The 57,671-nt window shown below is 43.9% G+C and carries 55 protein-coding genes and 1 pseudogene (2 of these 56 only partly in view); 47 read left to right on the top strand and 9 right to left on the bottom strand.

Going from position 1 to position 57,671, the window contains the following annotated elements:
• Positions 1–827 carry the final stretch of a pyruvate carboxylase gene (locus ACFOJ8_RS08355; protein WP_380655146.1) on the top strand. It extends 2,611 nt beyond the left edge of the window, so the window shows 827 of its 3,438 coding nt (coding positions 2,612–3,438); its start codon lies beyond the left edge, outside the window; its stop codon occupies positions 825–827.
• Positions 828–857: 30 nt separating this feature from the next.
• Here ACFOJ8_RS08355 and ACFOJ8_RS08350 read toward each other — a convergent pair whose 3' ends face one another.
• On the bottom strand, positions 858–1,751 hold the full coding sequence (locus ACFOJ8_RS08350) for a COX15/CtaA family protein (RefSeq protein ID WP_380659912.1): 894 nt from the start codon (positions 1,749–1,751) through the stop codon (positions 858–860).
• 309 nt (positions 1,752–2,060) lie between these two features.
• On the opposite strand from ACFOJ8_RS08350, the gene cyoE reads away from it, so the two are divergent.
• The 7 genes from cyoE (at position 2,061) to ACFOJ8_RS08315 (ending at position 8,672) form a co-directional block, all read left to right on the top strand.
• On the top strand, positions 2,061–2,981 hold the full coding sequence (gene cyoE / locus ACFOJ8_RS08345; RefSeq protein ID WP_380655140.1) for a heme o synthase: 921 nt from the start codon (positions 2,061–2,063) through the stop codon (positions 2,979–2,981).
• 30 nt (positions 2,982–3,011) lie between these two features.
• Entirely contained in the window at positions 3,012–4,226 is a 1,215-nt protein-coding gene (gene coxB / locus ACFOJ8_RS08340) for a cytochrome c oxidase subunit II (protein ID WP_380655137.1), read from the top strand.
• A gap of 2 nt (positions 4,227–4,228) precedes the next feature.
• Entirely contained in the window at positions 4,229–6,145 is a 1,917-nt protein-coding gene (locus tag ACFOJ8_RS08335; RefSeq protein WP_380655134.1) for a cytochrome c oxidase subunit I, read from the top strand.
• Complete coding sequence (locus tag ACFOJ8_RS08330) at positions 6,145–6,771, top strand: cytochrome (ubi)quinol oxidase subunit III (protein ID WP_380655131.1); 627 nt, start codon at positions 6,145–6,147, stop codon at positions 6,769–6,771. Before ACFOJ8_RS08335 ends, ACFOJ8_RS08330 begins: the two co-directional genes overlap by 1 nt.
• 1 nt (position 6,772) lies before the next feature.
• Positions 6,773–7,114, top strand: coding sequence for a cytochrome C oxidase subunit IV family protein (locus tag ACFOJ8_RS08325; RefSeq protein ID WP_380655129.1), 342 nt, complete (start codon positions 6,773–6,775; stop codon positions 7,112–7,114).
• A gap of 127 nt (positions 7,115–7,241) precedes the next feature.
• Complete coding sequence (gene ctaG / locus ACFOJ8_RS08320) at positions 7,242–8,195, top strand: cytochrome c oxidase assembly factor CtaG (RefSeq protein ID WP_380655127.1); 954 nt, start codon at positions 7,242–7,244, stop codon at positions 8,193–8,195.
• Between the two features lie 21 nt (positions 8,196–8,216).
• Positions 8,217–8,672, top strand: a complete 456-nt coding sequence (locus tag ACFOJ8_RS08315; protein WP_380655124.1) for a DUF420 domain-containing protein — start codon at positions 8,217–8,219, stop codon at positions 8,670–8,672.
• Between the two features lie 45 nt (positions 8,673–8,717).
• On the opposite strand, the gene ACFOJ8_RS08310 is transcribed toward ACFOJ8_RS08315, so the two are convergent.
• Positions 8,718–9,074 (bottom strand): YugN family protein, encoded by a 357-nt coding sequence (locus ACFOJ8_RS08310; protein ID WP_380655121.1) that lies wholly within the window; start codon positions 9,072–9,074, stop codon positions 8,718–8,720.
• Positions 9,075–9,213: 139 nt separating this feature from the next.
• On the opposite strand from ACFOJ8_RS08310, the gene ACFOJ8_RS08305 reads away from it, so the two are divergent.
• On the top strand, positions 9,214–9,657 hold the full coding sequence (locus ACFOJ8_RS08305; RefSeq protein ID WP_380655118.1) for a YlbF family regulator: 444 nt from the start codon (positions 9,214–9,216) through the stop codon (positions 9,655–9,657).
• 39 nt (positions 9,658–9,696) lie between these two features.
• On the opposite strand, the gene ACFOJ8_RS08300 is transcribed toward ACFOJ8_RS08305, so the two are convergent.
• On the bottom strand, positions 9,697–10,617 hold the full coding sequence (locus ACFOJ8_RS08300; RefSeq protein WP_380655116.1) for a glycerophosphodiester phosphodiesterase: 921 nt from the start codon (positions 10,615–10,617) through the stop codon (positions 9,697–9,699).
• Between the two features lie 88 nt (positions 10,618–10,705).
• Here ACFOJ8_RS08300 and ACFOJ8_RS08295 point away from each other — a divergent pair.
• Positions 10,706–10,968: pseudogene (locus ACFOJ8_RS08295) on the top strand (DUF2129 domain-containing protein).
• 2 nt (positions 10,969–10,970) lie between these two features.
• On the opposite strand, the gene ACFOJ8_RS08290 reads toward ACFOJ8_RS08295, so the two are convergent.
• Entirely contained in the window at positions 10,971–11,342 is a 372-nt protein-coding gene (locus tag ACFOJ8_RS08290) for a DUF7147 family protein (RefSeq protein WP_380655113.1), read from the bottom strand.
• A gap of 60 nt (positions 11,343–11,402) precedes the next feature.
• Between ACFOJ8_RS08290 and rsmD the strand changes: the two genes are divergently transcribed.
• Both rsmD and coaD read left to right on the top strand, forming a co-directional pair.
• Positions 11,403–11,945 carry a 16S rRNA (guanine(966)-N(2))-methyltransferase RsmD gene (gene rsmD, locus ACFOJ8_RS08285; RefSeq protein ID WP_380655110.1) on the top strand — a complete coding sequence of 181 codons (543 nt, stop codon included), beginning with the start codon at positions 11,403–11,405 and terminating at the stop codon, positions 11,943–11,945.
• On the top strand, positions 11,945–12,430 hold the full coding sequence (gene coaD, locus ACFOJ8_RS08280) for a pantetheine-phosphate adenylyltransferase (RefSeq protein WP_380655107.1): 486 nt from the start codon (positions 11,945–11,947) through the stop codon (positions 12,428–12,430). Before rsmD ends, coaD begins: the two co-directional genes overlap by 1 nt.
• Here the strand turns inward: coaD and ACFOJ8_RS08275 are convergent.
• Positions 12,417–13,553: a nucleotidyltransferase gene (locus ACFOJ8_RS08275; protein WP_380655104.1), complete on the bottom strand. Its 1,137-nt coding sequence runs from the start codon at positions 13,551–13,553 to the stop codon at positions 12,417–12,419. The genes coaD and ACFOJ8_RS08275 overlap by 14 nt on opposite strands.
• Positions 13,554–13,690: 137 nt before the next feature.
• On the opposite strand from ACFOJ8_RS08275, the gene ACFOJ8_RS08270 reads away from it, so the two are divergent.
• Both ACFOJ8_RS08270 and rpmF read left to right on the top strand, forming a co-directional pair.
• Positions 13,691–14,206: a YceD family protein gene (locus tag ACFOJ8_RS08270; protein ID WP_380655102.1), complete on the top strand. Its 516-nt coding sequence runs from the start codon at positions 13,691–13,693 to the stop codon at positions 14,204–14,206.
• A 2-nt stretch (positions 14,207–14,208) separates the two neighbouring features.
• Complete coding sequence (gene rpmF, locus ACFOJ8_RS08265) at positions 14,209–14,382, top strand: 50S ribosomal protein L32 (protein ID WP_145285141.1); 174 nt, start codon at positions 14,209–14,211, stop codon at positions 14,380–14,382.
• Between the two features lie 63 nt (positions 14,383–14,445).
• On the opposite strand, the gene ACFOJ8_RS08260 is transcribed toward rpmF, so the two are convergent.
• Positions 14,446–14,910 (bottom strand): N-acetyltransferase, encoded by a 465-nt coding sequence (locus tag ACFOJ8_RS08260; RefSeq protein WP_380655100.1) that lies wholly within the window; start codon positions 14,908–14,910, stop codon positions 14,446–14,448.
• A gap of 111 nt (positions 14,911–15,021) precedes the next feature.
• On the opposite strand from ACFOJ8_RS08260, the gene bshC reads away from it, so the two are divergent.
• The 29 genes from bshC (at position 15,022) to pyrE (ending at position 46,489) form a co-directional block, all read left to right on the top strand.
• Positions 15,022–16,602 (top strand): bacillithiol biosynthesis cysteine-adding enzyme BshC, encoded by a 1,581-nt coding sequence (gene bshC / locus ACFOJ8_RS08255; protein WP_380655097.1) that lies wholly within the window; start codon positions 15,022–15,024, stop codon positions 16,600–16,602.
• A gap of 127 nt (positions 16,603–16,729) precedes the next feature.
• Positions 16,730–17,161: a division/cell wall cluster transcriptional repressor MraZ gene (mraZ, locus tag ACFOJ8_RS08250; RefSeq protein ID WP_380657092.1), complete on the top strand. Its 432-nt coding sequence runs from the start codon at positions 16,730–16,732 to the stop codon at positions 17,159–17,161.
• A gap of 11 nt (positions 17,162–17,172) precedes the next feature.
• Complete coding sequence (rsmH, locus tag ACFOJ8_RS08245; protein ID WP_380655094.1) at positions 17,173–18,102, top strand: 16S rRNA (cytosine(1402)-N(4))-methyltransferase RsmH; 930 nt, start codon at positions 17,173–17,175, stop codon at positions 18,100–18,102.
• Between the two features lie 11 nt (positions 18,103–18,113).
• Positions 18,114–18,485 (top strand): cell division protein FtsL, encoded by a 372-nt coding sequence (ftsL, locus tag ACFOJ8_RS08240; protein WP_380655091.1) that lies wholly within the window; start codon positions 18,114–18,116, stop codon positions 18,483–18,485.
• A complete protein-coding gene (locus tag ACFOJ8_RS08235) occupies positions 18,472–20,622 on the top strand; it encodes a penicillin-binding protein (protein ID WP_380655089.1) in 2,151 nt (716 codons plus the stop codon). Before ftsL ends, ACFOJ8_RS08235 begins: the two co-directional genes overlap by 14 nt.
• Before the next feature lie 11 nt (positions 20,623–20,633).
• Entirely contained in the window at positions 20,634–21,596 is a 963-nt protein-coding gene (mraY, locus tag ACFOJ8_RS08230; RefSeq protein ID WP_380655086.1) for a phospho-N-acetylmuramoyl-pentapeptide-transferase, read from the top strand.
• On the top strand, positions 21,597–22,928 hold the full coding sequence (gene murD / locus ACFOJ8_RS08225) for a UDP-N-acetylmuramoyl-L-alanine--D-glutamate ligase (protein WP_380655083.1): 1,332 nt from the start codon (positions 21,597–21,599) through the stop codon (positions 22,926–22,928).
• A gap of 17 nt (positions 22,929–22,945) precedes the next feature.
• The gene (locus ACFOJ8_RS08220) at positions 22,946–24,109 is read left to right on the top strand and encodes a cell division protein FtsQ/DivIB (RefSeq protein WP_380659911.1); all 1,164 of its coding nucleotides are present in this window, start codon (positions 22,946–22,948) and stop codon (positions 24,107–24,109) included.
• A gap of 116 nt (positions 24,110–24,225) precedes the next feature.
• Positions 24,226–25,683, top strand: a complete 1,458-nt coding sequence (gene ftsA / locus ACFOJ8_RS08215) for a cell division protein FtsA (protein ID WP_380655077.1) — start codon at positions 24,226–24,228, stop codon at positions 25,681–25,683.
• Positions 25,684–25,708: 25 nt separating this feature from the next.
• Positions 25,709–26,836: a cell division protein FtsZ gene (gene ftsZ, locus ACFOJ8_RS08210; RefSeq protein ID WP_380655074.1), complete on the top strand. Its 1,128-nt coding sequence runs from the start codon at positions 25,709–25,711 to the stop codon at positions 26,834–26,836.
• A gap of 168 nt (positions 26,837–27,004) precedes the next feature.
• Complete coding sequence (locus tag ACFOJ8_RS08205; protein ID WP_380655072.1) at positions 27,005–27,685, top strand: polyphenol oxidase family protein; 681 nt, start codon at positions 27,005–27,007, stop codon at positions 27,683–27,685.
• A complete protein-coding gene (locus tag ACFOJ8_RS08200) occupies positions 27,666–28,307 on the top strand; it encodes a YggS family pyridoxal phosphate-dependent enzyme (protein ID WP_380655069.1) in 642 nt (213 codons plus the stop codon). The genes ACFOJ8_RS08205 and ACFOJ8_RS08200 overlap by 20 nt, the downstream gene beginning before the upstream one ends.
• 5 nt (positions 28,308–28,312) lie before the next feature.
• Positions 28,313–28,888, top strand: coding sequence for a cell division protein SepF (locus ACFOJ8_RS08195; RefSeq protein WP_380655065.1), 576 nt, complete (start codon positions 28,313–28,315; stop codon positions 28,886–28,888).
• Between the two features lie 23 nt (positions 28,889–28,911).
• Entirely contained in the window at positions 28,912–29,205 is a 294-nt protein-coding gene (locus ACFOJ8_RS08190) for a YggT family protein (RefSeq protein ID WP_380657090.1), read from the top strand.
• 90 nt (positions 29,206–29,295) lie between these two features.
• Positions 29,296–30,075, top strand: a complete 780-nt coding sequence (locus ACFOJ8_RS08185) for a YlmH family RNA-binding protein (RefSeq protein WP_380655062.1) — start codon at positions 29,296–29,298, stop codon at positions 30,073–30,075.
• Between the two features lie 21 nt (positions 30,076–30,096).
• On the top strand, positions 30,097–30,615 hold the full coding sequence (locus ACFOJ8_RS08180) for a DivIVA domain-containing protein (RefSeq protein ID WP_380655059.1): 519 nt from the start codon (positions 30,097–30,099) through the stop codon (positions 30,613–30,615).
• A 268-nt stretch (positions 30,616–30,883) separates the two neighbouring features.
• Positions 30,884–33,622 (top strand): isoleucine--tRNA ligase, encoded by a 2,739-nt coding sequence (gene ileS / locus ACFOJ8_RS08175; RefSeq protein ID WP_380655056.1) that lies wholly within the window; start codon positions 30,884–30,886, stop codon positions 33,620–33,622.
• 9 nt (positions 33,623–33,631) lie between these two features.
• The gene (gene lspA / locus ACFOJ8_RS08170) at positions 33,632–34,111 is read left to right on the top strand and encodes a signal peptidase II (protein ID WP_380655053.1); all 480 of its coding nucleotides are present in this window, start codon (positions 33,632–33,634) and stop codon (positions 34,109–34,111) included.
• The gene (locus tag ACFOJ8_RS08165) at positions 34,104–35,012 is read left to right on the top strand and encodes an RluA family pseudouridine synthase (RefSeq protein WP_380655050.1); all 909 of its coding nucleotides are present in this window, start codon (positions 34,104–34,106) and stop codon (positions 35,010–35,012) included. The genes lspA and ACFOJ8_RS08165 overlap by 8 nt, the downstream gene beginning before the upstream one ends.
• A 208-nt stretch (positions 35,013–35,220) precedes the next feature.
• Positions 35,221–35,748: a bifunctional pyr operon transcriptional regulator/uracil phosphoribosyltransferase PyrR gene (gene pyrR, locus ACFOJ8_RS08160; protein WP_380655047.1), complete on the top strand. Its 528-nt coding sequence runs from the start codon at positions 35,221–35,223 to the stop codon at positions 35,746–35,748.
• Positions 35,749–35,764: 16 nt separating this feature from the next.
• Complete coding sequence (locus ACFOJ8_RS08155) at positions 35,765–37,087, top strand: uracil-xanthine permease family protein (protein ID WP_380655044.1); 1,323 nt, start codon at positions 35,765–35,767, stop codon at positions 37,085–37,087.
• Complete coding sequence (locus ACFOJ8_RS08150; RefSeq protein ID WP_380655041.1) at positions 37,080–37,961, top strand: aspartate carbamoyltransferase catalytic subunit; 882 nt, start codon at positions 37,080–37,082, stop codon at positions 37,959–37,961. The genes ACFOJ8_RS08155 and ACFOJ8_RS08150 overlap by 8 nt, the downstream gene beginning before the upstream one ends.
• Entirely contained in the window at positions 37,961–39,235 is a 1,275-nt protein-coding gene (locus ACFOJ8_RS08145) for a dihydroorotase (protein WP_380655038.1), read from the top strand. Before ACFOJ8_RS08150 ends, ACFOJ8_RS08145 begins: the two co-directional genes overlap by 1 nt.
• 2 nt (positions 39,236–39,237) lie before the next feature.
• Complete coding sequence (carA, locus tag ACFOJ8_RS08140) at positions 39,238–40,320, top strand: glutamine-hydrolyzing carbamoyl-phosphate synthase small subunit (RefSeq protein WP_380657087.1); 1,083 nt, start codon at positions 39,238–39,240, stop codon at positions 40,318–40,320.
• Positions 40,313–43,489 carry a carbamoyl-phosphate synthase large subunit gene (carB, locus tag ACFOJ8_RS08135; RefSeq protein WP_380655036.1) on the top strand — a complete coding sequence of 1,059 codons (3,177 nt, stop codon included), beginning with the start codon at positions 40,313–40,315 and terminating at the stop codon, positions 43,487–43,489. Before carA ends, carB begins: the two co-directional genes overlap by 8 nt.
• 8 nt (positions 43,490–43,497) lie before the next feature.
• Positions 43,498–44,247, top strand: a complete 750-nt coding sequence (locus tag ACFOJ8_RS08130; protein ID WP_380655034.1) for a dihydroorotate dehydrogenase electron transfer subunit — start codon at positions 43,498–43,500, stop codon at positions 44,245–44,247.
• Positions 44,244–45,164 (top strand): dihydroorotate dehydrogenase, encoded by a 921-nt coding sequence (locus ACFOJ8_RS08125; protein WP_380655031.1) that lies wholly within the window; start codon positions 44,244–44,246, stop codon positions 45,162–45,164. Before ACFOJ8_RS08130 ends, ACFOJ8_RS08125 begins: the two co-directional genes overlap by 4 nt.
• A 10-nt stretch (positions 45,165–45,174) precedes the next feature.
• On the top strand, positions 45,175–45,873 hold the full coding sequence (gene pyrF / locus ACFOJ8_RS08120; protein WP_380655028.1) for an orotidine-5'-phosphate decarboxylase: 699 nt from the start codon (positions 45,175–45,177) through the stop codon (positions 45,871–45,873).
• A 1-nt stretch (position 45,874) separates the two neighbouring features.
• Positions 45,875–46,489, top strand: a complete 615-nt coding sequence (gene pyrE, locus ACFOJ8_RS08115; RefSeq protein ID WP_380655026.1) for an orotate phosphoribosyltransferase — start codon at positions 45,875–45,877, stop codon at positions 46,487–46,489.
• Positions 46,490–46,524: 35 nt separating this feature from the next.
• On the opposite strand, the gene ACFOJ8_RS08110 is transcribed toward pyrE, so the two are convergent.
• Positions 46,525–48,168, bottom strand: a complete 1,644-nt coding sequence (locus tag ACFOJ8_RS08110) for a phospho-sugar mutase (RefSeq protein ID WP_380655024.1) — start codon at positions 48,166–48,168, stop codon at positions 46,525–46,527.
• Positions 48,169–48,194: 26 nt separating this feature from the next.
• On the bottom strand, positions 48,195–50,261 hold the full coding sequence (gene pulA, locus ACFOJ8_RS08105; RefSeq protein ID WP_380655022.1) for a type I pullulanase: 2,067 nt from the start codon (positions 50,259–50,261) through the stop codon (positions 48,195–48,197).
• A 155-nt stretch (positions 50,262–50,416) separates the two neighbouring features.
• On the opposite strand from pulA, the gene glgB reads away from it, so the two are divergent.
• Genes glgB through glgA form a run of 4 tightly spaced genes read left to right on the top strand, consistent with a single transcriptional unit; the run spans position 50,417 to position 56,033 of the window.
• The gene (gene glgB / locus ACFOJ8_RS08100) at positions 50,417–52,342 is read left to right on the top strand and encodes a 1,4-alpha-glucan branching protein GlgB (RefSeq protein ID WP_380655019.1); all 1,926 of its coding nucleotides are present in this window, start codon (positions 50,417–50,419) and stop codon (positions 52,340–52,342) included.
• A 1-nt stretch (position 52,343) separates the two neighbouring features.
• Positions 52,344–53,501 (top strand): glucose-1-phosphate adenylyltransferase, encoded by a 1,158-nt coding sequence (locus tag ACFOJ8_RS08095; protein ID WP_380655016.1) that lies wholly within the window; start codon positions 52,344–52,346, stop codon positions 53,499–53,501.
• Positions 53,494–54,597 (top strand): glucose-1-phosphate adenylyltransferase subunit GlgD, encoded by a 1,104-nt coding sequence (gene glgD / locus ACFOJ8_RS08090; RefSeq protein ID WP_380655014.1) that lies wholly within the window; start codon positions 53,494–53,496, stop codon positions 54,595–54,597. The genes ACFOJ8_RS08095 and glgD overlap by 8 nt, the downstream gene beginning before the upstream one ends.
• A gap of 26 nt (positions 54,598–54,623) precedes the next feature.
• On the top strand, positions 54,624–56,033 hold the full coding sequence (gene glgA / locus ACFOJ8_RS08085; protein ID WP_380655011.1) for a glycogen synthase GlgA: 1,410 nt from the start codon (positions 54,624–54,626) through the stop codon (positions 56,031–56,033).
• A gap of 33 nt (positions 56,034–56,066) precedes the next feature.
• Here the strand turns inward: glgA and ACFOJ8_RS08080 are convergent, their stop codons facing one another.
• Positions 56,067–57,671: the 3' portion of an Rqc2 family fibronectin-binding protein gene (locus ACFOJ8_RS08080; RefSeq protein ID WP_380655008.1), read on the bottom strand. Its footprint extends 99 nt past the window's final position; 1,605 of the gene's 1,704 nt are visible here — the last part of the coding sequence; the start codon falls outside the window, past its right edge — the gene reads right to left on this strand; its stop codon occupies positions 56,067–56,069.

Below are 57,671 nucleotides of genomic sequence, written 5' to 3'. Positions count from 1 at the left end.
AAGTGACGCCATCTTCTAAAGTGGTTGGGGACATGGCATTGTTCATGGTCCAGAATGACTTGGATGAAGAAAGCGTCATCGAGCGAGGACCGCATCTTGACTTCCCAGACTCTGTTGTCAGCTTCTTCAAAGGCGAAATAGGCAGACCGGCGAGTGGATTCAATACTGAACTTCAAAACGTTGTGCTGAAAGATGCCGAACCGTTGACTGAACGACCAGGCAAGGTGATGGAACCTGTAGATTTCGATGCACTGAGGGAAGAAATGTCACAATTCTGCGATCGCAAGATAACAGATAAGGATGTCCTTTCCTACGCACTTTATCCGAAAGTGTTCAAAGAATTCGTCAGTACGAATGACAGATTTGGAAATGTTGAAGTTCTAGATACGCCGACATTCCTCTTTGGGATGAGAAAGAATGAATTACTTGAGATTGAGATCGACAAAGGAAAGACATTGATTGTTAATCTGCTTTCGGTAGGACATGTGCACGAGGATGGGTGCCGTTGGATGTACTTCGAATTAAACGGGTTCCCAAGAAAAGTGTATATTAACGACGAGAACGTAGAATCGACTTCAGTCCGTCTGAAAAAGGCAGATCCGACCAGCCTTGGGGATATCGGCGCGCAGATGCCGGGTACGGTAAGTACAGTAAAGTACAAGGCGGGAGATACATTCAAGAAAGGCGAGGTCATCATTATTACAGAAGCCATGAAGATGGAGAATTCAGTAAAAGCACCATTTGATGGTAAAGTGACAGAAGTATTCGTTTCTGCTGGAGACAAGGTTGCATCTATGGATCTCATGATGACAGTGGAGAAGGCATAAAAATATACCCACACGAATGTGTGGGTATATTTATTTTGTCCTGTAAAGTAACAGAATGAAATAGCACAAGAGCCCGAACAGCAAGGTGATGAATAGTGCATGCAGCAAGGCCACGAATATGTTGACGAGCGTCAATACACTCAACATACCGGTTAGGGCCTGGAGCAATACAAGGACGAATGCGATAATCCAACCGTATTTAAGTATTCTATATTGGCTGTAGTTTCTGAGCACATGAATTAATATGATTAATATCCAAACAACAATAATGCCAGCAAGTACGCGGTGGCTCATTTGAACCCATTGATAGAAATTGGAAGCCCATAGTTGCCCCTGTCCGCAATGTGGCCACCCAAGGCAAGCAAGCGACGAATTTGTATGTCTGACAAGTGCGCCACTGTAGACGACCAAGTAGATATATATAGTAAGAAAAATTGTGTGATATCTGAGGTACGGTGCAATCACTAGAGATTGAGCTTCGAATTTCTGATCGACTTCAAACACCAGAAGCATAAGCAAGAAAACAGATGCAAAGCTGATTAATGAAATACCGAAATGGGCTGCAAGGATAAAGTCATTCTGTCCCCAGACCACCGCTCCTGCACCAATCAATGCCTGAATAAGAATGAAACCGATACTCAGTACTACAAGAAAGCGCGTTTCCTTCTTATGAGGAATAAGTTTCAGAGCGAGAAAGCCCAACACGCCGACTAGTATGATAGCTAAACCTGAGACACCCCTATGGGCAAGTTCTATGATTGTTTCAATCGGCCAAGAACTCGGGATGAGCTGACCATGGCATAGTGGCCACGATTGTCCACACCCATCGGCAGAACCGGTTTTCGTTACCAATGCGCCACCGATTTGCACGAAGACCATCATGAGAGTAGTGATGACGGCCAATATTTTCAAATTTTTATACAATGGTAACACCTCAATAGCTCTTTTGAAGTAAGTGGTCGTAGGTTACTAATATATATGAAAGAACATTTCCGTGCAATCATGAATATATTCGATTGCCCTTAACAATTCGAGAATGTGTGGTAAAATCGAAATGTACACAAACAACTATTCCTAGTATAAAACACAAAAGGAATGAGATTGTGGCACATTGATGAACAATTTTTGAACAATATAAAATGTAACGATTTTATTTCAGAAATGTATAGTAAATGTGTCATTTTTAATTTATTATTATTTGTAAATGTGTCTGTGGTGAAAGGAGGCGTATGGATGCAAAGTGGTGTATATGGTAATGATGTGCATCATGATAGTAAGAGAGTCACCTTCAAAGCAGTGAAGACACTGGTCAAAGATGGTATTATCAAAGCGAATCTGATTCCGGCCTTTGCCGCAGGATTCCTGGCAGTAATGTATTATAATCAGTCTTTTTTCTCCAATGTTCCACTTCTTCTGCTGATGGTTTTAGCAACGGGTTTAGTAATAGGCGGCGTCGCAGCGTTGAACAACTACTATGATCGAGACATAGATACTGTAATGGTATCGAAACAGTCGAGGCCAAGTGTCGACGGCACTTTTTCTGGTCGGGATATACTGCTGATTGGCTACGGTAGCTTGATTATAGGGGAAATACTCCTATTTTCCATCAATTCGACTGCCGGAACGCTTGGATTGATTGCGGCTTTTGGTTATGCAGTGGTCTACTCGATATTTGCTAAGCGGCATCTTCTATCAAATACGATTATCGGTGCAGTCCCTGGGGCTATGCCACCGCTTATCGGTTGGGCTGTAATTGAGCCCAATCTTCATATACTTGCTTGGGCGATGTTCAGTGTGATGTTTCTGTGGCAACCTCCACACTTCTACGCGTTAGCAATAAGACGTAGCGATGAATACAGCATGGCCGGTGTGCCTATGCTTCCTTCTGTTAAAGGCAATCGTCGCACAAGAGTATCAATTGTCTTTTGGGTGGCGTTGCTACTTTTCACTCCAGTCATGATGACAGAGCTTGGACTTTGGTTCATTGTTCTTGCGACTGCGTTGAACATTACGTGGTTGGTCATTTCTTTCAACAAGTTCCGTCCAGTTGAAGATGATAACCGGCACGCCGGCAAGGTGTTCATCTTCTCATTAAATTACATCATGATTTTCTTTGTAATGATTATCGTCGCCGGTCTATTAGGGAATTTCTAAAGCTTAAGAATGAAAGAGAGGGCTATTTACATGAAAAATCGTTGGATGAATGCCAAGTGGCTTGGACTTATCACGATCTTGGCTGCTTTTGCATCCGGGTGTGGTAAAAATCATCTCAGCACTTTAAAGCCAGCTGGTGAAGTTGGACAGGAACAGTTCGACTTGATGATCCTATCCATCATTATTATGCTGCTTGTTGTTATCGTAGTTTCAATCATCTTTACTCTCGCTGTAGTAAAGAGCCGCAGAAAAAACCTTGGTGAAGATTTCGTGCCTAAGGATGTTGCTGGAAACCATACACTTGAAGTGATCTGGACCGCAATCCCGATCCTATTACTTATTATCCTTGCTGTTCCTACTGTTTATCTGACATTCAAACAGGCAGATACTCGTGCAATGGAAAATGATGACGGTGAAATGAACAGCGAAGAAGTAGTTGTTAATGTTACTGCCAACCAATACTGGTGGGAATTTGAATATCCAAATGTGGATGTTGTTACATCTCAGGAACTCGTCGTACCGACAGACACAAGGGTATACTTCAACTTGCAAGCTTCTGATGTTAAGCACGCATTCTGGGTGCCAGCTGCTGGCGGTAAGATGGATACCAATATAGATGGTATCAATAGTTTCTATCTTGTATTTGACGATGGTAGTGCAGAAGATTCCGAGCGTCTGTTCTATGGTAAATGTGCAGAACTTTGTGGACCTTCTCACGCACTCATGGACTTTAAAGTAAAAGCATTACCTGAAGAAGAATATGATCAGTGGCTAGCAGACATGAAAGCCATCGAAGAGCCTATACAAGCGTCTGCAGATGATGCTGCTGAAGGACAAGAAATCTTCAACAACTCATGTATCGGCTGTCACGCTGTAACACCAACTGGAGTAGGCGCACAAGGTCCGAACTTGACGAACTTTGGAGACCGTGATCTAATTGCCGGCTACCTGGCTCACACTGAAGAAAACCTCATCAACTGGATCGAAGATCCGGAAGCATTCAAGCCTGATAATAAAATGACAGGTGCTTATGATCTTACAGATGAAGAGATTGCTTCTGTCGCGTCATATCTCATGGACCTCAAAGTAGAAGAGGGTTCCGGTGATGTTGAAACGTTAAGAGAAAACGCTGAAGAATCCTCAGAAGAGGAATCTGCTGAGTCTGAAGATGAAGCTGCAGACGAAGACTCCAGCGAAGAAAGTGCATCAGATTCTGAAGAATCCGATGAAGAAGGAGGTAACTAGTAATGGCATCAACAGCTAAAAAGCAAGGTGTCGGTTCTGTAATCTGGGAATACTTGACTACAGTAGACCATAAGAAAATAGCAATACTCTACTTGATTGCTGGTGGTTTCTTCTTCGTAGTTGGTGGTATCGAAGCAATGATGATACGACTTCAGCTTGCTGTACCAAACAATGACTTCCTCTCAGCAGGATTGTTCAATGAAATGATCACCATGCATGGTACGACAATGATTTTCCTCGCAGCAATGCCGTTATTATTCGCATTTATGAATGCAACAGTACCACTGCAAATTGGGGCGCGTGATGTTGCGTTTCCGTTCCTAAATGCACTTGGCGTATGGTTGTTCGTCTTTGGTGGTATCTTCCTGAATCTATCATGGTTCCTTGGAGGCGCACCAGATGCAGGTTGGACAAGTTACGCATCACTCTCAATCGCGTCCGCAGGACATGGTATCGACTTTTACGCACTAGGTCTTCAGATTAGTGGGGCGGGTACGTTGATATCAGGTATCAACTTTGTTACAACAATCATCAACATGAGAGCACCTGGTATGACATACATGAGAATGCCACTTATGACATGGACGACACTTGTCGCTTCCGTACTCATAGTATTTGCATTCCCACCACTCACAATCGGATTGTTTCTTCTTATTTTTGACCGTATGTTCGGCTCAAGCTTCTTCCTAGTCGAAACGGGAGGAAACACAATTATCTGGGAGCACCTGTTCTGGATATTTGGACACCCGGAAGTATATATTTTAATTTTGCCAGCATTCGGTATATTCTCGGAGATATTCTCGACATTTTCTCGAAAACGTCTGTTCGGTTACTCAGCGATGGTATTCGCGACAATCATCATTGGATTCTTCGGGTTCATGGTTTGGGCGCACCACATGTTCACAGTTGGTCTTGGGCCGACAGCGAACGCTATCTTTGCAGTTGCAACAATGGCGATTGCAGTACCGACAGGTATCAAAATATTTAACTGGATTGCCACCGTATGGGGCGGAAGTATAGAATTTACAACTCCAATGCTCTACGCTTTGGCATTCATTCCGTCGTTTACGATGGGGGGAGTTACTGGTGTCATGCAGGCAGCTGCACCAGCCGATTACCAGTATCATGATTCCTACTTCATCGTTGCTCACTTCCACTACGTTATCGTCGGTGGTGTAGTGTTTGGACTCCTCGCAGGACTCCACTACTACTGGCCGCTAATGTTCGGTACTATGCTTAGTGAGAAACTTGGCAAGATTACATTCGTCATTTTCGTCATCGGCTTCCACGTGACGTTCTTGATTCAGCACTTCCTTGGACTATGGGGTATGCCAAGACGTGTATTCACTTACCTTGACGGGCAGGGATACAATACAGCCAACCTCATATCTTCGATAGGGGCACTACTGATGGCTATCGCTGTAATCATACTTGTCATCAACATCGTTATGACAGTCGCGAAAAACCAGAAAGTTGGACGTGATCCATGGGGAGATGGTCGTACACTCGAATGGTCACTTCCACTACCTGTCCCTTACTATAACTTTGCACAAATTCCACTCGTTCGTGGATTGGATGCATACTGGATTGAGAAGAAAGCAAATGACGGTAAAATGATGCCTTCTGAATCACTGGAAGACTTCCACATGCCGAACAACTCGTTTATCCCATTCGTAATGTCTTTCGGACTTTTCGTTGCTGGTTTCGGCGCACTTTACTTTGCTTCAGGTAAAGATTGGGCGATTGATGCAGTAAGTGGTCTACCAGTACATCCGTGGGCACCATGGGTGCTCGGCCTTGGTCTAGCCATTACTGTCGGCGCAATGATTACTCGCTCTGTAAAAGATGACCTCGGCTATTATGTAACTAAAGAAGAAGTTCTTAGAGATCTTGAAGAAGAAGAAAGGAGGGCGAGATAATGGCTCACATGGAATATAATGTGCCAAGTGAAAGATGGCCTGCCCATCCTGAAACAGCGACAATGGAAGGTAAAAATAAGTTTGTCGGCTTCTGGATTTTCCTTGCAGGGGAGACTGCACTCTTTGCTTCTCTTTTTGCAACCTATCTTGCTCTGAAGGATTCAGTTCCAGGAGATGACCATCTTCTGGCTGCTGACCTCTTCGCTCTACCGCTTGCGTTGGTTATGACGATGTTCCTTTTGACATCATCTCTGACAAGTGTTTATGCGGTCTATCATATGAGAAATAATAACTTTGCTAAAATGCAACTTTGGCTTGGTATTACTGTTCTACTTGGACTTGGTTTCTTGGCTCTTGAGATATATGAGTTCATCGAATATGTTCACGAAGGCCACACTTTCAGATCCAGCGCATTCGGTAGCGCGTTCTACTTCTTACTTGGGACACATGGTTTGCACGTTGCCATTGGGCTTGGTTGGATTACGTCACTTATCTTGCGTAATGCCAAACGTGGTATATCCGTGTATACAGCTGCGAAAGTAAATACAGCTTCCTTGTACTGGCACTTCATCGATGTTGTGTGGGTATTCATCTTCACAATAGTCTACTTGCTGGGAGTGATGTAACATGGCAGAAATTAAACAAGAACCGATGTCAAAACAGAAGCTCGATTATGTACGTCGTGAACGCACGAAGGAGATGCGTCAGCAAGTTGTTTCATTTTCACTAATGATCTTCCTGACATTTACGGCTTTTGGACTTGTGGCGATGGATATAGATCAGCAATTTGTTATTCCTATCGTCATCGGTATGGCTTTTATACAAGTCATCCTTCAGTTCTACTACTTCATGCATATGAAGGACAAAGGGCATGAGTTTGCTAAGCTGTTCATGCTAACTGGCATGTTCTTCGCACTTGCCTTTGTAGTTACGTTCGTTTATATCGTATGGATTGGTAAACCAATTTAAATCAGCATAAAGACCGGCACACTGTGCCGGTCTTTATTTGTCATTATATTGTCATGGTATTAACTTGCCCAACGCGTACCTGGAAACTATACTAAAATTAAGCGTTTTTATAAAGGGATGATTTTTAATGGGAAACTTGTCATCTATATCAATATTCGGATTCATCGCAAACTGGAGTCCGTACTTTTTAGCATTAGTGGTTTTCATATCCGTCGTCTATTTTCTGATCACTAAGAAGTGGTATAAGGATTTCGAAGGTGGTCGACCGCTGACATTCAAAGAAGGGTCAGTTTTTATTACAAGCATGGTACTGCTTTACGCTATGTATGGTGCGCCGGTTGACGTACTCAGCCATATCCTTTTTAGTTTCCATATGTTACAGATGGCTGTTGTGTTTCTTCTGATTGCGCCTTTGATGTACTTCGCTATACCAGAATATTTATGGAAGTATATTGTAGACTTGCCAGTTCTAAAGCAATTTTTTGCGATAGCGAAAAAGCCGTTAATACCGTTGATTTTGTTTAATGGAGTTTTCTCCATCTATCACATTCCAGTTGTACTGGATTTCCTTAAGCATAATGCAACACTGCATTCAGGGTTTAATATTCTGCTCTTTATGCTGTCCCTCCTGATGTTCTATCCTATATTTAATAAGGTTGAACCACAGGAGAAGCATATGGGAGGATTATTCAAGCTCCTTTATATATTTGCGATTGGTGCACTTCTGACGCCAGCATGTGCGTTGATTATTTTTGCAGGGCAACCACTCTACAGCACTTATACAGATGGAGATGCGTGGCTTGCAGCAATGGAATTGTGTGTACCTTCCGGCGTACTTGATGGTTTGAAAGGGCAGGGCATCATTTCTGGTCCCGAGTACTTTACTAATACGACACCGCTTATGGATCAGCAGACTGGCGGAATTATTATGAAAGTCTTACAAGAAGTCTTCTTTAGCTTTATGCTCGGTCACCTCTTCTTCAAATGGTACAGGAATGAACGTATGGATGAAGATGAAGTGACACGCCGTTCCGTTGAAGAAGCGCGCCTCCAAAAAGAGCTTTTCAATCAATATAGATAATGGAATAAGGAGAATCACACAGTGCATATTTTACCGACTATCAGTACATTATTCATTGTAATCAGTGCGATTTTTATGGCCATAGGTATTGTTAAAGTAAGAAATGGAAAAATTGAAGGACATCAGAAAATGATGACATACGCAGCAGTCAGTGCGCTAATTTTTTTCATCATCTACGCTTCAAGAACGGTATTCATAGGCAATACTGCATTTGGTGGCCCAGACGCGCTAGTCCCTTTTTATACGGTATTTTTAATATTTCATATTATACTCGCTACGACAGGAGGCGCGCTCGGCGGTATCCAAGTCTATCTAGGCTACAAGGGGAGACTTGCACCCCATAGGAAAATTGCACCTTGGGCATCGATCATCTGGTTCGCTACAGCAATTACCGGTGTCATGGTATACGTACTGCTCTATGTACTCTACCCGGGTGGAGAAACAACTTCATTGATTAAGGCTATACTCCAAGGATAGAAAAAAAGGACTGCTCTTTTGAGCAGTCCTTTTTGTAGCAGATATTTAAGAAATAGCTTTTAGATCCTGTGCAACGGCCCTGATTTTTTGTACTGCAAGGTCTACGAGGCGTTCAGGGAAGTGTTCGTCACTTCCGTACTCAAGACCTGTCGGATAATAGTGTTTTCCCATATAAGGATCCATAAGTTGGAGGATAGCATTTTTAGCACCGACATCTCCTTCTACAGCATAGCCGGGCATACGCAAGTAGAAAATGCCTTCTGGCACTTCAAATTTGTAGTCAAAAGTCATTCTTTCATAATCCCACGCCCCGCCGAGTACGAGCCCATTCTTATTCATTACATCTTGCAGTATATCTTGAGAAACGATCATCGTCTCAAGAGTAGAGTTTTCGAAAACCATGAATTTTCCTCCCTAAGCATTTTTCCATTACTCTAATTTTAATCTATTGTTCCGGTAGTTGCAAATGGTAATTGAAAACTGCAAGCACCGGTGGTGTAAAGCCATGTATCTGTGATACTATGTGAGTGAGGTGTTGTAAATGGTTACAGAAACAGAAATGCAAATTCTAGATCAGCTCGATGCCTTAAATGAGAAAATAAGGCAAACCGAAGCCCATCAGCAGTATTGTAAATATCGTGCACTCCTTGAAGAAGATAAGGAAGTGGCGCAGCTTATAGATCAGTTTACCCGATTGAAACTGGATTTTGAAGAAGTTCAGAGGTTTGGCAGATACCACCCCGACTTCAGTACTAAACGCCGGGAGATTAACCAATTCAAAAAGAAATTGGATATGCATCCTGTCATCATGGAATACAGAAGGGCAGAGTATCAATTGCAGGCGCTACTCGATGAGGTACTCTACCATGTAGGGATAAGTATAAGCAACAACGTCAACATCGTCAGCAGCAACCCATTTTTCTCCGTATCCGGAGAGTCCGGGTGCTCAACAGGCGGTAGTTGCGGGTGCCAGAGCGCAAGTTAAAACATACTAAAGGCCCCCCTGATTAAGGGGAGCCTTTTTTTAATATCTTTCGTTCATTAAGTGATGACTGATGTCTGGATAGTCAGTGACAATCGTATGTGCACCTTTTTGAATGAGTTCGTCCATTTCATCCATTTCGTTGATAACCCAATAGCCGACCGCAATATTCAAGCTCTGCAGAAAGTCGATGAAACCTTCCTTATTCAAAGGGATATTATTGTAGCGAGGTGGAATCTGGAAAGTATCTGCCTTAGGACTGAAGAGATGCTTGAATCCTGAAGTGTATGCTAGATAAGCATTTCTCACCTGATCCTCACCTGCACCTAGGGCGATATCATCGCCGGAGTATAGATGGAACCGATTGATTTGCGAGTCGTAGAAGCTTGTCACGAGCACACGTTTTTGTACACCCAGCTCATCAATCAGCCGATAAAGCAGGCTTGGCATTAGACTGCCTTCGTATGAATTCGGATCGTCTTTGATATCAATATTAATGAGTTTGTCAGGGTATCTCTCAATCAGTTCCTTAAGTGTGACAATACCTACATCTTCGGCTCCTCTATAAGGATGTTTGCCTTCGGCATCTCGGAAATGATATCCGAAGTCCAATTTTCTAAGTTCATCGAGTGTTAAGTTACTGATACGTCCTGCTCCGTTTGAAGTGCGGTCCACATATGCATCATGGAAAACGACAATCTCCTCGTCCTTCGTCAGGCGAATATCGATTTCAAATCCATCTACATCAAACTTGCTTGACTTATCGAAGGCTGCAATGGTGTGCTCCGGTGCCAGTCCCATACCGCCGCGATGTGCGAATACGTAGGGGGAACGATGTCTGAAGTAGGGTTTGATGTCTCTGATCTTCGGCTCTCTGGTGACTTTAGTCCCGACCCATAGGCCGCCAACAAGTCCGCCTGTAATCCCGGTTGCTGTGAGTAGGCTTTTCGTGCACTTTTTCATAGTAATTATGCCTCCAATTATAGTTTCATTTAAAACTTCGTATTTCCATGGTATCATAACTGTATAAAAAAATATAAGGTGGGGTAGTATGCTTGAGAAACGCATTGGCATATACATTTATTTTAAACAAAATAAATTCATACGACAATTGAAACGATACGGCCACCTCATATACGTCAATAAGGAAAAAAATACTTATTATTATATATATACGAAACGGACCTCTCTCAAACAATGGAAGCACTGAACCGTTTAAAGTATGTCAGCGATGTAGTGGCAAGTGAATATCCAAACATTAAAAGAGAATATGGCACCGAAAATTTCGAATCGAAGGACTACCGTGTCATCTGACTTCAGGTCAGTGGTGGAATCAAATGATTTAGGCGTAGTACACCGGTAATATACTGGTAAAATTGATCCTTTTCATGGAAATCCTTTGGATCCCGTGTTGAGAATTCTACAATTGGAATATCATGTTCCCGACACCATCCATCAATCATCTTGTATTTTTGTCCCGTGCCTGACTTGTGGAGGATGCCTCTATATATGGTGTATATAGCTTGGAAATTTCCGCGGACGGGTGTCATGACTAGAAGAAATGTAGATAGGCCCTTTTCCGTATGCAGGAAAATGCCTTTATCTATTCTGCCGTGATTATTTGAAATCAGAGCTTCAAGTTCGAAAAGGTCGCCATGGCCTTCACCCATTGTGATGAATTTTTGCATTTTATCAACTCCCATTCATCATTCTAAACTAACCATGTAAGGAAAGAAAGCGGGTTTCTCATGAGAATAATTAGTGGAAAGTATAAAACAAAAAAACTTTCAGTATTAAAATCGAACGATACCAGGCCGACAACCGACAAGGTGCGAGAGAATATTTTTAACATACTCGGACCGATCGATGGCAGCGTACTCGATCTATTCGCTGGTAGCGGTGCACTCGGCATCGAGGCATTGAGCCGGGGTGCTAAGCAAGCAATGTTTATAGACGGGGCAAGAGACGCTATTGGTATTATAAAGGAGAACGTATCAAATATTGATGAGCCGGTGGAAGTGTTTCGTAATGACTATCGCCGTGCCCTTCGTGCGATGAACAAGCGGGAGCGCCACTTCGATCTAATATTCCTCGATCCGCCGTATCATAAGGGGATGGTTGATATATCGCTTGATCTGATGGACTCCCTGAAAATACTTGCGGACGGTGGAAGGATTGTCGTTGAAACCCATAAGGACGAAGTCTATGAGATACCTGGTTATATTAGTCAGAGGGAAGTAGTCTATGGTACCATTCGCATCAATGTACTGACGAAAGAAGGAGATTTATAATGAGTAGAACTGCAGTATGTCCAGGAAGTTTTGATCCGATCACCTATGGTCATCTCGATATCATCGAACGCTCAAGTAAGATATTCGATAATGTCTATGTGTCTGTGTTGAAAAATTCATCAAAAGAGGGCCTCTTTTCAACAGAGGAGCGGGTTGCGCTTATAGAAGAGGTGACCGCCCACCTGCCGAATGTAGAAGTGAGGAGTTTCAATGGCCTGCTGATCGATTTCTGCGAAGATGTTGGAGCTGAAGCAATCGTAAGAGGACTGCGCGCGGTAAGCGATTTTGAATACGAGATGCAGCTAACTTCTATGAACCGCAAGCTCAACAGCTCGATAGAGACGATATACATGATGACAAACAACAACTATTCTTTCATTTCATCTTCTATCGTAAAAGAAGTTGCTAAGTATGGTGGGAAGATAGAAGATCTTGTGCCACCGCTTGTCGAGGATGCCCTGAAAAATAAATTCAGTCTACGATAATGACCGGTGTGTTGAAATCATTCTGATCGGAGCCACTATAGATGTTATGGATGTCGGTAGCGACGATATCATTCTTTATAAACAGGCTGTTTTTACTGTTGACGTTGGTGATGATTTCAAGATCTTTGGGCAGAGTTTTCAGGAAAGCCTGACCAGCGCGGTTCATGGCAAGGACTCTGACCGCTTTTGGCATCTCTAACGTTGCCATCTGTGATTTGGTAACGTTTAACAGTATATAAGTCATTAGACGGTTGAGACGTGTCATTGTATAGCGCTTGGTTTTCACATCAGCGAGAAAAGCACTATAGGAATGGTGGTTTCTAATCTTGGCGAGTAATCTATGCTCGATGCCTTCTGTCATCATATAGATATCGCGTAGGGTTTCAGGTGTGCTACGCTGGATTAAAAGTTTTAAAGTTTGAAACAGTGCTTCATTGGATAGGGGGCCATGAACATGGATGAACCGTGCGAGTGTCTCTGGCATATAATATGATGCTTCCTCGACACGCCCCTCTTGGATGGCTTGTCTCAAACTGGTGGCGCTCGAGAACCGAGATTTAGACAAGTCAGTCTCATTAAACTGGTTGCCAAGCCTCGGTATGGTAAGTGGAGTGATGTCAGAGTGGAGTACGTCGATGGCACGCAGGTAGGATAGCCCAAGTGTATTGTTGGCACCTGTAAAGATATCGGAGCCGATGGCTTCGTTGATTGCCCTAGGATAGCTGTATCCCGCCTTGATAAATGTTTCCATCTTTTCTCTTATATCTTGTTCCTTTAGCTTCTGGTAAGTCTGCTTCAGAGTATTAATATCTCCTGATTCACTGCCAAATACGATGTTGCTGCTACCGAGAAGATTAGCTATGTACACCGCGCCGCGCGCAAAGTCATCTGCAAAGCTAACAGCCCAAGGCATAGGCAGTTCGACAACGAGATCCACATGCTTTACTGCTGCTCGGGCTCGGGCGAATTTGTCCGTGACAGCAATCTCGCCTCGTTGGGTAAAGCTACCTGACATGATTGCAATGACAATGTCTGCCCCGGTCAGCCGTCTAGATGCTTCAATATGGTGAATATGTCCATTATGAAAGGGATTGTATTCAGTAATTAAAGATGTAATAATCATGATTAGACACTCCTTTATCCTTAATGTTATTGTATCAGAAAATACCATTAGCGCTATCAGAAGTGTTAAGAAAAAAACTTGACAGAAAACCTTGTTGAAGGTACAATGTTTTTTGTGCTCATAAGAGGTGAAACTATATGAGATGGTCATTAACACAGCTTAATAAGTTCAAACAGAAATCAATCGCTGTAAATGAGAAAGTCCAGTTCGGAGAAATAACAGATCGCAAGGATGTCACTGGCACTGGAGAGACTTCAGTGGAAGGTGAGATTCATATACGGAATCGTGAGATTCTGGTCGATCTCACGATAGATACAGTGGTCAATATGCTCGATAGCCGTACTTCTGAAGATATAGAAGTGCCTCTTCATATCGAATCACAAGAAGTGTTCGTTGAAGAACCGGGCGAGACCGACGAACTGGCTGAAAATGTTCATCCAGTGACCCATACTTTGGATCTCGAACCCATTGTACGTGAACTGATTGTCGTCAATATTCCTTATGTCATTACCAAAAGTGATGAAGAACTGACAGGTGGTAGCAACTGGTCAGTTACAAGGGAAGAGGATATGAGGGAAGAAGCGGAAAAATTGGATCCGAGAATGGCAAAGTTGAAATCGCTGCTAGACGACAGTGAGAATAAGGAGGAATAGAAATGGCAGTACCAAAAAGAAGAACCTCAATTACACGCAAAAGAAAACGCCGTACGCATTTGAAGCTTTCAGTGCCTGGTATGGTGGAATGCCCTAACTGTGGAGAAATGAAACTTTCCCACCGTGTATGTAAAGAATGTGGCAGCTATAAAGGTGAAGACGTCGTAGCAAACTAATTGATGCGATATTAAAAAGTCGCTGGCGGATTTATTCCGCCAGCGACTTTTTATAGTTTTTATTTAGTTCAATACATAGCCTTCTGGATAGAAAATCAACGGGTCATCCGCCATATCCCGATCAATATCGTATTTCATCGTTTCAAAGCCGTGTTTTTCAAAGAACCCACGTGCATTTTGACGGCTAATTGCTTTGATTGGTAGTTCGTAGTCTTTGGCGAACTCGATTAATTGAGAACCAAAACCTCGGCCGCGATATTTCTCAAGTACCTCGAGCTTCCAGATGACCATATAGTCATGGGGAGGATCGAATATGGGTTGTTGCTCGTCTTCTTTGCGATATAGGCACATGCGCGCAGCCAATGTATCACCTACGTAGATGCCATAGAATGGGGAGTCGATATCTGCATCAATCATATTGCCTTCAAGTTCTTGCATCATATGCAGTTCCTGTGCGCCGTATTCACGGAATTTCTTAAAATCTTCTACAGTTTTATAGTTGATTGCTAGATGTTTCACTTCTGACATATTATTCTCTCCTTTGAGACCATTATAGTATATTTCTTCAAAACCGTTCAATTGTTTTATATGTTTATAATATTTATAATCGAATTACTAAGCCGAAGAAGGAGACGGATTATGGAAATTGAATGTTTGGATTTCGGACAGGATGAATTCTTAAATAATTTTAACAATAAAGATCAAAAAACAATGCAGTTCTACGATCATCTTTCCTATGATGAGGAAAGTATAAAAAAGGTGCTCGATCGCCCGGTGCATGAACATACCGAAAAGCTTGCAAGCATCATCCAAGATGATATGGAGCGATACGGTCTGAGCGATGCGCAACGTGAGAATATAGAGAAATTGCGGAAGGGAAATCGTGTCGTCATCGGTGGGCAGCAGGCAGGATTATTCATGAGTCCAAGTTATATCATGCATAAGATAATCACACTTATGGTTTTGACAAGAGAGATTAAAACAGAGCATGCCTATGAAGCAGTGCCTGTCTTTTGGGTTGCCGGAGAAGATCACGACTTTGAGGAAGTAAATCATACTTACGTTTACGACAAACGTCATAGACGCCGCCGTAAAATTTCATACAAACCGAATCTATCAGTGCCGATGAGCCTTGGATTTTATAAATATGATTCTGCTGAAATGGAAAAAACACTTCTAAGAATCATCGAGGCTTGTGGTGATTCTGGTCTACTGCACCATAAAAAAAATCACATCATCGATATGATTCATCAGTACGAGTACTGGACTGAACTGTTCCATGCATTAGTTCATGATGTGTTTAAGGATGAAGGGTTGCTCATATTCAATGCTCACAGCGAAGCGGTGCGCGAATTTGAAATTCCGATGTTTGAACGTATGATTCATCGCCACGAAAAAATCGATCAGTCATTTAGGGACGGTCAGAAGCGATTCAATGAAACCCTTGGACTTTCTCCAATGATAGAGACTGAAACTAATGTGCACCTATTCACAGGTTCTGAAGGCAACAGGACTCTACTCGGCTCAGGCAATGGCATTTTTGAGACCGATAGAGGTCAAGCTGATAAAGAAGAGCTAATGGAAATGCTTGGTGAAACTCCCGAAACCTTTAGTAACAATGTCGTTACAAGACCGCTTATGCAGGAGATGCTATTCAATACCCTCATATTTACTGGCGGTGGTGCTGAGGTAAAATATTGGGGGGAACTTCATGAAGTGTTTGAGACAATGGACGTGTCGATGCCGATAGTACTAAAACGCATGGAAATCATCCATGAAGATATGCGACTCGGTAAACTCCTGGGCAAATATGGACTGGAAGTTTCTAAAAATCTTCATGCCGACGTTGAAGAGAAAAAGGAGATGCTTCTTGCAGATGCCACTGACCAAGAATTTCTTAATGAAGTGGACGATATAGGTGCTGACCTCAAAAAGAATTATGAAAAATTGTCGGCCACAACGGGGCGAGAGCAGTATCAGCACTTGATTGAGGCAAATTTGAAAGTACATCGCAAACAACTCGACTATCTGAAACGAAGATACCAGCTAGAAGTGAAGAAGACACTCAGAGGCAAGATCAATGACCTGGAGGAGACGGCCGAAAGGGTTGTGCCTGGGGGAGTATTACAGGAGCGCGTCTATCATCCATGGATGTTCCCGACGGTGGATTTGAGTATTTTGAGTTATACGACAAAACTGACAGTTATAAAAGGGGTCTAGTAAAAAGACAGCTTCCTTTGGAAGCTGTCTTTTTTCGTGTTAAGTAATTAAATTCAGACAAATACACATAATATGTGGTACAGAGTGGGGAGATGTGGTAAATTATTTGTATAGGCGAGGTGATTTGATGTTCATGGGAGAATTCAAGCATCAGCTCGATGCAAAAGGACGCTTGATCGTTCCTAGTAAGTTCAGGGACGCCCTTGATAAGGAGTTCATCATTACCAGAGGCCTCGATCATTGTCTGTTTGGTTATACAATGGAAGAATGGGCAAAGATCGAACAGAAAATGAACACTCTGCCTTTGACGAAAAGAGATGCCAGAAAGTTCATGAGAATGTTCTTTTCAGGCGCAGCTGAAGTCGAAGTCGATAAGCAGGGTAGAATCAACATTCCACAAAACTTAAGAGATTATGCTGAATTAACAAAAGAATGTACGGTTATAGGTGTTTCACAGAGAATTGAGATATGGAGCACTGAAAAGTGGGAATCCTTTTATGAGCTTTCGGAATCCAACTATGAAGATATAGCAGAAGAATTGATTGACTTTGATTTATAGGATGTGAGGATATGTTCAGGCACGATACCGTTCTATTGAAGGAAACAGTGGACGGGCTGAATATACGCCCGGATGGCATTTATGTCGATGCCACATTAGGTGGTGGCGGGCACAGTGCCTATCTTCTCGAACAACTGACAACAGGACACCTGTTTGCTTTTGATCAGGATAGCCTGGCAATTCAGAACGCAGAGAAAACACTTAAAGATAGTGAAAACCTCACACTTATCCATTCCAACTTTGAACATTTGAAAGAAGCGCTTTTTGAAAAAGGTATTACGGGAATTGATGGTATTTTATATGACCTTGGGGTATCAAGCCCCCAACTGGATCTTACAGAACGCGGGTTCAGCCACTCCAAAGAAGCAAGACTTGATATGCGCATGGATCAGAGTCAGTCTCTCGATGCGTACGAGATTGTCAATACATATTCCTATGAGCAGCTGACAGGTATTTTCTTCAGATACGGTGAGGAAAAGTTTTCTAAGAAAATCGCCAGAGAGATTGAGCGCATACGTGCGGATAAGCCCATTGAAACAACTGTTGAACTTACAGAGATTATCAAATCGCAGATACCACACAAGTTCAGAAGAACAGGTGGCCATCCGGCCAAACGTGTTTTCCAAGCACTGAGAATCGCAGTGAACGATGAGCTTGGCGTATTTGAGCGTTCTCTTGAACAGGCAATCGACCTTCTGAACAAGGGCGGACGCGTATCAGTGATTACATTCCACTCACTAGAAGACAGAATCTGCAAGCAGATGTTCGTAGAATATGAGTCTGGACCTGAACTGCCCCGAAATATGCCAATCATTCCCGAAGCCTATGAACCCATTTTGAAGCGTGTCAACAAAAAACCGATTGTTGCGGATGACATCGCAGTGGAAGAGAATCCACGTGCACGCAGTGCTAAACTAAGAATCGCAGAGAAGCAAAAATAGGGAGTGTTATTATGGCAGTAGAACGTTATCAGCAAACCCTGCCGCATCCTCAGATAGAGCAGGAACAGATTCACGAAACCAGAAAGGCAAAACGCGTCATCGGTATCAAGAAGTTCGAAGCACTTGCATATCTACTACTGATGGCAATGATTGCAGCAGCCGCAATTTATGTACTTTCACTAAAGATGGAGGCATACGCACTGCAGGCTGAAAACACCCAAGTCGAGAGTGAAATCGTCGTCATGGAAGGTGAAATTAGTGAGCTTAAGACCGAAGTAACCGACCTTGCTTCATACGATAGAATCTATGAAAAAGCTAATGAACTTGGACTCGAACTGGACAATGGAAATGTAAAGGTTGCTGAGAAGTATGGCAAAGATTAGAATCAGGCTTGGTGAGAAAACTAAAACGCTATCAGTTGGTGCGCTCCTAATCTACCTTGGTATAGGAGTGCTTTTTCTTTGCATATTTTGGCAGTTTATCTATCTGATGGTAAACAAGACGTTAGATGACGAAGATCTAGTCGCTCATGGGCACGACAAGTTTACGCGGACATCAGTCAGTGAAGCAGCACGTGGGGAAATAGTGGATCGTCATGGTAACGTTCTGGCAAGCGATATGGAAGCATATCGCCTGGCGCTGGTTACAGATTCGGATTATCCGAATCACGTTACAGATCCCGAAGAAACAGCCGAGGCAGTAGCTGACATCATTGATATGCCGGCTGAAGATATTCAAAAACGCATAGAAGAGGGTATAGAAAATGAGCGTTTCCAAGTGGAACTTGGCAAAGAAGGACGTGACCTTTCGTACAACCAGAAAAACGCACTTGAGGATGGAAATATTCCAGGTATTGTTCTGACGCCTGAAACGAAAAGATTTTATCCCAATGGAGACTTTGCTTCGCACTTGATCGGATATGCAGAACAGCAAGAAGATTCGGATGAACTTCACGGTCAGCTCGGTCTAGAACGTGCCTATGATGATGTGCTTGGAGGTCAGAATGGCACCATAGACTACACGAAAGATCTGTGGGGTTATATAGTGCCGAATTCAGATACGGTCAAACCACCAGAAGATGGTGCACAGATGCAGCTTACAATTGATTCGAATATCCAGCTGTACCTAGAAGAATCTTTAGATACGATGGAGGAACATTTCGAACCAGAAGAGCTGTTTGCTGTTGTAGCAGACGCCAAAACCGGTGAGATTCTGGCAAGTGGACAGCGCCCTTCCTTCAATCCGAGAACACGCGAAGGGTTTGGTAAAAGCTGGCTGAACATGCTGTACCAGTATTCATTTGAGCCAGGTTCAACCTTCAAAGTCTTTGGTCTTGCTGCCGCGATCGATGCAGGGGAATATGATCCAGATGCACTGTACGAATCAGGCTCCTATGATGTCGATGGATACACTATTCACGACTGGGAGACTGAGGGGTGGGGCACAATCACTTACAATGAAGGAATGCAGTATTCGTCAAATGCTCTGATGATGCTCTTACAGGACAAAGTCGGTGAAGACGAAATGCTCGATTATTATAAACAGTTTGGTTTCGGTGAAACAACTGACTCAGAGTTCCCGAATGAACAATCCGGGACACTTTCTTGGGAGAGTGAGCTGCAGAGGAAAACAACTTCTTTCGGTCAGGGCTCAACCGTGACACCAATACAGATGATCCAGGGTATGACAGCAATCCTAAACGGTGGGGAGATGAAGAAACCATACGTCATCGAATCGATTACTGACCCGAATACCGGAGAAGTACTACATCAAGGTAAGGAAACAGTCATACGCCAAGTCATTTCAGAAGAGGCTGCAGAGCAAACACATGAACAACTTAACACATTGGTCGGTGGTTCCATGGACAGGAACTCACAATATTTGCTTGATGATTACGAGGTGTCAGGCAAATCTGGAACCGCCCAGGTAATTGATCCTGAAAATGGTGGTTATATGAATGGTCCATACGAATTCTTAACTTCGTTCATGGGATACGCTCCAAAGGATGACCCCGAAGTGATTGTATACTATGGTGTGAAGCTTGCTTCAAAAAACAAATCCGATACGTGGGACATTGGTGTCATGCCAGGTTTCAACCCATTGATGGAACGGACGCTCAAATATCTGACAGTCGGACAATCAGGAAGTGATCAAGGAGCTGAAGCAATAGATGTTGAGGACTATTCAGGAGAGAACTTGTCGGAAATTCCATTCATATCAGACTCGAACATCCAGACCGTAGTTGTTGGAGACGGCGAAGCGGTGGAAGACCACTATCCTAAGAATGAAACGCTGTTACCTTACGAATCCTTCTTCGTTAAGACTGAAGGAGACGCGACGATGCCCGATCTTTCTGGCCTATCAAAACGTGAAGTAGTGCTTTTTGGTGACTTCATCGGAGCAGATGTTGTTGTAGAAGGAGAGGGGTATGTAAAATCGCAGTCCATTGAACCCGGCACGATTTTGAATGATGAAGAGATGCTTGAAGTCACATTATCATCGAACGACCCTGAAGATTAGAGGAGGACAAAATGAATTATCTATTTCCAATCATTGCATTCATCAGCACACTCATACTAGTACCGGTGACCATACCATTACTAAAACGAATGAAATTTGGACAGTCGATCCGTGTCGAAGGTCCGAAAAGTCACCAAGTAAAGACGGGTACACCGACGATGGGAGGGCTGACCTACTTAATCCCGGTCATCCTCTTGTCTATCATTGCACTACTAGTGGTGGAAGATGCCTATAAGATGCTGGTTCTTGTCATCGTGACAGTCGGTTTTGGACTAATTGGCTTCATTGACGACTATATTATTGTTGTCAAAAAGGACAACAGAGGGTTATCTTCCAAACAGAAATTTCTTGCCCAGATTATCGTTTCTGTCATTGTCTATTTCATTATGACCCAGGCTATTACAGATATCGATACGAGCATAAGCATACCTGCAACAGATATTGACATTCCGCTCGGCATACTATTCATATTGTGGATTGTTTTCTGGCAAGTAGGTTTCTCAAATGCAGTCAATTTAACTGATGGGCTCGATGGTCTAGCCACAGGACTGTCCATCATAGCTTTTTCAAGTTTCCTAGTCATAGCGATTATGCAAGATGAAATGACGATAGCGCTTTTCCTACTGATAATGATTGGTGCATTGCTTGGGTTCCTTATCTACAACAAGTATCCGGCAAAGTTGTTCATGGGCGACACAGGTTCCTTGGCACTCGGTGGCATCATTGCAACAGTATCGATTATGCTCAATGAAAGTCTGCTGTTGCTGCTCATTGGTATCGTCTTTGTTTTTGAGACTGCCTCAGTGATGATTCAGGTCGCTTCTTACAAACTAACTGGCAAAAGGGTATTCAGAATGACACCGATTCATCATCACTTCGAACTTGGTGGATGGAGTGAATGGAAGATAGTTATCGTGTTTTGGACTGTCGGCATTATTGCAGGCACTATTGGTGTGCTACTGGGGGCGCTTTAGATGACACATAGTTTTGAGAATAAGAACGTTGTTGTTTTAGGATACGGTCGCAGCGGTCGGAGCGCTGTTTCAGCGCTTGTATCTCTCGGTGCTGTCGTTACATTGACGACAAACGAAATCATTGCAGATGAAAAAGTACGTCAAACGATGAAAGGGTGGGGTGTTGATATTGTCGATGGCCACCACCCGACAAGTTTGTTGAATGATGCTGAACTGATTGTCAAAAATCCAGGTATACCATATACCATTCCATTTCTTGAAACCGCTGCTGACAGAGATATACCGATAATAACCGAAGTTGAACTCGCGTATCATATGACAGATGCACCGATCATCGGTATTACTGGTACGAATGGTAAGACGACGGTAACACATTTGATTGGTGAAATGCTCGAACGTTCAGGGCTGTCGCCGATACTATGTGGGAACATCGGTTACCCGGCATCGGAAGCAGCGGCAGAAGCAACTAAGGACGATATCCTAGTTATGGAGCTGTCTTCGTTCCAGCTGATGGGTGTGAAAGACTTCCGTCCCGATACAGCAGTTTTTACCAATATCTACGAAGCTCATATTGATTATCATGGAAGCCGCGAATCTTATGTACAAGCGAAGATGAATCTTCTATCCAATATGGACCGTCATCAGACCGTAGTATTCAATGGTATGCAACGAGATATGCTAGAAGATACATCGAATCTTCATGTTCAGTATTTTTCCACTTTAGAGAATGCCGACGCCTTTATTAATGAAGGTGTCATCACATATGAAGGAAAGCCTCTCATCCATGTTGATCAGGTGAAATTAAAAGGTGCTCATAACCATGAGAATATTCTTGCAGCGCTGCTTGCAGCTAAACGGCACGGGGCAACGGATGAAGCAGTCAAAGAGACACTTTTGAATTTCGGGAGTATCCCTCACCGGATGGAGCACCTTGGCGAATACGGAGATGTGGCCTACTACAATGATTCAAAAGCAACGAATAACCTAGCGACTACTTTTGCGCTCAAAAGCTTCGATGAAGACGTCATCTGGATTGCTGGGGGGCTCGACCGCGGCCAGTCATTGGATGCGCTTGCCTCCCATATGAAAAATGTACGCATGATTATCACTTTCGGTGAGACAAAAGAAAAATTTCAAGCACTAGCTCAAGTTACCAAAAAGGCTGTTTTGGTTTCAGAAAACCCGTATGAAGCGGTACAGTTGGCTGCAAGACAGGCATTACCCGGCGAGGTTGTCTTGTTTTCACCAGCATGTGCGAGCTGGGATCAATACAAAGACTACGAAGCAAGAGGCGACCATTTCAAAGAAGGGTTCAGCATGCTTGGTAGATAGATGAAGGGAGTGGGCCGATGAGTGAGAGACCTGACATAGATGGAATGAGACAAAAGTTAAAGCGCACGAGGGGATCTAACAACCATAAGCTGGATGAACGCCTCAGCAACGGCTCCCCTCCTCTGAGTCAGCAGAATGAACCAGACAGTAGTGTTTCTGAAGATAGAGCAGACCGCACTGATGAAACACCTACACAGAAAATAGAAGTCGAGACTTTCCACGGTAGATTGATGAGGGAAAAAAGTGAAGGAACTACGACTTACCATTCGATAGATGAAGACGAAATCGAGACTTTTCCGAGAAAAGAAAAACAGCATGAAATTTTCCCTCAAAAGGACAGAAAGCGGAAGGAAAAAAGAGAATGGTCGCGTCCAAGATTTAAGCGGGCGCATTTCTACATACTATTACTATCTGTACTGCTCCTTTCTGTAAGCATGTTGATCTGGTATGTGTTCAGCAGTGCAAGTGATATTAAAAACATCGAAATTTCCGGCAATGAACTGATCAGTGATGCAGAAATACAAAACCGCCTGCATTTCGATGAAGGCACGAAGATGTTTAGTGCCGATTTGTCACAGGCCAGAGAGAACATCGCACTTTTGCCTGTTGTCGAGAATGTAGAACTCGAGCGCAACTGGTGGAATACGATTACGGTCACAGTGGTGGAATATAGAGCACTCGGTTATGTTGAGAATAATACCGACTATTATCCAGTGCTTGAAAATGCACAGATACTAAGAGGTTACCCTTCCTCGCCAAAGCAGGCACCAATCCTTCATTATTTCGAAGGCGGGGAGTTCAATGAACTGGTCGAGAATCTCGGGAAAGTGGATAGCGAAATACTTGCTAGCATATCAGAGATTTACTACCGCCCTTCTGTCAATTCGGCGACACGCGTTCACATGTTTATGAACGACGGCCAAGAAATTGTTGCAGATTACCGCACTATAGATGAAAAGATGAACTATTATCCAAGTGTTCGAAATGAGATTGGAGACCCGAATTCAGGGGTCATCGATTTTGAAATCGGTAGCAGTTTCCTGCCATACGGAAGTAAGGAAGCAGAAGAAGTTAAATCCGGCATCTACGAAGCCCCTGTGCAGGCAAAATACATTGAAGATGTGAATCAGGCACTGGCAAATGTGAAAGATCAACTTATAGATATCGGGGGCGGGGAATAATGATTCCCCGCCTGTTTTTATACTGGACTATTGTGCATAAATAGTTCACAATATAAAAGGTATAATGTAAACTATATGATAGAAAGCTGAAACAGGCTTGCTAGGAGGCAAATGAGTTGAAGGAACATTACTATGTTGCCCTGGATATCGGTTCCGCTAGCGTGAAGGCGGTCGTCGGTGAGAAGTTCCACGATGGTGTCAACATCATTGGTACTGGCCAGACCTTTACGGATGGCATATCCAAAGGGAAGATAAAAGATTTTGATCTGGCGAGAAATGCTATTATAGATACGATTAAAAAGGCAAAGATCTCATCTGGTGTTGATATAGATGAAGTCTTTTTAAAAATGCCGATTACTGAAACTGAATTCAAATTCAGTGAAGAGGAGTTGCGTTTTGGTGGCAATTCTACAGAAATTAACGGGACACATATCGAAGACCTCCTCGAAACGCTGAGGGAAAGAGAAATCCATAAAGACCGTGAAGTAGTAACCGTCTATCCAATTCACTTCAAAGTCGATGATCTGCATGAAGTAGTGGACCCGAAAGAAATGATGGCAACTCAGTCGCTTTTCGTAAGTGCAGGTATCGTTCTTGTCAATCGAACATTGCTTATGAATGCGGTCAAATGTGTCGAGGATGCTGGTCTTGAGGTCCTTGATGTATATTCCGATGCAGTCAATTATCAGCATATATTGAGCGAGTCCGAAGTGGAGCTCGGCGGTGTAGCAATCGATATCGGTGCAGATTTGACCCAGTTCGGTTATTACGAACGTGGTACATTAAGATATGCCGGAAGTCTCCCAGTCGGGGGTAACCATATTACAAACGATCTCTCGGAAGCTTTCAACACGTCAAAAGAAGCGGCTGAGAAGGCAAAGCAGCAGTATGGCCATGCCTTTTATGAACTCGCTTCCGAAGCAGATATCATCAGACTTCCACAACGCGATGGAGAACCAGATATTGAAGTGACACCAAAAGATCTCGCGGACATCATCGAGATGAGGCTAGAAGAAATTCTAATGGGTGTTTTTGAAGCTCTTCAGCAGCAGGGAATCACCAAAGTTAATGGTGGATTTGTCGTTACAGGTGGCACAGCGAATCTTCTTGGAGTCAAAGAACTTATGCAGGATCTTGTATCGGAAAAGATCAGAGTGCATGTTCCTAACCAGATGGGGGTAAGAAAGCCTGAGTTCTCAAGCGTTATTTCGACAGTATCAAGCGGAATTATGTTTGATGAACTTCTCGAGTATGTTACAATTAATAATTATGAGACGGAGTCGGATGAAGCTCACAACGAGGCATCTGAAGAGGCGTCGGGTAACTTCTTCAACGGGCTTTTCAATAAGCGAAAAGAACATAACACCCGTCAGCTGGAGTCAGGGGAAACATACAAGTTTCCATCTGACAAAACTAGCGAGCCTGCTCCTGAAGAATCAGAGTATTCCGATTATGCATATGATGAATCGCGTTCTGATGAAACAGTCACGAAACGTTCTGAAGAAACGCGTCAAAGTGATCAGAAAGATTATCGTGGATATATGAAAAAGCTCTTCAAAAATTTGTTTGAGTAAGATGAATGACTGGGAGGAAATGGAAATGTTAGAATTCGAACAAGGTTTCAACCATATGGCTACTTTGAAAGTTGTTGGTGTCGGCGGTGGCGGTAACAACGCTGTCAATCGCATGATCGATGATGGCATGCAGAACGTCGAGTTCATTGCTATCAATACAGATGGACAGGCGCTTAACCTGTCAAAAGCTGAATCCAAAATCCAAATTGGCGAAAAATTGACACGTGGCCTGGGTGCTGGTGCAAATCCAGATATCGGCAAAAAGGCTGCTGAAGAGTCAAGAGAACAGATTGAAGATGCTATCCAAGGTGCGGACATGGTGTTCGTTACAGCCGGAATGGGTGGCGGTACTGGTACAGGTGCTGCACCAGTTGTTGCCAAGATTGCAAAAGAAATGGGTGCACTGACAGTTGGTGTCGTTACACGTCCTTTCTCCTTCGAAGGGAGAAAGCGTCAGACTCAGGCTTCTGCAGGTGTAGATGCAATGAAAGCAGCAGTCGATACGCTCATCGTCATACCGAATGACCGTCTACTTGATATTGTAGACAAGTCAACTCCAATGATGGAAGCTTTCAAGGAAGCGGACAATGTTCTAAGACAAGGTGTCCAAGGTATTTCCGATCTGATTGCTGTCAGTGGTGAAGTTAACCTCGACTTTGCAGACGTTAAGACTATTATGTACAATCAAGGTTCAGCGCTCATGGGTATTGGCGTGTCGAGTGGTGAGAATCGTGCAATCGAAGCATCGAAAAAGGCAATATCAAGTCCACTTCTTGAGACATCCATCGTTGGTGCCCAAGGCGTCCTGATGAATATCACAGGTGGCGAATCGCTGTCACTGTTTGAAGCACAAGAAGCAGCAGATGTTGTGCAAGATGCAGCGGATGAAGACGTAAACATGATCTTTGGTACAGTCATCAACCCTGAACTTGAAGATGAGATCATCGTTACGGTTATCGCAACAGGGTTCAATGAGAAATCTGTAAATCGTACACCTGAAAAGGAAGAGAAGCGTGAATCATTCACATACCCGACTTCCTCAAAGGAAAGTACACCTGAACGTGAGCCGGAACCAAGAGAGACAAACAATGAGCCACAGGATGATTATGAAGTACCGACGTTCTTGAGAAACCGTTCAAGACGCAGAAGATAGAAATAGAGCATAAGTCAGAAGGGCACGCCTTTCTGACTTATTTTTTGAGGTGTAGATATGAGATTCGACAATCATAAACATTATGTAGGTACCACTTCAGATGAAATTGTAATGGGGTATACTAAGCGCACGGAGGGACATAGCAATTTCCCGTCGGAGAGCTTTAATATGGCTCTCTACATTAATGATGATACCTCAAATGTGCATCAACATCAGAACATGCTAGCTGCTGAAGTAGGCTTTTCTCCGGACCGCTGGGTGCTACCGATTCAAAAGCACGGGGGCAATATTAGACAAGTGACCTTGGAGGATGCCGGGGTAAATGTACGTAAGCAATCAAGCACGCTATATGATGTTGATGGGCTCTATACATATGATCGTGGACTGTTGCTCGCCATGAATTATGCAGATTGCGTACCAATTTATGTGTGGAGCAGAAAAAATAACTTTACAGCTCTACTCCATGCGGGTTGGAGAGGTACTGCATGCGGCATTATTGGGAAGCTGGTAGAAAAATATGACGGCGAGCCTCAAGATCTCTCTGTGATGATTGGTGTAGCAATCAATGGTGCATGCTATACTGTCGATTCAAAAGTTATCCAGGCATTGGAAGAGATAGGGTTGCCGGATAGTGCAGTGGAACAAAACGGCTCCGAATGGAAGCTTGATTTGAAGACTGTCAATCGCTATCAGGCATTGAAAGCAGGCATCATTTCGGAAAATATACATGTATCAGAGCTTGGCACGGAAGATATGGAACGGTTCTTTTCCTATCGCCTTGAGAATGGACAGACGGGTCGGGCGCTTGCGTTTATCGGGAGGTATGAAGATGATCAAAGATCGCTATGAACAGCTGAATCAAGAAATCGGAAGCCAAGCCACGATGATTGCAGTTTCGAAATACCACTCAGTGGAAGAGACACTTGAGGCATACGATGCAGGTGTGAGGCATTTTGGTGAAAACCGGATCGAGGGATTTCTCGAGAAACGTGAAGTATTGCCAGAAGATGCAGAGGTACATTTTATCGGTACACTGCAGTCGCGCAAAGTGAAGGATGTTATCGACCATCTTAATTATGTGCATTCACTGGATCGTGTAAGTGTAGCTAAAAAAATTGAACAATATAGCAGTCATACTGTAAAATGTTTTATACAGGTAAATATTTCGGGTGAGTCGAGCAAACATGGACTAGCACCGGAGATGGTGCCTGAATTTCTCGAAGACATTAGAAATTATAGCAAAGTCCAAATCATCGGCCTCATGACAATGGCACCACATACAGAGGACGAAACGGCAGTCAGCCAAGTATTCGAAAAGCTTAAAGCGTTAAGAGATGCCTTAAAGCAAAAGAATTCCGGCAATATACAAATTGAGGAGCTAAGCATGGGGATGAGCAACGATTATCATATTGCTCTTAGATATGGTGCCACCTATGTACGTATTGGCAGTAAATTAATGGGGAGCAGGTGAAAACCATGGCCATCAAAAAGTTTTTTAAGGATATATTTATTGTGGAGTACGAAGAAGACGATAGAGCGAAAGAAAGTAAAAAACAGCCAGCAACAAGCAGTAATATGAAAGTCACAAGCCTGGAAGAATCGAAAAAAGGGCGAACCCAAAACCCATCCGTAGAAACACCACCGACGTCGGAGGAGAAGGAAACGACACCTTCAAATCACCGAAAGACGGAACGGAAGAAACCTGTCAGAAAACGCCCCGAAAAAGATAGGAAAACCATCCAGAATGAAAAGGAGACCACTTTGATGAGCGCAGAAGCAAGCAATACAAAAGTATGCCTGTTTGAACCGAGAGTATTTTCCGAGACACAGGATATTGCTGATGAATTGAAGAACGAGCGGGCGACGCTCGTTAACCTTACAAAGGTGGAACAGGGTCCAAAAAAACGGATTGTCGACTTCCTGAGTGGCACGGTTTACGCAATGGATGGTGATATCCAGAAAGTTGGTACGGATATCTTCTTGTGCACACCAAACAGTGTCAGCGTTGAAGGAGAAATCAGCGAAGGCAAAAATCAAATCGAAGAAATGTAAGGAGAATCATATTGGACAATCAATTGATTATAGAAATACTGCTCTTTATACAGCGTTTCATAAACACTGTATTTCCAATCTTCACTTGGGGACTTATCATCTACATCTTTAGTTCCTGGGTGCCTGGATTGAGGGAATCGGCATTCGGTCAAATTCTTGGCAAGGTCTATGAGCCTATACTGGAGCCTTTCAGAAAACTGATCCCACCAATCGGTGGGGTACTCGACTTGTCTCCGATCATCGCCATTATTGTTTTAAGACTTTTCCTAAGCGGTCTGAACGCTGTGTTCAATGCAATATATCCCGCACTAATGTAAATAATTGATAAGAGGCGCACATAGCGGACATTTAGTCGTTTCGACTGTCCATTATGGGCGCCTTCATCAATCCGTACTGGAGGATGTAGAGTGGAAGGAATCTATCAGCATTTTAGAAAAGAAGAACATGAAAAAATTACAATGTACAACGGCAAGTTTGAAATTGCTGAACGAGACTACTACCCGATACTGCTGGATTTCCTAGATCCGAGAGAGCAGATGATTGTAACAAGTCTTGCTGGTAGCTACCCGGAACTCAAGGTCGAATTCTACGGTGGTCCAGGTACGCGTGAACGTAGACGTGCAATGATTGTACCTGAGATGCTTGAAGTGTCGTCCCACGAATTCGAGATTACCATTTTTGAAATGCAGTACCCTGAGAAGTTCGTGACCTTGACACATCGCAATATTCTCGGGGCCATAATGAACATTGGTGTGGATCGTTCCCTAATCGGGGATATTGTCATCGGTGATCGGATCCAATTTGCGGTAGCTGCTCCCTATGTGGAAATGTTCCGTCAATCACTGGATCGGATTAGGAACGCTCCTATCACCCTTGTAGAAGTTCCTCATGAATCTTTCATAGAGGCAGTGGATGACGGTAAGACGGCGTCAATCCTCGTATCCTCTTTCAGAGTGGATGCCATCATCTCAGAAGTAATCAATGAAGGTCGTGCAAAGTCGAAAGCACGTGTTGAAAAGGGCAAGGTGAAAGTCAATCATTCGATTGTTACAAGCCCTTCATTTATAATGGAGACCGGTGATACAGTATCCATCCGTCACTTCGGCCGTTTTAAGGTTACGAAACTGACTGCAGAAACCAGAAAAGGAAAGTACCGGCTCGAGGTTAGGGTCTATCGGGATGGGTAATACACAACTGAGGTGAATATTATGAATAGAGAAGAAGCTGTAAATCGTAAGTTTCCTACGGTGTACCGCGGCCTGGATGAACAGGAAGTGCGCACGCATCTCAGAGCAATGCAGGCGGAAATCGACCAGAGGGATGAAAAGATTAAACAATTAGAAGGAATGCTGGATGAGAAGGAAGAAAATCTCAACAGCTTTAGGAACGTAGAGACAAGCATCAATGAAGCCATACTCACTGCCCAGCGTGCAGGAGATGAGGCGAAGCGTACGGCACAGGCTAGGGCCGAAGAAATTCTGAAGTCCGCTGAAGCGGAACGTGAACGGATCATCAGTGAAAGTCTTGATCGAGCGCGCCATATTGCTAGCCAGACAGAAGATATGAAACGACAGTCGAAGATCTTTCGTGCGCGATTCAAGATGCTGGTCGAAGCACAGCTCGACTTGCTGAAGTCCGATGATTGGGACTATCTGCTTGATTTTGAAACAAATCAGGAACATCGAGTGGATGATCTTGAAGCAATAGAGCGGGATCAAAACGAATGATATGTTGACGGATCAGCTGATATTTAGCATAATAATAGTATTGTTAGACATGCAGACGCTATTGGCAGCAGAAGCGACCGGGGGAAGGTGGGAGCCCCGGCAGACCATGGTGCTCTAGATATCACTAATGATCCATGTTCATATTGAAATCGAGTGGACTCTGAAATGGAGTCAATTAGGGTGGTACCGCGGATTAACTTCGCCCCTGTTGACGCTATTTCGGAGTTTTTTAATTGATGTATCAATCTAGGGAGAAGGAGTTAGAAAAATGGACTATAAAGAAACGTTGCTCATGCCTAAAACAAAATTCAAGATGCGTGGAGGGCTTGTTAATAAAGAGCCTGAGATGCAAAAGAAATGGCAAGAAGAGAAATTATATGAAAAGAAACTGAAACAAAACGAAGGGAACACCCCTTACGTGCTACACGATGGACCGCCATATGCCAATGGTTCCCTTCATATGGGTCACGCACTAAATAAGATCATCAAAGACTTCATCATCCGTAACAAGCAGATGCGTGGTTACTATGCACCCTACGTACCCGGCTGGGATACGCACGGTTTGCCGATTGAACAGGCGCTTACAAACAAGGGTGTTGATCGCAAGAGCATGACGATAGAGGAATTTAGAAATAAATGCATCGAGTTTGCAGAATCACAAATCGACCTTCAGCGTGAAGGATTCAAACGTATGGGAGTCGACGGTGAGTGGGATAATCCTTATCTGACTTACAAGCCTGAGTTTGAAGCAGCACAGATTCGTGTGCTTAAAGACATGGTTGGCAAAGGCTTAATCTATAAGGGTAAGAAACCAATTTACTGGTCCCCTGTCAGTGAATCTTCACTTGCAGAAGCGGAACTTGAATACAAGGACAAGCGTTCGCCATCTATCTATGTTGGTTTTGAAGTTGAAGATGGTAAAGGCGTCGTTGAATCTGGTGCAAAAATTGTCATCTGGACGACAACACCATGGACGATTCCGGCAAACCAAGGAATTGCTGTACATCCTGAACTGAACTATGTGCAGTTCAGCTATGAAGGACAGGAGTACGTTGTTGCTGAAGATCTACTCGATCATTTCTGCGAAGAAGTAGAATTCGATAAGGGAAAAGTGACACGTACACAGGAATTTAAGGGAGCAGAGCTTGAGTACGTGATAACGAAGCATCCACTGTTCGATCGGACAAGTCTAGTCATCCTCGGCGACCATGTTACAACGGATGCTGGTACAGGCTGTGTGCATACTGCACCAGGTCATGGTGATGATGACTTTATCATTGGCCAGAAATACAACCTTGAGGTACTCAGTCCTGTCGATGACAAAGGTGTATTTACAGATGAAGCAGGAAAGTACGAAGGTCTCTTTTATGACACAGCGAACAAGGTCATCTCGGACGATTTGAAAGACGCGGGCGCCTTGATCAAGCTGAATTTCTATACCCATTCCTATCCACATGACTGGCGGACGAAGACACCGGTCATCTTCAGGGCTACACCGCAGTGGTTCGCTTCAATCAAGAATGTCCGAGAAGATATACTCGAAGCAGTCATGGACACGAAGTTCCAAGTTGAGTGGAGCCAGAAGAGAATGTACAACATGATCAAAAATCGTGGCGACTGGGTCATTTCTCGTCAGCGCGTATGGGGTGTGCCTCTCCCATTCTTCTATGCAGAAAACGGTGAAGAGATTGTCGATACAGATGTTATCGAGCACGTCGCGGAACTCTTTAGCACGCATGGTTCTAATATATGGTTTGAATGGGATGCCAAAGAGCTACTTCCTGAAGGCTATACGCACGAAAGTTCTCCAAACGGTGAATTTACCAAGGAAACGGACATCATGGATGTCTGGTTCGATTCTGGCTCCTCGCATCGTGGTGTACTGGATGAAAGGGATTACCTGACGTATCCTGCAGATCTTTATTTCGAAGGTTCTGACCAGTACCGGGGATGGTTCAACTCATCTATCATTACAAGTGTGGCAACCAAAGGCATTGCACCATATAAGGAGCTGCTGAGTCACGGATTTGTTATGGATGGTGAGGGCAAGAAGATGTCGAAATCCCTCGGCAACACCATTTTGCCAGAAAAAGTGATGAAGCAGATGGGTGCAGATATTATCCGCCTATGGGTTATGTCCTCAGATTTCGAGGAAGATGTCAGAGTATCCGACGATATTTTAAAGCAAGTGTCTGAAGTCTATCGCAAAATCAGAAATACGTTCCGCTTCCTGCTTGGTAACGTAGCCGATTTCAATCCTGCTGAAGATGCAGTAGCATATGAAGATATGAAGGAAGTGGATCAGTTCATGATGCAGCGATTCAATGAAATCGTCAACATGATGCTTGATGGCTACGATCGCTATGATTATGTAACAATGTACCAAGCACTTCAGAACTTCATCAATGTCGAACTTTCCAACTTCTATCTGGACTACGGTAAAGATATACTCTACATCGAGAAGCAGGATTCCCATATCAGACGCAGCATGCAAACTGTCCTCTACAGAATCCTGACTGACTTGAACCGTCTGATAGCGCCAGTACTTGTGCATACTGCTGAAGAGATTCATGAGCACACGCCGTATGTTGAGAAAGAAAGCGTCCATCTTGAGTATATGCCGGAAGCCTCACAGGTCGATGAGGCACTGGTCGGTAAATGGAAGCATTTCATGGCTGTTAGGGACGATGTACTAAAGGCACTTGAAGCGGCAAGGAATGAAAAGGTCATTGGAAAATCGCTTGAAGCGAAAGTCTATGTGACTGAGCCCGAGGGCATGCGTTATGATGATATCAATGGAGCGCTCACGCAGCTGTTCATTGTATCTCAAGTCGAGGTAGTCGATGCATTGCCTGATGGTGCGGATTATGAGTATGTTATAGTAAAGGTTGAACATGCAGAAGGTACACGTTGTGAGCGTTGCTGGAACTATTCAACTGCAGAATCCATCGATGGTGGCGATGATGATATCTGTCCAAGATGTCGCGAAGTTGTCGACCAGCTTTAGGAGGCTTGAATGAAATCATATAGAATCTTGCCCATGGTTTTTCTGGGTCTGTTCATACTGGCTTTCGACCAGTACACCAAGTATCTGGTCGTTCGTTTCATGGAGGAAGGGCAGTCGATACCGATTTTCGGTGATTTCCTGTCTCTGACCTCCCATCGTAACAGCGGCGCTGCATGGGGGTTGTTTCAAGGACAGATGTTCTTCTTTTATGTCGTAACAGTGCTCGTGCTTGGCACACTGGTATATGTCTATATTAAAGAAGCAAAAGACAACTTCTTGTTGCAGACGGCCATTGTGCTTCTGATGGCAGGTGCTTTTGGTAATTTTATCGATCGAATCCTGTTTCAAGAAGTAGTGGATTTCATTGATGTTCTGATCATCTCCTACGATTTCCCAATTTTTAACGTGGCGGATAGTGCGCTATCAATTGGTGTCGTACTGATGCTGATTGAATTCTTCTTCATAGGAAAAGGTGACAAGAATGCATGAAATAATAGTAAATGATAATGACAGCAGTCAGAGAATTGACAGATTGCTCGCAGAACAGCTCGAAGATACCTCCCGCAGTGATATGCAAGGGCGTATCAAAGATGGACTTGTAAAAGTGAACGGTAAAATCGTCAAAGCCAATTACAAGGTCAGAAGCGGGGACATCGTTGTCGTTGAAGATCGAGAGCTTGTCGAAGCGGATATCGTCCCTGAAAATCTCAGTCTCGATATAATCCATGAAGATGACGAAGTGGCTGTCGTCAACAAACCAAAAGGGATGGTTGTCCACCCAGCAGCCGGGCATCCGTCCGGAACGCTTGTGAATGGACTGATGTACCAACTTGACAATCTATCTGGCATCAACGGTGAATTGAGGCCGGGTATCGTCCATAGGATCGATAAGGATACGAGTGGCCTCCTGATGGTGGCAAAAGATGATGTGACTCATAGGAACCTTGTAGAACAGTTGGTGGATAAAAGTGTGACCCGAAAGTATACCGCGCTGGTCCATGGCACTATTCCACATGACAAAGGTACCATTGAAGCACCAATCGGAAGAAATCCAAAGGAGCGTCAGGAAATGGCGGTTGTAGATGGCGGTAAAGAGGCCATCACACATTTCAATGTTCTTGAACGTTACAAGGACTTCACCCTTGTCGAGTGCATACTAGACACCGGTAGAACTCACCAGATACGTGTGCATATGAAGTATATTGGTTATCCGCTTGCTGGAGATCCGAAATATGGTCCAAGAAAAACCATTGAATCAGAAGGGCAGATGCTGCATGCAGGCACGCTCGGTTTCATCCATCCTAAGACAGGCGAGTATATGGAATTTAACGTGCCCCTACCATCTGTCTTTGAGGATGTGCTGGAAAATCTGACACTACTGTCTGATTAGTCCTTGACAATGAAAATGAATAAGAATAAACTGTTAAGGAAAAGTAAATAGCCATTGTCTTTAAAGGAAGTCCCGTGAGGCTTCAAAGACGTGATATAAACGGAGTGCATCTGCCATAGGCAGAATGTATAATTATTAGGATACGTGTATACTCATGTCTTTGGACATGAGTATTTTTTTATACATTTTTGAAAGGAGCTCATTATTTATGGAGCAGAGAACTATTTTGGACGAATCTCAGATCATCCGATCACTGACGCGGATGTCGCACGAAATACTTGAACGCAACAAAGGGGCCGAAGGCATTGTGTTTCTTGGCATCAAGACAAGAGGAGAATTCCTGGCCACACGCCTGCAGGAACGCATAGAAAGTATCGACGGCGTTAGAATACCAACAGGCACCATCGATGTTACGGCGTTTAGAGATGACAGACAGGCAAAAGGTGGAGGGTCAAAAGAAGCCATCTCGATTGATGTGCCACTTGATGACCGTCATGTCATCGTGGTAGATGATGTGCTCTATACAGGACGTACGATTCGGGCGACCATGGATGCGATATTAAGTCAGGTGCGGCCAGCCAAGATATCCCTCGCCGTACTGATTGATCGGGGACACAGGGAATTGCCGATACGGGCGGACTATGTGGGCAAGAACATTCCGACAGCACGGGATGAAAAGATTCATGTAAACCTCGCTGAGTACGATGAGAAGAATGAAGTGACATTAAGCAAATAACAGGAGGATAAAAGTTATGCAGGATAGAGAATCAACAGAAGAAATTTATAGCAAAAATGTAGAACCGGTACTGGACGTACACGAGAAACCAAAGCCCGCCCAATGGCTGTTGCTGAGTTCTCAACACCTTTTCGCGATGTTCGGTGCGACTGTACTTGTTCCTTTTCTAACCGGATTACCGATTTCAGCGGCACTGATTGCGAGCGGCATCGGTACGTTGCTCTACCTGCTTATCACAAAAGGGCAGATACCTGCTTACTTGGGTTCAAGTTTTGCATTCATTCTGCCCATCACCATTGCCCTTGGCGCTAACAGCCTCGGTGAAGTACTGACGGCTCTATTCTTCAGCGGTGTGCTCTATGTTGTCATCGGGCTTATCATCAGGTTGTTCGGCATCAGCTGGCTGATGAACCTTCTGCCACCGATAGTCGTCGGTCCAGTCATCATGGTCATCGGTCTCGGTCTTGCACCGGTTGCTGTGGATATGGCTATGTATACCGATTCAGGAAGCCAAGAAGGCTACAGCATGCTCTACATACTCGTTGCCGCCGTCACGCTCATCATAACCATCTGTGCTTCCATTTTTCTAAGAGGCGTATTGTCACTTATACCGATCTTGATCGGTATCGTTGGCGGCTACATCACAGCAGTGCTTGTTGGAATCGTCGATTTCACTGATATTATGAATACAGGTTGGTTTGTCTTGCCAGATGTGCATGTACCTTTTGTATCCTATGAACCGACACTCAACATCGGTCTGATGATCGTCATGCTACCAATCGTTTTTGTTACAGTCAGTGAACACATTGGTCACCAGATGGTTATTAACAAAATCGTCGGGCGCAACTTCTTCAAAAAGCCTGGCCTGCACCGCTCATTGATCGGTGATGGTGTCTCCACAATGTTCTCAAGCATCATCGGTGGTCCACCGACGACAACATATGGTGAGAATATCGGTGTGCTTGCCATTACACGCATATTCAGTGTCTGGGTCATTGGAGGTGCTGGTGTGCTTGCAGTCTTACTCGGTTTCATCGGCAAATTCACAGCGGTAGTCCAAAGCATTCCTTCCCCAGTTATGGGCGGAGTATCCATTCTATTGTTTGGGATCATCGCATCAAGTGGTCTCAGGATGCTGATCGACGAGCAGGTGAATCTTGACTCCAAAAGAAATCTGGTTATCGCTTCGGTCATTTTGGTTATCGGTATCGGCAAGGCGCACTTAGATTTTACAATCGGCGATATCCCATTCAATCTTGAAGGCATGGCACTCGCGGCTGTGGCAGGTATCGTCCTCAATGCGATTCTTCCGAAGGAGGCACCTTTAAAAGATGAATGATCTTCTATCTATGCATCAGCTCACAGATACAGATATCATGCGGCTCATCAAGCGGGCACTCGAGATGAAAGCCGGGAAGTATACGCCTTACAAAGAAACAAAATATATAGCGAATCTCTTCTTCGAACCTTCGACTCGTACTAAGGCAAGCTTCGAAATGGCAGAAAAACGCCTTGGCATCACGTCGATTCCATTCGATGTTGACCACAGCTCGGTTACGAAGGGTGAATCACTCTATGATACTTGCCGTACGATGGAGGCCATCGGTTGCGAGGCTTTAGTTATACGGCACGGCATCACACAGTACTATGATGAAATGGAGGCGCTCGGCATTCCAATCATCAATGGTGGAGATGGCAGTGGATCGCACCCGACTCAGTCGCTCCTTGATCTGATGACAATCTATGAAAAATTTGGTCGTTTTGATGGCTTAAAAGTGCTGATTGCCGGAGATATTTCACACAGCCGTGTGGCCAAAAGTAACCAGCAGGCACTGTCGAAGCTTGGCGCTGAAGTCAGATTTTGTGCACCTGAAGCTTGGCAAGATGACAGTATAGCGGTGCCTTATGTCAATTTAGATGACGCAGTTGGGGAAGCGGATGTCGTCATGTTATTGCGTGTACAACACGAACGGCATGGGGATACAGTCGATTTCACAAAAAAGAGTTACCATATGAATTACGGTATGACGTTGTCACGACACCAGCATATGAAGGAGAATGCCATAATTATGCACCCGGCACCAGTAAATCGAGATGTCGAGATAGACGGCCGTCTAATAGAAGGGCCGCGCTCTGTGATATTTGAACAGATGAATAATGGTGTTTTTATGCGTATGAGTGTACTACAAGAAATTTTTGGGAGTGAAGAATAATGGGATTGCTTTTAAAAAATGGGATGCTACTCGAGAACAATAATGAGGTTAAAAAAGATGTTTTCATTGAAAATGGTATAATCACGCAGATTGCTGATAACATCGAAAAAGAAAACGAAGAGATGGTGGATTGTTCAGGATTGCTCATCGCACCAGGATTTGTGGATGTCCACGTACATTTGAGAGAACCAGGTGGCGAACATAAGGAGACAATCGAAACAGGCACACTGGCTGCGGCGCGTGGTGGATTCACCGCTGTCTGTCCAATGCCGAATACGAGACCGGTACCAGATAATGCAAAAACACTCTCAAACATAAATAATCGGATCAAGGAGACAGCACACGTTAAAGTCATTCCTTACGCTTCCATCACAGAGCGTCAATTGGGTCGCGATCTAGTTGATTTTCCTGCATTGAAGCAGGAGGGGGCATTTGCTTTTACAGACGACGGTGTTGGCGTACAGAATGCTGATATGATGCTCCAAGCAATGATTGAGGCCGCAAAGGTTGGGATGCCTGTTGTTGCGCATACTGAAGAGAATACATTAATCCATGGTGGAGCCATTCATGAAGGGAAAACAAGCCGGAAACTTGGGTTGCCCGGCATTCCGTCTGTTGCGGAATCGGTACATATTGCAAGGGATATCCTGCTCGCGGAAGCTGCCGGCTGCCATTACCACGTGTGTCATGTGAGTACTAAGGAGAGTGTGCGTATCATTCGAGATGCGAAGCGTGCAGGCGTACATGTTACAGCAGAAGTTACACCACATCACCTAGTACTCGACGAGAATGACATTACAAGTGATGATGCGAATTTTAAAATGAACCCACCACTTAGAGGGAGTGAAGACCGTGAAGCTCTGATTAATGGGTTACTCGATGGTACGATCGACTTGATTGCGACAGATCATGCGCCGCACGCTGAGGCTGAGAAGGCCGTTGGCGTTGAGACAGCACCATTCGGTATTACCGGTAGCGAAAACGCCTTTCAGTTGCTCTATACGAAATTAGTTAAAAATGGCACATTCACCTTGCAACAACTCATCGATTGGATGACAGTCAAACCGGCCGAAACATTCAATATGAATATGGGTGTTTTAGCAGAAGGCGGAGCTGCTGATATCACAATTATCAACCTGGAGAAAAAATATATACTCGATAAAGACAAGTTCTACTCAAAAGCTCGTAATACGCCATTTGACGGGATGGAATTGGAATCGGATATCCATATGACCATCGTTGATGGCAAAATCGTATACAAGGAGGAAGCATGATGCTGAAAGAAAAAAGATATCTAGTACTGGAAGACGGTACGGTCTATGAAGGCTATCCTTTTGGAGCCAACAAGTCATCTGAAGGGGAGCTTGTCTTCAATACGACAATGACAGGAGCACAGGAAGTGATTACAGATTTGTCCTATACGGACCAAATCATTACGTTCACTTATCCACTGATTGGAAACACGGGGATGAACACAGAGGATAACGAATCACTTATGGCACAGGCACGCGGTGTGGTTGTCAGGGAAGCAAGTACTGGACCTTCTAACTTCCGTACTTCGGAGACGTTAGATGAATTTCTGAAGCGTCATGATATTCCCGGAATCAGCGGTATTGATACCAGAAGCATCACAAGGAAGCTAAGAAGCGGGGGCGTTATGAAAGCCATCATCACTGATGAGACATATCATGAGGATCTGATTGAACTGCTGCAGAATTCAAGCTTCCGTACAGATCAGGTCAAACGTGTGGCGACGAAAACACCGTATATTTCAACTGGGCCTGGTCCACGTGTTGTACTGATCGACTACGGCAAAAAAGAGAACATCGTCCGCCACTTAAACAATTTCGGATGTGATGTTACTGTCGTTCCTTATGATACGACCGCTGAAGAGATTAGACAGATGCGACCAGACGGTATCATGTTATCTAACGGACCTGGAGATCCCGCTAATATACAAGATCAAATCGAAACCGTAAGGGAACTTCTTGGAATCCCGCTATTCGGCATATGTATGGGTCATCAGGTATTTGGTATTGCGTGTGGCGCGAAGACATTTAAGATGAAGTTCGGCCACCGCGGCAGCAACCATCCCGTCAAGAATCTTGCGACAGGAAAAATTGAAATATCCTCGCAGAACCACGGTTATTCCATCGACCCAGATTCTCTTCAGGGGACAGGGCTTGAAGTGACTCATATTGCCTTGAATGATAACACTGTAGAAGGACTCAGACATACGGAATATCCCGCATTCTCAGTACAATATCACCCGGAAGCCAGTTCCGGTCCACACGATCCAGAATATCTTTTTAAAGAATTTATAGACTTGATGAAGCAGAAGGAGGGCAATCATGCCTAAACGTAAAGACATTGAAACAATTCTCGTCATAGGAAGTGGCCCAATCATCATTGGCCAGGCAGCAGAATTCGACTACGCAGGAACACAAGCCTGCGTTGCACTAAGGGAAGAGGGCTACCGTGTCATTCTCGTAAATTCGAACCCAGCGACAATCATGACGGATAAGGAAATCGCCGATGTTGTCTATATTGAACCACTCACTCCGGATTTTATCGCAAGAATTATCCGCAAGGAGCAACCAGATGCGCTGCTTCCTACGCTTGGGGGGCAGGTTGGCCTGAACATGGCAGTCGAACTCGATCGTCTAGGCATCCTTGAAGAAAACGGTGTGGAACTACTTGGAACAAAACTATCTTCTATTAAGCAGGCAGAAGATCGTGATCTGTTCAGACAACTGATGAACCAGATGGAAGTGCCTGTTCCGGATTCTGACATTATTACCACGATGAATGAAGCAATTACTTTCAAAAATCGCGTTGGATATCCATTTATCGTACGTCCAGCTTTTACTATGGGTGGAACAGGCGGCGGTATCTGCTACAACGATGAGGATTTGAGGGAAATCGTGGCGAACGGTTTGAAGTACTCTCCGGTCAGCCAGTGTCTAGTCGAAAAGTCGATTGCGGGCTTCAAAGAAGTTGAATATGAAGTGATGCGCGACTCCAATGATAACGCGATTGTTGTATGCAACATGGAGAACATTGACCCGGTGGGCATCCATACCGGAGATTCCATTGTAGTTGCACCAACCCAAACACTGACTGACAAGGAGCATCAGATGCTTCGTAATGTCTCGCTCGATGTCATCCGAGAGCTCGAAATTGAGGGCGGCTGCAACGTTCAACTGGCCCTTGACCCGTATTCATTCGATTACTATATTATCGAAGTGAATCCGAGGGTTTCACGTTCTTCGGCACTGGCTTCGAAAGCAACAGGCTATCCAATTGCCAAGCTTGCAGCCAAGATTGCCATTGGTCTGACCCTGGATGAAATGGTTAATCCCATCACTGGTACTAGTTATGCCGCGTTTGAGCCGGCACTGGATTATGTTGTTTCCAAAATTCCACGTTTCCCATTCGATAAGTTCGAGAAAGGGGAGCGCAAACTGGGCACCCAGATGAAGGCCACAGGGGAAGTTATGGCTATAGGTCGTACTTACGAGGAATCCTTGCTGAAAGCCATTCGTTCTCTTGAATATGGTGTCCACCACCTTGGCTTGCCAAACGGTGATGCATTCGAATTAGACTACATCAATGAAATGATTCAGCAACAGAGTGACGAAAGACTTTTCTATATCGGCGAAGCATTGAGACGTGGAGTATCAATGGAAACCATTCACGAATGGACAAAAATCGATATGTTCTTCCTCAGAAAATTCCAGCATATCATCGATATCGAGCATGAATTGAAAGAAAATCCAGAATCTATGGATCATCTTAAATGGGCCAAAACATACGGTTTCAGCGACAGGGTTATTGGTCATCGCTGGAATATGACCGAAGAAGAAGTTTTCCAATTGCGTAAGTCGCAAGGTTTGATGCCAGTCTATAAAATGGTGGATACATGTGCTGCAGAGTTTGAGTCGGCAACGCCTTACTTCTATGGCACATACGAAATGGAGAATGAATCCATCGTTAGTGATAGAGAGAAAATCATTGTTCTTGGCAGTGGTCCGATACGTATCGGACAGGGCGTCGAGTTCGACTATGCTACTGTACATGCTGTATGGGCAATACAAGAAGCAGGATATGAAGCGATCATCATCAATAACAACCCTGAAACGGTTTCGACAGACTTCTCGATTTCAGACAAACTCTACTTTGAACCATTGACCCATGAAGATGTTATGAACATTATCGAGCTGGAGCAGCCGAAAGGTGTCGTTGTCCAGTTTGGTGGACAGACGGCTATCAACCTAGCAGATCGTTTGGAACGCGATGGCGTAAAAATTCTCGGAACCGCCCTCGATGACTTAGATCGTGCCGAGGATAGAAAACGCTTCGAAGCACTGCTACGCGAAATTGATGTACCACAGCCACTCGGTAAGACAGCGACAAACGAGCAAGAGGCCCTAGATAATGCTAACCACATTGGCTATCCGGTACTCGTACGTCCAAGCTACGTGCTCGGTGGACGTGCCATGGAAATTGTGCATGACGAAAATGAATTGAAAAACTATATGAGGGATGCGGTCAAAGCATCTCCAGAACATCCGGTACTGATCGACCGCTATCTGACAGGTAAAGAAATAGAAGTGGATGCTATCTGTGATGGAGAAAATGTCATTATTCCAGGAATTATGGAGCATATTGAACGTGCCGGTGTACACTCTGGCGATTCTATTGCGGTCTATCCTCCTGTTACGCTCACTAACAATGAAATTGCTACGCTAAAGGACTACACAGAAAAGTTGGCACTTGGTCTCAACACCATTGGTCTAATTAACATCCAGTTCGTCCTTTCGGATGGAGAAGTCTACGTACTCGAAGTCAACCCACGCGCAAGTCGAACAGTGCCATTCATGAGCAAAATCACTGAAATTCCTATGGCCAACCTTGCAATGAAGGCGATACTTGGCGTGGACTTAAGAGATACAGACTATCCACTCGGGCTTGCACCATTCCAGAAAGGCTACCATGTCAAAGCACCAGTATTTAGCTTTAGTAAGCTTAAGAATGTGGATATCACACTCGGGCCAGAAATGAAATCGACAGGGGAAGTTATGGGTAAAGACCTAAGCTTGAACAAAGCACTATATAAAGGACTTGTCGCAAGCGGACTCGAAGTCAAAGACCACGGTACAGTGCTCATCACAGTGGCAGATAAAGACAAAGAAGAAGCAGTCAAGCTGGCACATCGCCTCTCCCAGTGTGGTTACCGTATCATGGCGACTGAAGGCACAGGCAGAGCGCTTGAGGAATATAACATCCCGTACATTACTGTAGATAAGGTCAGCGAAGGTGAAAACAGCCTCCTGAAAAACATTCAGAATGGCAGTGTTCAGATTGTCATCAATACAATGACGAAAGGAAAGCAAGTCGAGAGAGATGGTTTCAGAATTAGAAGGGAATCTGTTGAAAATGGTATTCCTTGCCTGACTTCCCTTGATACGGCACGTACACTTGTCGAGGTCATTGAGAGCATGACGTTTAATATGGAAAAGATGTAGGTGAAAAGATGAAAAATCTGATGACCGTTGTAGAACAAAATTGTATTGCGGACAAGATCTACGAAATGGTGCTTGAAGGGGAAATTGCTAGCAGCATAAGAACGCCAGGACAATTTGTCCACGTCCGCATCAATGATACAACAGAGCATGTCCTGAGACGCCCCATATCCATCGCAGATATCAATCATGAACATTCTAGGTTCACTGTCATATATCGCGCTGAAGGAGAAGGAACAAGAAAACTTTCAAAGCTTGGAACAGGAGACGTTGTCGACATTCTTTCTCCTCTCGGGAACGGTTATCCACTCGAGCAGAATAGCCACGTACTTATTGTCGGAGGCGGCATTGGAGTGCCTCCGCTCTATGAGCTTTCAAAACAGTTGAATCGCCTCGGTGTTAAAACAACGCACGTTCTCGGTTTCAACTCGAAGAAGGATGTCTTCTACGAAGAGAAATTTAAGCTGCTCGGGGAAACTTATATTGCCACTGCAGATGGATCATATGGAAGTGAAGGATTCGTCACGGATGTCATTGACGGACTCGATCAAGATTTTGATTGTTTTTATGCCTGTGGTCCTAAAGTTATGCTCAAAGTTTTAAGTGAAACGATTGAGATGGACGGTTATATTTCACTCGAGGAACGTATGGGATGCGGGTTCGGTGTATGCTACGCATGCGTATGTGAGACAGCAGAAGGCGATTGGATTAAGCTTTGTACTGAAGGTCCCGTTTTTAAGAAGGGAGAGATCCGACTATGAACAACCAAAAACTGAATATAACTCTTCCTGGACTTGATCTCAAAAATCCAATCATGCCTGCTTCTGGCTGTTTCAGCTTCGGTGAAGAGTTCTCGAGATTATATGATCTGTCGGATCTCGGGGCCATCATGATCAAGGCAGCAACACATGAGTCAAGAATTGGAAATCGCACACCGCGCGTCGCGGAGACTTCAAGTGGTATGCTAAACGCCATCGGTCTTCAAAACCCAGGTGTCGACCATATTATCGAGCACGAGCTAAAGTTCCTCGAACAGTTCGATGTACCGATTATCGCTAACGTTGCTGGCAGTGAAATCGATGACTATGTTATTGTGGCGGATAAAATTTCAAAAGTCTCCAACGTCAATGCCCTTGAACTTAACATCTCCTGTCCAAATGTTAAAGAAGGGGGCATACAGTTTGGTACGGACCCTGAAACTGCGAGACGACTCACGTCACGTGTTAAAGAAGTATCGGACGTACCGGTGTATGTGAAGCTATCACCAAATGTGACGAACATCGTGGATATGGCGAAAAGTGTCGGCGATATTGCCGATGGTTTGACGATGATTAACACGTTGGTTGGAATGCGTCTCGATAACCGAGGACGTCCAATTCTCTCGAACATCACTGGAGGGCTCAGTGGTCCTGCCATCAAACCGATAAGTCTGAATATGATCTATCAGGTTCGCCAACACCTACCAGAGATTCCGATTATCGGGATGGGAGGAATTTCAAATGTCGATGATATTTTAGATTATATTTCTGTAGGTGCAGATGCAGTGGCGATTGGAACGATGAACTTTACCGATCCCATGATCTGTCCAACTCTCATTCAAGCACTTGACAATAGAGTATCCGAGATGGGTCTTGGTCATCTTCACGACCTTAAAGGACGCGCCTACAAAACACTCTAAGGAGGATGTTATGAACAGACCGATAATAGCTCTAGATTTTAGTACAATGGCAGAAGTCGAAGGATTTCTTACTCAGTTCAATGAACCACTTTTCGTAAAGGTGGGTATGGAGCTCTATCTTCAACAGGGGCCAACGATTATCAAAGAAATTCGTGCGATGGGGCACGACATCTTTCTGGACCTCAAACTGCATGATATTCCAAATACTGTTGGGAAGGCCATGGCAGGACTAGGGTCGTTAGACGTGCAGATGACGAACGTTCATGCACAGGGAGGATCTTCCATGATGAAACGCGCAGCCGAGTCCTTTAAGGACCGTAACCCAGACGGCATACTGATCGCTGTGACACAATTGACTTCGACAAGTGAAGAAATGATGCAACGGGAGCAGAAATCCATACTGTCATTAGATGAGAGTGTCATCCATTATGCGCAACTTGCTAAGGATTCCGGTCTTGACGGTGTCGTATCATCTCCACTTGAATCCCAATTAATACACGAGCATTGCGGGAACGACTTCCTGACGATTACGCCCGGTATCCGTCTAAATGAAGATTCAAAGGACGACCAGGCGAGGGTGGTTACGCCAGCCCGCGCCCATGTACTTGGAAGTGACTATATAGTAGTCGGTCGATCTATTACAAAAGCGAGTAATCCAGTCGGTCAATACATTAAAGTAAAAGAAGAATGGGAAAGCGGGGCAGAATAAGTTGAAACAACGAGTAGCAGAAATACTTTTAAACATCAATGCTGTGGAGCTGAGTCCGGATGCACCTTTTACTTGGGCGAGCGGTATCCAATCTCCAATATACTGTGATAACCGAAAAATTATCGGTGATGTTGAGGCAAGAAATGAAATTGCCGATGCATTTGTACGCCAGATCAAAAATCATACACCTGATATAGAAGTGATTGCTGGTACATCGACTGCAGGCATCCCTCACGCAGCTTATATTAGTGAAAAACTCGGACTTCCGATGTGTTATGTACGGGGAAGCAAGAAAAAACATGGCAAAGGTAATCAGATTGAAGGGTCAAGCGTTTCGGGTAAAAAGGTTGTTCTTGTTGAAGATCTCATTTCTACTGGTGGTTCTTGCCTAGAGGCTGCAGAAGCACTGAAGGAGCATTCAGCGGACCTGATGGCCGTTGTAGCTATATTTACATATGGTATTCCATCATCAAAGCAGGCTTTCCACGAGGCAATGCTCCCGCTCTATACATTGAGTGATCTCGATACTCTTATTAATGTCAGCATAGAACGTGGTGCAATAACGGAGACACAGAAAAAAACAGTTTTGGACTTCAGAGAAAATCTTTCCAAATAAAAAATCAGAATGGTTATCCATTCTGATTTTTTATTTTAATTTTCGAATATCATTGCATTGATTGCTTTCGATTCCGCTTCGATATCGTCACTCTCGAGTGATACGTAGAGTTTGATTTTGGGCTCTGTGCCCGAAGGACGAAGTGCAATCCAGCCATCTTCAAAATGTATTTTAATGACGTTTGCCACGGGCAAATCAATTGCTTCCGAAGTGCCATCGTTATACGTTCTTTCTTGTCTCTCAAAGTCTTCGGTCATCACAACTTTGCGCCCTTTTATTTCATCTGGTGCATTGTTGCGGAACTGTGTCATGATTTCTTCGATTTTCTTCTTACCGCTTGCACCTTCAAAAGTATGACTGAACAAAATTTCCATTCGTCTGCCATATCTTTCGTAGATAGATTCTAAAGCGTCTACGAGCGTCATGTCATCATTCTTCAGTTCACTCGCCATGGAGATGATATAAGGAACAATTTGAATGGCATCCTTATCCCTTACAAATGGTTCGAGCAAATAGCCGTAACTTTCTTCATAGCCGAGTATAAACTGATGAGAATCATGTTCCTCAAGAAGTTTGATTTGCTCACCGATATACTTGAACCCGGTCAAGACTTCGATCATCTTGCCACCCTTGTCTTCTACAATTTTACGACCTAGATCACTGGTAACAATGGATTTGATGACTACGGGCGTACTACCTTTATGCATTTTAAGTCTGTGATCGAGAAGTAGTATACCAAGCTGATTGCCGTTAAGATGAATATATTTGCCTTCGTGTAGTACCTGAAGACCAATTCTATCGGCGTCGGGATCGGTTGCGATTAAAACATCGGCCTCCGTCTTTGTGCCAAGTTTCCTTGCTTCTTCAAATGCTTCGACACTTTCAGGGTTTGGAGATTTGACGGTCGGGAAGTCGCCGTCTGGCTGGCACTGTTCACGGACGAGTGTATAGTTACTGAAGCCAAGCGTATCAAGCATCTCTGGAACAATCGGTACGCTTGTACCGTGCAGACTTGAAAAAATAACTTCTAGATTGGAACTTGGTATTTTAGGAATAAAAGATGTAATATTATCTCTGTATTTTTCTTCCATGTCATGCTCTATATACTTTGCCTCACCAGATTCGAGTGCTCGATCAAACGGAGTGCTGTCGATATTGAATATATCTTCGACGGCGTTAATTTTTCTACTTAACTCGGCAGCCGGTTCATCAATCAGTTGGGCACCATCTGGCCCATACACTTTAATGCCATTATATTCTGGTGGATTATGGCTTGCTGTAATCATGACCCCAAAGTCTGCACCATGTTCTCTAACATGGAATGAAAGTTCTGGTGTTGAGATGTACTGTTCGGACAAGCGGACTTCGACATTATTATGAACGAGGACGCTTGTCATTGTCTCTGCGAATTCGCGGGAAAAATGACGCGTATCATAACCGATAACAACAAGCGGTTTTGTTTTTTGCTCAAGTCCACGTGCGAGACCGAGTGCTACTTTTTCAACATTGTAGCGATTGAGACGATTGGGACCAAGACCAAGCTTACCTCTGATTCCCGCTGTACCGAACGACAGCATATCTGAATAGGCATCTTCTTTCTCCTCATCGGATAGAGCACCGTAAGCTTCTGCTGTGATAAAGCTGCCTTCGATATTGTCCTCCCATTGTTTTCTGTCCATTGATGATCACACTCCTGATTTTGTCATTATTTATTGCCTTCCACTTTTCTCAGTATTGCTACTTCGTAGCCTTTGATATAGAAACTGCGGTTGTACACACCTTTATCATAATGTCTTTGATTTGAAATCTCAATCTCATAATCGTCGAGTGTATCAAAATCAAGCTCCATAGATTTTTCTGTCGGGTTGATGATGATCATGAATGTGCTGCTGTCATATGAAATTTTTACTCCAAAGCCGTTAGGAAGGTTGCTGAAAGTAATAAACGATACCGCCTTGCCAATACTTTCCCTGTCTTTGAGTCTGAAAACATCTTCTTTCTTCCGGAATTGTATCAGAGATTTGACGAACTCTATATTGTCCTGATACTTTGCGCGCCTATTCCAATCCATCCGGTTTAGGAGGTCACTCAAGTTATATGTGTTACCATGACCGAATTTTGTTCTGAAAAATTCCTGGCCGGCATGCAGGAAAGGGGTTCCGAAGGATAACAAAACGAGTGCAGTTGCAATCTGGTGCTGACTTTCTAATATATATTGACGCTTGCCAGATGAATATCTTAGGCGATCGTAGAGTGTGTGGTTGTCATGGACTTCTACATAATTGATACTCATCTGGGCAGTGAATGGTCTTTGGCGTCCTATATATAGATCCCGTACAGTATCGATTCCCTGACCATCACCATTTACATATCCCTTCTCACTCAAATCGAAATTACTGCCTTTAAGGGAATCTCTAAAGTGATCGTTGAAGAAATGTACCGAGGGGACACGATAACTGTGTTCAGGCAACGTTTTTTTGTAGTAGTCAAGAGCAGTAGGAAGATCCCAGCCTTCACCGAGGAGGAATATCTCGCGATCCTGATTTTCTGTGATCCATTCGATGCCTTGCATCGTTTCAACATCTAGTGCACCCATCAGATCGAATCTGTATCCGTCTATGCGGTAATGGTCAAGCCAGAAGGTTACGGTATCCAGGATGAATTGTCGCGTCATCATTTTTTCAGTTGCGAAATCATTGCCGACACCAGTGCCATTTGACAACGACAAGTCTGCATTATGTCTAAAGTAATATCCAGGTACGAGCTTCTCAAAACTTGATGTTTCTATTTGGTAGACATGGTTATAGACAACATCCAGTATGACCTTCATACCGTTCTCATGTAAGGTCCGAATCAGTGTCTGTAGTTCTAGAATCCGACTGATGGGGTCACTAGGATCGGTGGCATAGCTACCTTCAGGTACCATAAAGAAATTGGGATCGTATCCCCAGTTGTATTTCGCTTCGCGATTAAGCTCGTCTACAGTAGCAAAATCATTTACCGGCATCAGTTCGATATGCGTGACTCCCAGTTCTTTCATATAACTGAGCCCGCTTGTCAGACGATGTTTTGTAGTGGTCGCTTCTGTCATTCCAAGGTAGAGTCCGCGCCATTCTTCTCTGACACCGCTATTCGGATGGGAGGTGATATCTCTGATGTGTGTTTCATAGATGATGGCAGAATCATTTGGAATATCTGGTACAGGATGCCGACTGAATCCTGGGTTTATTCGTTCAAAGTCGACGACCATTGCTTCCTTCGCGTTGGCAGAGACTGCTTTGACGTAGGGATCAATGACATTATGAGTAACATGATTATGACTGGCTTCGTAGTGGTAGTACTTTCCATGACAGTCCTTTTCAATGGTCTTCTCAAAATAGCCATTGATTTTCTTCATCTGATACGGTTCACCGTCAAGGATCAGTCGGCACTCTATCACCGTCGGAGCGAATACTCGAAAGGTTGTTTGTGACCGTTTATAGTCCGCGCCCATTATCTGATCTGTAGCATAATTAAGATCAAACTCAATAGACATTGGATATCGTCCCATTCTGAGGGGATACATGTTGTTCTCATAGGTGATGCAGGTGAAATAATCGAGGCTAACAGGAGAATCGAGCCACACTATTAGATAGTCCGCGTACTTCTCAATCGTGTTGATTGGGAGTGTTTCATTATTCTGGATGATGGAAAGCGCTTCTTTTTGTATTTTTTGTATATGGTTACTTAATAAGGTGATTTGATATGGTGCATCTAAATATGCATCAATCATAAATGGCCTCCGTCCGCTTGAAGTGAATGGTATTTACATATAAAATGAATTTTACCTTAACAAGTTCAGATTATTATAACTTTTGTAACATTAATTTTGAGTTGTAAAATCAATTTGAGGGTATATGAACAGTATAACGTAAAGGGGGAAAAATTTTGAACGCAGAAAACTTGGAAATGGATAAATATCTGTTCCATCAAGGCACCCATTATACAGCATATAATTTCCTTGGTGCACATGTGTGCGATGGTTCAGTAAGATTCATAACGTGGGCGCCAAATGCGAAGCATGTACAACTTGCCTGTGACAAGAACGACTACACGGGAGAAGGATTCGATTTTGAAAGACTGGGCGACCAGGGTCTGTGGATACTGATAACCCCCCGACTGCAGGCCGGAGATAAATATAAGTATAAAATCTATTATTCCGATACCTATCACCTAAAAGCAGATCCTTACGGCTTCTATCAAGAAAGACGTCCGGCAACCGCTAGCATTATCCACAACAGTGATTTCGAATTTACGGATGCCGCCTGGTTGGAGAAGCGTAAGAAACTCAATGTTTACGAAACGCCCATTAGCATATATGAGCTACACCTTGGAACATGGATGAAGCACCCGGTTGAAAGTACTGAAAATAAGACTGTCGATGAAATTACCGATGAGTCCTACTACACTTACAAGGAAATCGCCGATCCATTGGTTTCATATGTAAAAGAAATGGGGTATACCCATGTAGAATTCCTGCCTCTTACAGAACACCCATTCGATCTTTCATGGGGGTATCAAGTTACCGGCTATTTTTCGGCAACCAGTCGTTATGGTAGGCCTGAAGAGTTGAAATATCTAATCAATGAGCTCCATAAATCGGATATAGGGGTTATCATGGATTTTGTGCCAGCGCACTTTTGCAAAGATGCGCATGGTTTGCGCCTGTTCGACGGCACTCCCACCTATGAACACCCAAATGAGGAGATTGCTGAGAAGCGCGAGTGGGGCACATTGACGTTTGATTACGGACGGCCAGAAGTCCAGTCCTTCCTCGTTTCGGCAGCAATGTATTGGATACGAGAATTTCATATCGATGGTCTCAGGATCGATGCGGTACACAGTATGATCGATTTAAACTTTGAAAATAAAGAAGAAAATAGAAAAATTTTCAATGAAGATGGTACAGAAGATAACATTGCGGGTATTGAATTATTGAAAAAATTGAATACTGTAGCTTTTGAATATGATGAAACACTCCTTATGATGGCTGAGGATTCCTCGGATGAACCTATGGTGACAAGCCCGGTATACGCTGGTGGGCTTGGTTTTAACTTCAAGTGGGACCTCGGTTGGATGCACGACCGTTTGGATTTTATGGAGGAAGATTTCAGTGCTCGTGAATACAACCACAACAAGCTCACATTCTCGATGGCCTACAAATACAATGAAAACTACCTGCTGCCACTTTCGCATGACGAAGTGGTGCATGGGAAAAAATCTATTGTAGGCAAGATGGCAGGAGACCAGTGGCAGCAATTTGCCCAGACACGTTTGCTCTATGGTAACCAGATGAGCGAGCCTGGTAAACAGCTGCTGTTCATGGGCCAAGAATTTGGGATGTATCATGAGTGGAAAGATAAGGAGCAGCTTGATTGGCATCTACTCGATTATCCGATTCATTCGGCGTTAAAAAAGTATGTATCCGATTTGAACCGTCTCTACGTGAAGCATCCGGAATTCCATCGCGCTGATTTTCAGCCTGAAGGGTTCAGATGGTTGCTGGTTGATGACAGTACTCACTCAATACTGAGTTATGTCCGGCGAGACGAAGGTTCCTTCAAGGTATGCGTCTTCAACTATCGGCCGGAGGTATACCACGACTTCAAAATTCCCGTGCCAGAACCGGGTGTTTATAGAGAAATATTCAACAGTGACAGCGAAGACTACTCTGGTTCAGGCGTAGTCAGCAATGGACGTCATTTCACCAAGGATGAGAACTATATAAGGGAGTCCCAGTATATACAAATCAGCGTGGCTCCTTTGGCATTCCAAGTATTCGATTTAGAAGACAAGAAAATTGGGAGGAACTAATATGACTAACAAAACAGTAGCAATGTTATTGGCAGGTGGACAAGGTACCCGCCTTGGAGAACTGACAAAGGACCTTGCAAAACCGGCAGTACCTTTCGGAGGTAAATACAGAATTATTGATTTCACCATGAGCAATCTTGCGAACTCCGGCATATCGACTGTCGGCCTGCTCGTACAGTATTCTCCCCTTGTTCTCAATAAGCACATCGGTATTGGAAAACCCTGGGGACTCGATCGTCAGTTTGGTGGAATCAGTATACTGTCTCCTTATTCAAGCCGCGAGGGCAGTGCTTGGTTCAGCGGCACGGCAGATGCAATCGTCAAAAACATGCATTTTGTAGAACAATATGAGCCAGATGAATTGATCATTCTAAGTGGGGACCATATATATCAGATGGACTACACTAAGATGCTTGATTTCCACAGAAGTAACAATGCAGATGCAACAATCTCTGCTATCGAAGTACCATTCGAAGATGCAAATCGCTTTGGTATACTTAATACGAACGAGGATTTTAGCATCTATGAATTTGATGAGAAACCGGAGCATCCGAAAAACAATCTGGCTTCCATGGGTGTCTATATTTTTAACTGGAAACAAATCAAACCGTATCTATTGGAAGATGAAAAAGACGAAGCAAGCGATCATGATTTTGGTAAAGATATTATACCGAAACTTCTAGATGACAGTAAGCGTCTATACGCGTATAGATTCGACGGTTATTGGAAGGATGTCGGAACAATTAAGAGCTACTGGGAAGCGAATATGGATCTATTGAAAGAGGATCTACAAACGTTGCTGATGTCTCAAGAATGGCCGACCTATCCAAATGAAGAGAACCGTCCACCAGAATATATTGGTGAAACTGCGCAAGTCAGCAACTCACTTATTTCTCCGGGATCCTTCATCGAGGGCACGATTGATAACTCTATTCTATTCGTTGGTGTAGAGACTAAAGAAGGCGCCAACATTAGAGACTCTATCATCTTCCCAGACGCTGTTGTCGGTAATAATGTAACGCTAGAGCGTGTTATCGTGATGTCGGAAGTGGAAATACCTGATGGCACAAGCATTGTGGCAACTGACGAAGAACCGATTGTTATCAGTGCGAACACTTTGAACGAATATATTTCAGAAGGAGGCAGTCAAAATGAATAAAGAACTACTTGGCATAATCAACTTGGAGCCTGAACAGGACTATCTAAATGAACTGACCTACTTCAGAAGCAGTGGGTCGGTCCCTTTCATGGGTCGCTATCGTCTGATCGACTTTACAATTACTAACATGGTGAACTCTGGTGTCAACGTGGCAGGAGTCTTCGCAGGAAATAAATTCAGATCCCTTCTTGACCATTTGAATCGCAAGGAGGAGTTCGGTTTCGAAGGCAAGAACGCAAGAATATTTGTACTTCCTCCCGACTGGAATGATCCTTCAGATATTTCACAGGGTGACTTGAAGTATTTCCATAATCATGCTGACCTTCTCAGACGTTCAAAGGCAGAACATGTTATTGTTTCTGGCACACAGTTCGTCTCAAATGATAATTATACGCAAGCAGTGAAATCCCACAGGGACTCAGGAAGAGATATTACGTTTATCGGAGAGGATGTATCGGGGAACGTACCTGAAAGTCCCGTGCTCAGAATGGTAACTGAAGGCGATGACCTCAAAGGCTTCACTCATGATCAGAGTAATGGACATCTTTATACAGGCGTCTACATTATTAAGAAGCATGTGCTTGAGAGCATAGTGCAGTTCTGCATTGATAACTATAAACAGAATCTCTTCCACCATGGCATAAGGGAACAGCTTGAGAACTATAATACTGGCTTCCACAATATAGACAGCAACACTCTGTATTTCTATTCCGTCCAGTCTTACTTCAATAACAGTATGGCACTGCTTGATAAGGACCGTTACCGTGATTTCTTCTACGGCCAGAAAAAGTTCAGAACGAAAATAAGCACTAATCCGCCAACGCTTTATAAGAAAGGGAGTAGTGTCAAACGTTCTGTTGTTGCCAACGGAGTCAAGTTGGAAGGTTCAGTCGAGAACTCTGTCATCTCAAGAAACGTCTGGATCGGTGAAGGGGCTACTGTCAAAAACTCAATCATATTTGCAAATTGCTCTATTGAGCCTGGTGCACATCTTGAGAATGTTATTCTTGATAAGGATGTCAGAATTACTGAAGGCCGACAATTAGTGGGATCTGAAGAGAAGCCATATGTGGTCGCTAAGCGTTCTACAATTTAACTTTGATACGAGAAAGAAGTGACAGTATGAAACATGTATTATTTGCTGCGAGTGAATGTACCCCGTTCATTAAGTCCGGAGGACTTGCAGATGTGATTGGTAGCCTACCGCAAGGGCTCTCAAAAGAAGGGGCAAAAGTTTCCGTCATCCTCCCCCTTTATAAGGAGATCATTAATTCAGAATACCGTCAGGATATGGAAGAAGTAATGATTTTCAATACCCCAGTGGGATGGCGCAACCAATATACGCGTATTTTGAAGTATGAGGGTCGCGGCATTACCTATTATTTCGTTGACAATGAATATTATTTCAATCGTGACGGATTATACGGTTATATAGACGATGGAGAGCGCTTTGTCTATTTCTCCAACGCCATCATTGAGTTTATGTACAGAGTGGAAGCACACTTTGATGTATTCCACTGCCATGACTGGCAGACAGGCGCTGCAGTGGCAATTGCCAGCATAAAACGCCCACACCAAGGTATGAAGACAGTATATACGATTCATAATATACAGTATCAGGGCTGGATTGAAGAATCTGCCTTCAGTGAACTATTCAATCTGGATAGAGATCATTATGCAGGTTTCGAATGGCAGGGCATGCTCAATATGATGAAAGCGGCCATCCACCATGCTGATACGATCACAACTGTTTCAGAGACTTATGCATCTGAAATAATGACGCCATTTTTCGGTGAAGGTCTTGAAAGTGTGCTGGAGTACAGACGAGAAGATCTCCATGGCATCATCAATGGCCTTGATGTTACCGACTATAACCCAGTTAAAGATGAGGCATTGTACTATCGGTACCGATCCTCGCGTAAGACTAAAATGAAGAACAAAACGGCACTTCAGCAGGATCTCGGTTTGAAGGTAGACGAGAATATTCCGCTTTACGGAATTGTAACCCGTCTTGTGTCGCAAAAAGGAATCGATCTAATTGAACATATCATGCACGAATTTCTGAGTGAGGATGTGCAACTCGTTGTTCTTGGTTCCGGCGAACAAGAATATGAGGAGTATTTCAAGTCACTCGTTTACAATTTTCCGAACCAAGTTCACGTCACGCTTGGCTTTAGTGAAACTTATGCAAGAAAACTTTATGCTTCAAGTGATTTCTTCATCATGCCAAGTCTGTTTGAACCGTGCGGTCTGGGTCAGTTGATTGCTATCCGTTATCTGACAGCGCCGATTGTCAGAGAAACGGGTGGTCTTAAAGATACAGTCATCCCATACAATGAGTTCGATCAGACGGGCAATGGGTTCTCATTTGAAAACTATAATGCACATGAACTACTCAATGCGATGAAATACAGTCTTTACATTTTCCATCAGAAGTCTCATATGGAAGCTCTGTGCAAAAATATGACGGCGGCGGATTACAGTTGGGCCAAGTCGGCGGAGCAATACCTTGACCTCTATGCAACTAAATAAAAATCATCGTACGGTTTCCCGTACGATGATTTTTTAATTTGTTCTGCCACGTTCCATAGAAGTGATTCGCTGTCTGTCCGGTGTTATATAGACCGTCTTTTGATCGGTGTAGGTGACAAAGCCAGGTTTTGCCCCACTGACTTTATGGACATGTCTGATTTCCGTGTAATCGACGGGCACTGATTCTGAATCTTGAGCTTTCGAATGGTAGGCTGCGAGCATTGCTGCGTCCAATATATCTTGCTCTTTTATTTCAGAAGCAGGGCTAGCGATGACAACATGGGAGCCCGGGATGTCTTTTGTATGAAACCATAGGTGATTGTTTTGAGCCTTCTTGGTCGTCAAATAATCATTCTGCTTGTTGTTCTTACCGACCAGGACATTAAGTCCATTTGATGTCGTATATGCGTGGAGCTGTATCTTCTGGCTCTTCTTTTTAGTATTTTTACGCTTATTTTTGATGATGCCCTGATCGATAAGTTCTTCGCGTATTTCATCGACTTCCTCTTCTGTCGTGATGCTGTCCATCTGGTGGAGGAGATTGGTAAGATACTCCATATCTTCGCGTGCCCGGTCAAGCTGGATCCCAGCACTACTTTCCCGTGCTTTGAGTTTGTTATAGCGTTTATAATACTTTTGGGCATTGTCGCTGGCGGAAAGATGTGCGTCGAGCGGGATAGTGACGGGTTGGTTTGTATAATAGTCGATCACTTCGAGCTGGGCATCATACGGTTTTACCTGGTGCATATAGGCAGTGAGCAGTTCGCCGTACTTCTGATACTTATCCTTCTCCTCTGCTTCTTTAAGATCTTCTCTAAGTTTGTCCATTTTTCTTGAAGTCTTATCATATTCGCGCTCAATGAGTTGCAAATAGTCCTGAGCCTTTTGTTTTATGAGTGATTTTCTGTATCTGTCATGATAATAGTGGTCCATCAATTCAGACAATGAATCATAAGTCTGGTCCGCTGTTCCCAAATGGGCAAGTGGCGTAAAGTAAAAAATCTCTTTGTCATTTCTGCTATAAAGCACGGGATTAATATTCTCTGCCTGTGCAAGCGTTTCTTGTATGGTTGGGACAATATTTTTTATGGTGAAATATTCCGCATTATGTTGGACTTCCTTGACGAATAGGGGGCTGAATCCTTCAGTATTGGCCACAATCTGCTGATTGATCTTTCCTCTGTTAAAATCGATCAGCCCAGGCAGTGATTCCAGTTCCGCGTTCCTTGGATTGACTTTCGGGTCAGTAGGTGGGGCAGTATAGTCGAAACCGGGCATGATTGTCCGTCTATTATTGTTAGGTGTGAGATGTTTAATACCGTCCAGAATCCTATAGTCTTGGTCAGTGATAATGATATTCGAATGACGCCCCATGATTTCCAGAATGAGTATCCTCTTAATTTCATCACCGATCTCATTCCTCGACTGTATATGGACCTCGACCCTACGATCATTTCCAAGCTGACGGATTTCCTGTATGATGCCACCTTCAAGGTGTTTTCTTGCAACACGCAGAAACATTGGTGGTTCAAAGGGGAACTCGTATTTCTGGTTGGTCAGGTGAAAACGCGCATACATTGGATGTGCGCTGATGAGCAGATGGTGGTTACTTCCCGCAGAACGCACCTTAAAAATCAT

It is taken from the genome of Salinicoccus sesuvii (assembly GCF_042648145.1).
GTDB lineage: Bacteria > Bacillota > Bacilli > Staphylococcales > Salinicoccaceae > Salinicoccus > Salinicoccus sesuvii.
The sequence above is the reverse complement of the archived record's forward strand: the minus strand, read 5'-3'. Positions and strand labels throughout refer to the sequence as shown.

Excerpts from the sequence above, each read along its gene's own strand:
- cyoE (WP_380655140.1), top strand. The coding sequence starts at position 2,061 with ATGCAAAGTGGTGTATATGGTAATGATGTGCATCATGATAGTAAGAGA.
- coxB (WP_380655137.1), top strand. The coding sequence starts at position 3,012 with ATGAAAAATCGTTGGATGAATGCCAAGTGGCTTGGACTTATCACGATC.
- ACFOJ8_RS08335 (WP_380655134.1), top strand. The coding sequence starts at position 4,229 with ATGGCATCAACAGCTAAAAAGCAAGGTGTCGGTTCTGTAATCTGGGAA.
- ACFOJ8_RS08330 (WP_380655131.1), top strand. The coding sequence starts at position 6,145 with ATGGCTCACATGGAATATAATGTGCCAAGTGAAAGATGGCCTGCCCAT.
- ACFOJ8_RS08325 (WP_380655129.1), top strand. The coding sequence starts at position 6,773 with ATGGCAGAAATTAAACAAGAACCGATGTCAAAACAGAAGCTCGATTAT.
- ctaG (WP_380655127.1), top strand. The coding sequence starts at position 7,242 with ATGGGAAACTTGTCATCTATATCAATATTCGGATTCATCGCAAACTGG.
- ACFOJ8_RS08310 (WP_380655121.1), bottom strand. The coding sequence starts at position 9,074 with ATGGTTTTCGAAAACTCTACTCTTGAGACGATGATCGTTTCTCAAGAT.
- ACFOJ8_RS08305 (WP_380655118.1), top strand. The coding sequence starts at position 9,214 with ATGGTTACAGAAACAGAAATGCAAATTCTAGATCAGCTCGATGCCTTA.
- ACFOJ8_RS08300 (WP_380655116.1), bottom strand. The coding sequence starts at position 10,617 with ATGAAAAAGTGCACGAAAAGCCTACTCACAGCAACCGGGATTACAGGC.
- ACFOJ8_RS08290 (WP_380655113.1), bottom strand. The coding sequence starts at position 11,342 with ATGCAAAAATTCATCACAATGGGTGAAGGCCATGGCGACCTTTTCGAA.
- rsmD (WP_380655110.1), top strand. The coding sequence starts at position 11,403 with ATGAGAATAATTAGTGGAAAGTATAAAACAAAAAAACTTTCAGTATTA.
- coaD (WP_380655107.1), top strand. The coding sequence starts at position 11,945 with ATGAGTAGAACTGCAGTATGTCCAGGAAGTTTTGATCCGATCACCTAT.
- ACFOJ8_RS08275 (WP_380655104.1), bottom strand. The coding sequence starts at position 13,553 with ATGATTATTACATCTTTAATTACTGAATACAATCCCTTTCATAATGGA.
- ACFOJ8_RS08270 (WP_380655102.1), top strand. The coding sequence starts at position 13,691 with ATGAGATGGTCATTAACACAGCTTAATAAGTTCAAACAGAAATCAATC.
- rpmF (WP_145285141.1), top strand. The coding sequence starts at position 14,209 with ATGGCAGTACCAAAAAGAAGAACCTCAATTACACGCAAAAGAAAACGC.
- ACFOJ8_RS08260 (WP_380655100.1), bottom strand. The coding sequence starts at position 14,910 with ATGTCAGAAGTGAAACATCTAGCAATCAACTATAAAACTGTAGAAGAT.
- bshC (WP_380655097.1), top strand. The coding sequence starts at position 15,022 with ATGGAAATTGAATGTTTGGATTTCGGACAGGATGAATTCTTAAATAAT.
- mraZ (WP_380657092.1), top strand. The coding sequence starts at position 16,730 with ATGTTCATGGGAGAATTCAAGCATCAGCTCGATGCAAAAGGACGCTTG.
- rsmH (WP_380655094.1), top strand. The coding sequence starts at position 17,173 with ATGTTCAGGCACGATACCGTTCTATTGAAGGAAACAGTGGACGGGCTG.
- ftsL (WP_380655091.1), top strand. The coding sequence starts at position 18,114 with ATGGCAGTAGAACGTTATCAGCAAACCCTGCCGCATCCTCAGATAGAG.
- ACFOJ8_RS08235 (WP_380655089.1), top strand. The coding sequence starts at position 18,472 with ATGGCAAAGATTAGAATCAGGCTTGGTGAGAAAACTAAAACGCTATCA.
- mraY (WP_380655086.1), top strand. The coding sequence starts at position 20,634 with ATGAATTATCTATTTCCAATCATTGCATTCATCAGCACACTCATACTA.
- murD (WP_380655083.1), top strand. The coding sequence starts at position 21,597 with ATGACACATAGTTTTGAGAATAAGAACGTTGTTGTTTTAGGATACGGT.
- ACFOJ8_RS08220 (WP_380659911.1), top strand. The coding sequence starts at position 22,946 with ATGAGTGAGAGACCTGACATAGATGGAATGAGACAAAAGTTAAAGCGC.
- ftsZ (WP_380655074.1), top strand. The coding sequence starts at position 25,709 with ATGTTAGAATTCGAACAAGGTTTCAACCATATGGCTACTTTGAAAGTT.
- ACFOJ8_RS08205 (WP_380655072.1), top strand. The coding sequence starts at position 27,005 with ATGGCTCTCTACATTAATGATGATACCTCAAATGTGCATCAACATCAG.
- ACFOJ8_RS08200 (WP_380655069.1), top strand. The coding sequence starts at position 27,666 with ATGATCAAAGATCGCTATGAACAGCTGAATCAAGAAATCGGAAGCCAA.
- ACFOJ8_RS08195 (WP_380655065.1), top strand. The coding sequence starts at position 28,313 with ATGGCCATCAAAAAGTTTTTTAAGGATATATTTATTGTGGAGTACGAA.
- ACFOJ8_RS08180 (WP_380655059.1), top strand. The coding sequence starts at position 30,097 with ATGAATAGAGAAGAAGCTGTAAATCGTAAGTTTCCTACGGTGTACCGC.
- ileS (WP_380655056.1), top strand. The coding sequence starts at position 30,884 with ATGGACTATAAAGAAACGTTGCTCATGCCTAAAACAAAATTCAAGATG.
- lspA (WP_380655053.1), top strand. The coding sequence starts at position 33,632 with ATGAAATCATATAGAATCTTGCCCATGGTTTTTCTGGGTCTGTTCATA.
- ACFOJ8_RS08165 (WP_380655050.1), top strand. The coding sequence starts at position 34,104 with ATGCATGAAATAATAGTAAATGATAATGACAGCAGTCAGAGAATTGAC.
- pyrR (WP_380655047.1), top strand. The coding sequence starts at position 35,221 with ATGGAGCAGAGAACTATTTTGGACGAATCTCAGATCATCCGATCACTG.
- ACFOJ8_RS08155 (WP_380655044.1), top strand. The coding sequence starts at position 35,765 with ATGCAGGATAGAGAATCAACAGAAGAAATTTATAGCAAAAATGTAGAA.
- ACFOJ8_RS08150 (WP_380655041.1), top strand. The coding sequence starts at position 37,080 with ATGAATGATCTTCTATCTATGCATCAGCTCACAGATACAGATATCATG.
- ACFOJ8_RS08145 (WP_380655038.1), top strand. The coding sequence starts at position 37,961 with ATGGGATTGCTTTTAAAAAATGGGATGCTACTCGAGAACAATAATGAG.
- carB (WP_380655036.1), top strand. The coding sequence starts at position 40,313 with ATGCCTAAACGTAAAGACATTGAAACAATTCTCGTCATAGGAAGTGGC.
- ACFOJ8_RS08130 (WP_380655034.1), top strand. The coding sequence starts at position 43,498 with ATGAAAAATCTGATGACCGTTGTAGAACAAAATTGTATTGCGGACAAG.
- ACFOJ8_RS08125 (WP_380655031.1), top strand. The coding sequence starts at position 44,244 with ATGAACAACCAAAAACTGAATATAACTCTTCCTGGACTTGATCTCAAA.
- pyrF (WP_380655028.1), top strand. The coding sequence starts at position 45,175 with ATGAACAGACCGATAATAGCTCTAGATTTTAGTACAATGGCAGAAGTC.
- ACFOJ8_RS08110 (WP_380655024.1), bottom strand. The coding sequence starts at position 48,168 with ATGGACAGAAAACAATGGGAGGACAATATCGAAGGCAGCTTTATCACA.
- pulA (WP_380655022.1), bottom strand. The coding sequence starts at position 50,261 with ATGATTGATGCATATTTAGATGCACCATATCAAATCACCTTATTAAGT.
- ACFOJ8_RS08095 (WP_380655016.1), top strand. The coding sequence starts at position 52,344 with ATGACTAACAAAACAGTAGCAATGTTATTGGCAGGTGGACAAGGTACC.
- glgD (WP_380655014.1), top strand. The coding sequence starts at position 53,494 with ATGAATAAAGAACTACTTGGCATAATCAACTTGGAGCCTGAACAGGAC.
- glgA (WP_380655011.1), top strand. The coding sequence starts at position 54,624 with ATGAAACATGTATTATTTGCTGCGAGTGAATGTACCCCGTTCATTAAG.